This is a genomic window from Plantactinospora alkalitolerans, assembly GCF_015690345.1.
Classification (GTDB): Bacteria; Actinomycetota; Actinomycetes; order Mycobacteriales; family Micromonosporaceae; genus Plantactinospora; species Plantactinospora alkalitolerans.
Genome location: NZ_JADPUN010000213.1, coordinates 57153 through 99799, shown reverse-complemented (window position 1 = coordinate 99799; position 42647 = coordinate 57153). Strand labels below are relative to the sequence as shown.

The 42647-nt window shown below is 70.0% G+C and carries 39 protein-coding genes and 1 pseudogene (1 of these 40 only partly in view); 21 read left to right on the top strand and 19 right to left on the bottom strand.

The features are described 5' to 3' along the window. Window positions 1-144: 144 nt before the first annotated feature. Entirely contained in the window at window positions 145-1161 is a 1017-nt protein-coding gene (locus I0C86_RS23990) for a DUF2267 domain-containing protein (protein ID WP_196203532.1), read from the top strand. A 109-nt stretch (window positions 1162-1270) separates the two neighbouring features. Here I0C86_RS23990 and I0C86_RS23985 read toward each other — a convergent pair whose 3' ends face one another. Then, a complete protein-coding gene (locus tag I0C86_RS23985) occupies window positions 1271-2569 on the bottom strand; it encodes an NAD(P)/FAD-dependent oxidoreductase (protein ID WP_196203531.1) in 1299 nt (432 codons plus the stop codon). A 162-nt stretch (window positions 2570-2731) separates the two neighbouring features. Between I0C86_RS23985 and I0C86_RS23980 the strand changes: the two genes are divergently transcribed. Further along, window positions 2732-4186 carry a M20/M25/M40 family metallo-hydrolase gene (locus I0C86_RS23980; protein ID WP_196203530.1) on the top strand — a complete coding sequence of 485 codons (1455 nt, stop codon included), beginning with the start codon at window positions 2732-2734 and terminating at the stop codon, window positions 4184-4186. Window positions 4187-4262: 76 nt separating this feature from the next. On the opposite strand, the gene I0C86_RS23975 is transcribed toward I0C86_RS23980, so the two are convergent. Continuing rightward, complete coding sequence (locus tag I0C86_RS23975; protein ID WP_323373814.1) at window positions 4263-6386, bottom strand: MMPL family transporter; 2124 nt, start codon at window positions 6384-6386, stop codon at window positions 4263-4265. 185 nt (window positions 6387-6571) lie between these two features. Between I0C86_RS23975 and I0C86_RS23970 the strand changes: the two genes are divergently transcribed. The 3 genes from I0C86_RS23970 (at window position 6572) to I0C86_RS23960 (ending at window position 10281) form a co-directional block, all read left to right on the top strand. Beyond that, the gene (locus tag I0C86_RS23970) at window positions 6572-7723 is read left to right on the top strand and encodes a sensor histidine kinase (RefSeq protein ID WP_196203528.1); all 1152 of its coding nucleotides are present in this window, start codon (window positions 6572-6574) and stop codon (window positions 7721-7723) included. Next, window positions 7723-8388, top strand: coding sequence for a response regulator transcription factor (locus I0C86_RS23965; protein ID WP_196203527.1), 666 nt, complete (start codon window positions 7723-7725; stop codon window positions 8386-8388). Before I0C86_RS23970 ends, I0C86_RS23965 begins: the two co-directional genes overlap by 1 nt. Window positions 8389-8478: 90 nt before the next feature. Then, entirely contained in the window at window positions 8479-10281 is a 1803-nt protein-coding gene (locus tag I0C86_RS23960; protein ID WP_196203526.1) for a glycoside hydrolase family 15 protein, read from the top strand. Window positions 10282-10308: 27 nt separating this feature from the next. Here the strand turns inward: I0C86_RS23960 and I0C86_RS23955 are convergent, their stop codons facing one another. Together I0C86_RS23955 and I0C86_RS23950 are read right to left on the bottom strand one after the other, a co-directional pair. Beyond that, entirely contained in the window at window positions 10309-10893 is a 585-nt protein-coding gene (locus I0C86_RS23955; protein WP_196203525.1) for a hypothetical protein, read from the bottom strand. 91 nt (window positions 10894-10984) lie between these two features. Next, complete coding sequence (locus tag I0C86_RS23950; protein ID WP_196203524.1) at window positions 10985-11956, bottom strand: GlxA family transcriptional regulator; 972 nt, start codon at window positions 11954-11956, stop codon at window positions 10985-10987. Window positions 11957-12166: 210 nt separating this feature from the next. On the opposite strand from I0C86_RS23950, the gene I0C86_RS23945 reads away from it, so the two are divergent. After that, on the top strand, window positions 12167-12859 hold the full coding sequence (locus tag I0C86_RS23945) for a type 1 glutamine amidotransferase domain-containing protein (protein ID WP_196203523.1): 693 nt from the start codon (window positions 12167-12169) through the stop codon (window positions 12857-12859). Between the two features lie 220 nt (window positions 12860-13079). After that, a complete protein-coding gene (locus I0C86_RS23940; RefSeq protein WP_196203522.1) occupies window positions 13080-13514 on the top strand; it encodes a hypothetical protein in 435 nt (144 codons plus the stop codon). Between the two features lie 101 nt (window positions 13515-13615). Here the strand turns inward: I0C86_RS23940 and I0C86_RS23935 are convergent, their stop codons facing one another. The 3 genes from I0C86_RS23935 to I0C86_RS23925 all read right to left on the bottom strand — a co-directional run bounded on the left by I0C86_RS23935 (window position 13616) and on the right by I0C86_RS23925 (window position 16271). Further along, on the bottom strand, window positions 13616-14173 hold the full coding sequence (locus tag I0C86_RS23935) for a hypothetical protein (RefSeq protein ID WP_196203521.1): 558 nt from the start codon (window positions 14171-14173) through the stop codon (window positions 13616-13618). Between the two features lie 10 nt (window positions 14174-14183). Next, window positions 14184-15437 carry an FAD-dependent oxidoreductase gene (locus I0C86_RS23930; RefSeq protein ID WP_196203520.1) on the bottom strand — a complete coding sequence of 418 codons (1254 nt, stop codon included), beginning with the start codon at window positions 15435-15437 and terminating at the stop codon, window positions 14184-14186. Window positions 15438-15644: 207 nt separating this feature from the next. Further along, window positions 15645-16271, bottom strand: a complete 627-nt coding sequence (locus tag I0C86_RS23925) for a helix-turn-helix transcriptional regulator (RefSeq protein WP_196203519.1) — start codon at window positions 16269-16271, stop codon at window positions 15645-15647. 274 nt (window positions 16272-16545) lie between these two features. Here I0C86_RS23925 and I0C86_RS23920 point away from each other — a divergent pair, with 274 nt between their 5' ends. Next, on the top strand, window positions 16546-16683 hold the full coding sequence (locus I0C86_RS23920) for a hypothetical protein (RefSeq protein ID WP_196203518.1): 138 nt from the start codon (window positions 16546-16548) through the stop codon (window positions 16681-16683). Between the two features lie 209 nt (window positions 16684-16892). Beyond that, window positions 16893-17312, top strand: coding sequence for a hypothetical protein (locus tag I0C86_RS23915; protein WP_196203517.1), 420 nt, complete (start codon window positions 16893-16895; stop codon window positions 17310-17312). Window positions 17313-17382: 70 nt separating this feature from the next. Here I0C86_RS23915 and I0C86_RS23910 read toward each other — a convergent pair whose 3' ends face one another. Then, window positions 17383-18483 (bottom strand): hypothetical protein, encoded by a 1101-nt coding sequence (locus I0C86_RS23910; protein WP_196203516.1) that lies wholly within the window; start codon window positions 18481-18483, stop codon window positions 17383-17385. Window positions 18484-18830: 347 nt separating this feature from the next. On the opposite strand from I0C86_RS23910, the pseudogene I0C86_RS23905 reads away from it, so the two are divergent. Beyond that, window positions 18831-20237 (top strand): annotated as a pseudogene (locus I0C86_RS23905) (RICIN domain-containing protein); the annotation flags it as partial. 258 nt (window positions 20238-20495) lie between these two features. Here the strand turns inward: I0C86_RS23905 and I0C86_RS23900 are convergent. Both I0C86_RS23900 and I0C86_RS23895 read right to left on the bottom strand, forming a co-directional pair. Continuing rightward, on the bottom strand, window positions 20496-20936 hold the full coding sequence (locus tag I0C86_RS23900) for an Rv0361 family membrane protein (RefSeq protein WP_196203514.1): 441 nt from the start codon (window positions 20934-20936) through the stop codon (window positions 20496-20498). A gap of 226 nt (window positions 20937-21162) precedes the next feature. Next, a complete protein-coding gene (locus I0C86_RS23895) occupies window positions 21163-22137 on the bottom strand; it encodes a glycoside hydrolase family 6 protein (protein ID WP_196203513.1) in 975 nt (324 codons plus the stop codon). A 662-nt stretch (window positions 22138-22799) separates the two neighbouring features. Here I0C86_RS23895 and I0C86_RS23890 point away from each other — a divergent pair. Further along, on the top strand, window positions 22800-23813 hold the full coding sequence (locus I0C86_RS23890; RefSeq protein WP_196203512.1) for a LacI family DNA-binding transcriptional regulator: 1014 nt from the start codon (window positions 22800-22802) through the stop codon (window positions 23811-23813). A gap of 95 nt (window positions 23814-23908) precedes the next feature. On the opposite strand, the gene I0C86_RS23885 is transcribed toward I0C86_RS23890, so the two are convergent. Both I0C86_RS23885 and I0C86_RS23880 read right to left on the bottom strand, forming a co-directional pair. Further along, window positions 23909-24406, bottom strand: a complete 498-nt coding sequence (locus I0C86_RS23885; RefSeq protein WP_196203511.1) for a YcxB family protein — start codon at window positions 24404-24406, stop codon at window positions 23909-23911. A 144-nt stretch (window positions 24407-24550) separates the two neighbouring features. Next, window positions 24551-24976, bottom strand: coding sequence for a nuclear transport factor 2 family protein (locus tag I0C86_RS23880; RefSeq protein WP_196203510.1), 426 nt, complete (start codon window positions 24974-24976; stop codon window positions 24551-24553). A gap of 78 nt (window positions 24977-25054) precedes the next feature. Between I0C86_RS23880 and I0C86_RS23875 the strand changes: the two genes are divergently transcribed. After that, the gene (locus tag I0C86_RS23875) at window positions 25055-25645 is read left to right on the top strand and encodes a TetR/AcrR family transcriptional regulator (protein ID WP_323373813.1); all 591 of its coding nucleotides are present in this window, start codon (window positions 25055-25057) and stop codon (window positions 25643-25645) included. A gap of 35 nt (window positions 25646-25680) precedes the next feature. Here the strand turns inward: I0C86_RS23875 and I0C86_RS23870 are convergent, their stop codons facing one another. The 3 genes from I0C86_RS23870 to I0C86_RS23860 form a co-directional block, all read right to left on the bottom strand. Further along, window positions 25681-26082 (bottom strand): DUF805 domain-containing protein, encoded by a 402-nt coding sequence (locus tag I0C86_RS23870; RefSeq protein ID WP_196203509.1) that lies wholly within the window; start codon window positions 26080-26082, stop codon window positions 25681-25683. Window positions 26083-26351: 269 nt separating this feature from the next. Then, window positions 26352-26753 (bottom strand): hypothetical protein, encoded by a 402-nt coding sequence (locus I0C86_RS23865; RefSeq protein WP_230394656.1) that lies wholly within the window; start codon window positions 26751-26753, stop codon window positions 26352-26354. 478 nt (window positions 26754-27231) lie between these two features. Further along, complete coding sequence (locus tag I0C86_RS23860) at window positions 27232-28023, bottom strand: NAD-dependent protein deacylase (protein ID WP_196203507.1); 792 nt, start codon at window positions 28021-28023, stop codon at window positions 27232-27234. Between the two features lie 263 nt (window positions 28024-28286). Between I0C86_RS23860 and I0C86_RS23855 the strand changes: the two genes are divergently transcribed. The 5 genes from I0C86_RS23855 to I0C86_RS23835 all read left to right on the top strand — a co-directional run bounded on the left by I0C86_RS23855 (window position 28287) and on the right by I0C86_RS23835 (window position 31538). Continuing rightward, entirely contained in the window at window positions 28287-28628 is a 342-nt protein-coding gene (locus tag I0C86_RS23855; RefSeq protein WP_323373812.1) for an ArsR/SmtB family transcription factor, read from the top strand. Further along, window positions 28625-29104: an SRPBCC family protein gene (locus tag I0C86_RS23850; RefSeq protein ID WP_196203506.1), complete on the top strand. Its 480-nt coding sequence runs from the start codon at window positions 28625-28627 to the stop codon at window positions 29102-29104. The genes I0C86_RS23855 and I0C86_RS23850 overlap by 4 nt, the downstream gene beginning before the upstream one ends. Continuing rightward, the gene (locus tag I0C86_RS23845; RefSeq protein ID WP_196203505.1) at window positions 29101-29577 is read left to right on the top strand and encodes a DUF6069 family protein; all 477 of its coding nucleotides are present in this window, start codon (window positions 29101-29103) and stop codon (window positions 29575-29577) included. Before I0C86_RS23850 ends, I0C86_RS23845 begins: the two co-directional genes overlap by 4 nt. Before the next feature lie 234 nt (window positions 29578-29811). Further along, window positions 29812-30555, top strand: coding sequence for an MBL fold metallo-hydrolase (locus I0C86_RS23840; RefSeq protein WP_196203504.1), 744 nt, complete (start codon window positions 29812-29814; stop codon window positions 30553-30555). A gap of 101 nt (window positions 30556-30656) precedes the next feature. Beyond that, on the top strand, window positions 30657-31538 hold the full coding sequence (locus tag I0C86_RS23835) for a fructosamine kinase family protein (protein WP_196203544.1): 882 nt from the start codon (window positions 30657-30659) through the stop codon (window positions 31536-31538). A gap of 72 nt (window positions 31539-31610) precedes the next feature. Here the strand turns inward: I0C86_RS23835 and aroA are convergent, their stop codons facing one another. Then, the gene (gene aroA / locus I0C86_RS23830) at window positions 31611-32867 is read right to left on the bottom strand and encodes a 3-phosphoshikimate 1-carboxyvinyltransferase (RefSeq protein ID WP_196203503.1); all 1257 of its coding nucleotides are present in this window, start codon (window positions 32865-32867) and stop codon (window positions 31611-31613) included. Between the two features lie 270 nt (window positions 32868-33137). On the opposite strand from aroA, the gene I0C86_RS45515 reads away from it, so the two are divergent. From I0C86_RS45515 to I0C86_RS23810, 4 genes are all read left to right on the top strand, one after another. Then, window positions 33138-33413 carry a hypothetical protein gene (locus I0C86_RS45515; RefSeq protein WP_196203543.1) on the top strand — a complete coding sequence of 92 codons (276 nt, stop codon included), beginning with the start codon at window positions 33138-33140 and terminating at the stop codon, window positions 33411-33413. After that, on the top strand, window positions 33413-33742 hold the full coding sequence (locus I0C86_RS23820; RefSeq protein ID WP_196203502.1) for a DMT family transporter: 330 nt from the start codon (window positions 33413-33415) through the stop codon (window positions 33740-33742). Before I0C86_RS45515 ends, I0C86_RS23820 begins: the two co-directional genes overlap by 1 nt. Window positions 33743-33818: 76 nt before the next feature. Next, window positions 33819-37730 carry an nSTAND1 domain-containing NTPase gene (locus tag I0C86_RS23815; RefSeq protein WP_196203501.1) on the top strand — a complete coding sequence of 1304 codons (3912 nt, stop codon included), beginning with the start codon at window positions 33819-33821 and terminating at the stop codon, window positions 37728-37730. Between the two features lie 87 nt (window positions 37731-37817). After that, window positions 37818-38762, top strand: a complete 945-nt coding sequence (locus I0C86_RS23810) for a phosphoribosyltransferase (protein ID WP_196203500.1) — start codon at window positions 37818-37820, stop codon at window positions 38760-38762. On the opposite strand, the gene I0C86_RS23805 is transcribed toward I0C86_RS23810, so the two are convergent. The 3 genes from I0C86_RS23805 to I0C86_RS23795 form a co-directional block, all read right to left on the bottom strand. Continuing rightward, complete coding sequence (locus I0C86_RS23805) at window positions 38725-41736, bottom strand: tetratricopeptide repeat protein (protein WP_196203499.1); 3012 nt, start codon at window positions 41734-41736, stop codon at window positions 38725-38727. The two genes, I0C86_RS23810 and I0C86_RS23805, sit on opposite strands and share 38 nt — an antisense overlap. Before the next feature lie 7 nt (window positions 41737-41743). Continuing rightward, on the bottom strand, window positions 41744-42058 hold the full coding sequence (locus I0C86_RS23800) for a CU044_2847 family protein (RefSeq protein WP_196203498.1): 315 nt from the start codon (window positions 42056-42058) through the stop codon (window positions 41744-41746). A 125-nt stretch (window positions 42059-42183) separates the two neighbouring features. Beyond that, window positions 42184-42647, bottom strand: partial view of a hypothetical protein gene (locus I0C86_RS23795; RefSeq protein ID WP_196203497.1) — the 3' portion only. The gene runs 400 nt beyond the window's last position; only the last 464 of its 864 coding nucleotides appear in the window; its start codon lies off the right edge, out of view — the gene reads right to left on this strand; it ends in the stop codon at window positions 42184-42186.

Below are 42647 nucleotides of genomic sequence, written 5' to 3'. Positions count from 1 at the left end.
GCCCCGAGGCGATCCCGGCCCCCGCCCGGACGGCGATCGGGTCGACCCGGGCCGGCACGCCCCCGAGTTTCGGCGATCACGGCGCGGGAAGGCGGTTGATCTGGCTCCCACTTCTGACGATGACGAGCGCAGCGAGGAGGCGGCATGGGGAAGCAGATGGAGGGTGACAACCAGCGACGTCGCGCGTTGGCCCGGCAGGCCCGCGAGCAGGGCCGGCGGCCGAGCGAGGTCGGGGTCACCCTCGGGGCCGACAAGCAACTCGAGAGCCTGGACCGGGGCCGCCGGGACGGGCCGCCACCGGCCGGCAGCCGCAAACCGAACGCCGAGCGGGGCGGCCGGATCATCCCGCCACCCACACCGACCGAGCGTCCTGCACCGCTGCCCGACGATTCCGGCAGCGCCGTCGGCACGGACGTCGCCGTCATCGCCTACCGGGATCTCGTCTCCGACGTCGGACGGCGGGCCGGCGTGGACTTCGAACAGGCCCGTGCCGCAGCCGGGGCCACGGTGACCGCGCTGGCCGGAGCACTGGACGAGGCCGACCGGCAGCGTCTGCTCGACGCCGTACCCGGTCAGCTCTGCGATGAACGATCGATGGCGTCCGGCGACCGGCGCCCCGACCTGGCGGGTTTCCTCGACGAGGTCGCCCGGCTCAGCCACCGCAGCCCGGAACAGGCCCGCTACCAGGCCCAGGCGACCCTGAGCGCGCTCGCCGAGCAGGATCATCGGCTGGTGGAGTCGCTCGACCTGCCGGAGTACCTGCGTGACCTGCTCGGACCGCCACCGACCGGCGGAGGTCTCGTCGATCCGGCCGGTGCCGTCGCCGCCCTGACCGACGAGGAACTGCGCGACGCGCTGTCCACGCTGCCGTACTGGTCCGGTGACCGACGCCGGCTGACCCGCACCATCGAGCTGCCGGCGGAGAACCTGGACCGGGTGCTGGGCCGGCTGGCCCGGCTGCGTCCGGACACCGGTCGGGGCCCGATGGTGGGCCGGGAGACGCCGGAGACGGCGGTACTGACCGTCCGGACCCGGTCGCTGGACGCGGTCACCGCGCTCGACGTGGCACTCGCCCACCAGATCGACGACGCGATCGACGAGGTCGGTGGCGGCATGGCCGCCGGACCGGGACAGCCCCGTCCGCCGCGCCCGGGCCCCTGAGAGGAACGCGGCGCGGGCCCCTGAGAGGAACGCGCCCGGGCCCCTGAGATAAACGCGGCGGGGGCCCCTGTGCGAGCGGGCCCGAGCCACCGAAAAAGAGGTGAGCCGCCTATCTCCGGGCCGGCAGCTCCGGCGACGCGCTCTCCAACGGTACGGCGTTCGCCGGCACCAGACCGAGCTGTACGGACTGCCGGGTCAGCGCCGCGTCGAGCAACCAGTCGGCGCTGACCCGGGCCCGGTTCGCCGGCAACGCCAACAGGTGGTAGCCCCGGGTCACCGCCTTTGCCGGCAGCCCCGCCAACGGCACGTGCAGCGGGTTCGCGGCCGCGTCGGTGCCGCCGAGATCCACCACGAACCCGAGGTCGTGATGCCGGTACGGTCGGCGCTTGCCCTGCCCGTACGACGCGGCGACGTTGTGCGCGGCCAGCTTCCCCTGCCGCTGGGCGTGCTGCGCCGTCATCGCGGTCGACTGTCCCGGTCGGGTCAGGTCGGGTACGGCAGCGGCGTCCCCGCAGGCGAAGACATCCGGGAACCCGGGTACCCCGAGGAACTCGTCGACCACGAGCCGCCCCCGCTCGGTGGGCAGGCCGAGATCGGCCACCAGCGGATCGGGGCGCACCCCGACGCACCAGATCAGCGACCGGGTCGGGACGTACTCGCCGTCGCTGAGCCGTACGCCGTCGGCCATCGCCTCCTTGACCGTGGTACCCATCCGGACGTCGACGCCCCGGCCGTCGAGGACCCGTCTGGCCGTCTCCGACATCCGCTGGTCCAGCTCGGGCAGTACCCGTTCGGCGAGATCGAGCAGCAGCCACCTCGGCCGTACGCCCAGCCGGGGATGCTGGGCCGCCAGCGCGTCGGTGAACAACTGGCCGTGCGCCGCCACCTCCGTACCGGTGTAGCCGGCGCCGACCACGACGAACGTCGTACGCGCGTCCCGCTCGGCCGGGTCGTCGGTCGCCTCGGCCAACTCGATCTGGCAGACCACGTGGTCGTGCAGGTACAGCGCCTCCGGAAGGCCCCGGAACCCGTGCGCGTGCTCGGTGACCCCCGGGATCGGCAACAGCTTGTTGACGCTGCCGACAGCGATGATCAACCGGTCGTAGCCGATCTCGGCGGGCTCGCCCTCTGCCCCGATGTAGTCGACCCGCCTGGCGTTCAGGTCGATGTGGCTCGCCTCGCCGATGACGATCCGTACCCCGTCCAGGGTTCCGGCGAGGGAGACCGAGACCCGGCTCGGTTCCAGGATCCCGGCGGCCACCTCGGGCAGGAGCGGAAGGTAGAGGAAGAAGTCGGTGGGGTTCAGTAGCACGATCTCGGCCTCACCACGGGCGATCCGGGACAGGCTCTTCGCCGCGTGGTAGCCGGCGAACCCGGCCCCGACGATCACAACGCGCGGTTTCGTCATGGCCCCGCCGTTCCCGGACATCGGCCCGGCAAACCCCGGTCCGTCCGTTGTCCGGCCGACGGACGCGAACCGGTGCGGACGGGCGTGCAGCGCCGCGAACCGGGCCGTGGTGATGATCCCGTCCGTTGACATCCAGAACACGCATTGATGACGATGCCTGGCATGACAGCCGATGAGCTCCGAGGCAACGGGCCCACGAAGTCCAGCCGCCGCACGTTCCTGTCCGCCGCCACCGTCACCGCGGCCGCCACCGTCGCCGTACCGGTGGCCGCCGCCGGCTCCCCCGCCACGGCCACCGTCCGGACCGGTGACGCGGGTCCGGGCCGACCGGTCCGGCCGCAATCCCCCGATCGCGAACTGCGGGAACTGCTGGGTGAGATCGACCAGCGCCGGATCGAGGCGATCGTGCGGCGGCTCGCCGCGTTCGGCACCCGGCACACCCTCTCCAGCCAGGACGACCCGGCGCGCGGGATCGGCGCCGCCCGGGACTGGATCCACCAGCAGATGCAGGGCTACGCCGCGCGGTCCGGCGGGCGGATGACGGTGGAACTCCAGTCGTACGTCCAGGGGCCGGCGTCCCGGATCCCGGTGCCGACCCGGATCACGAACGTGGTGGCCACGTTGCGCGGCGAATCGTCGCCGGACCGGATCTACGTGGTGACCGGACACTACGACTCGCGGTGCACCGACGTGATGGACGCGACCAGCGACGCGCCCGGTGCCGACGACGACGCGTCCGGGGTGGCGGTGCTGATGGAGCTGGCCCGGGTGGTGGCGACCCGGCGCAGCGAGGCGACCATCGTCTTCGCCGCCGTGGCCGGCGAGGAACAGGGCCTGTACGGATCGGGGTACCTGGCCCGGCAGTACAGGGCCGCCGGGGCGGACGTGCAGGGGATGTTCAGCGACGACATCGTCGGCAGCAGTACGGCGGACGACGGCACCCGGGACCGGCGGACCGTCCGGCTCTTCGCCGAGGGGGTGCCGACGGCCGAGACACCGGCGGAGGGGAACACCCGGCGGTCCGTCGGCGGGGAGAACGACTCGCCGAGCCGCCAGTTGGCCCGCTTCGTCAGCGACGTCGCGGACAACGACAGCACCGGAATGAGGATCCGGGTGATCTACCGCCGGGACCGCTACCTGCGCGGCAGCGACCACATCTCGTTCCTGGAGCAGGGCTATCCGGCGGGCCGGTTCACCGAGCCGAACGAGGACTTCGCGCACCAGCACCAGGACGTCCGGGTGGTCGACGGCAAGCAGTACGGCGACCTGCCGGAATTCTGCGACTTCGGGTACATCACCCGGGTGGCCAGGGTGAACGCGGCGACGTTGTGGTCCCTCGCCCAGGCTCCGGGTACGCCGAAGAATGCCATCGTCGTCACGACCAACCTGACCAACGACACCGAGCTGCGGTGGTCCCGGGGCACCGAACCCGACCTGGCCGGCTACGAGATCGTCTGGCGGGAGACGACCGCGCCCGAGTGGACCCACGTGATCGGGGTCGGTGACGTCACCACGGCCACCGTCGACCTGTCCAAGGACAACGTCTTCTTCGGGGTACGGGCCGTCGACACGGCCGGGCACCGCAGCCCGGTGGCGTTCCCCCGCCCCGGTAGCTGAGCATCGCCGACCGACCGCCACCGCCGGTCCCGCCCGGGAAGGAGACCTCCAGGGCGGGACCGGCGGTTGGTGCGCGTCAGCGCTCCTGGAGATTCCAGCGCTGGTGGAGCCGCCGGAGCGGGCCGGGTGCCCACCAGTTGGCGTTCCCGGCGAGGCGCATGACGGCCGGGACCAGCAGTCCGCGGATGATGGTGGCGTCCATGATGATCGCCAACGCCAGGCCGATCCCCATCAGTTTCAGGAAGCTCATGCCGCTCGTGCCGAAGGCGACGAACGAGATCGCCAACACCAGGGCCGCCGCGGTGATGAGGCCACCGGTCTTCTCGAGCCCGGCGGCGATCGACCGGGTGTTGTCACCGGTGAGGTCGTACTCCTCCTTGATCCGGGACAGCAGGAACACCTCGTAGTCCATCGACAGGCCGAAGGCGACGCAGAACATCAGAATGGGCATCGACACGTCGAGTTGGCCCGTGGCCGTGAAGCCGAGGAGCCCCGACAGGTGACCGTCCTGGAAGATCCAGACCATCGCCCCGAACGTGGCCGTGAGCGACAGCAGGTTCAGCACGATCGCCTTGACGGGTACGAGAATGCTGCCGAACACCAGGAACAGCAGTACCGAGGTGGCCACCGCGATGATGGCCAAGGCCAGCGGCAGTCGGCTGTGGATGGCGGCCTTGGCGTCGACGAGTTCCGCCGCGGCACCCTCGACGCCGAACTCGAACGGCGGATCCAGCGCACGAATGTCCTTGACGAGCTTCTCGCCCTCGGCCGACCGCAGCACCACTGAGGGCACGACGGTCAGCCACGAGCCTGCGTCCGCCGAGTGCACCGCCACGTCGGTGACGCCGTCGACCGCGCCGACCTGGCCGGCGAAGGCCGCCACCGCGTCGGCGTCCGTACCCCGGGCGTCGACACCGGGCAGGACGACGCCGAACTGCGCCGTCCGGTTCCCGGCGAACCCGGCGCTGATCGACTCGGCGACCTGCCGGGCCTCGTTGCCCGGCGGCAGCGCCTGGTACGACGGCAGTCCCGGGTTGACGCCGAGGAACGGGCTACCCAACGCCAGGAGGAAGACGATGACACCGGTCGCGACCAGGGCCGGCCGGCGCATGACCGCGTTGGCGAGCCGGTGCCAGAAACCGGTTCCGGCCGGACGGGAGCTACGCCGGCCGAGCCGGATCGACCAGGTGTTCACCCGGGGCCCGAGGGTCGCCAGCAGAGCCGGCAGGGTCAGCAGCGAGGCTGCCGCGGCGCAGATGACCACCGCGACGCCCGCGTAGGCGAAGGACCGGAGGAAGGACAGCGGGAAGACCAGGAGCGCCGACAGGGAGATCGCGACGGTGAGAGCCGAGAACGCGACGGTACGTCCGGCGGTCTCGACGGTGCGCACCACCGCCGCCTCCGTCGTACGGCCGGCGGCCAGCTCCTCCCGGAACCGGCTGAGGATGAAGAGTGAGTAGTCGATCGCCAACCCGAACCCGAGACCGGTCATGAGGTTGATCGAGTAGACCGAGACGTCGGCGACCTGTGCGATACCGAGCAGGGCCAGGAGCGCGCCGACGACCGCGACCAGCGCGATGACCAGTGGCAGTCCGGCCGCGACTATTCCGCCGAACACGAGGAGCAGCAGCGCCAGCGTGGCGGGGATCGCCAGCAGTTCGGCGTTGACCAGGTCGGTGCTGAGCTGTTCGCCGATGGCGTTGTCGATCGGGTACCCGCCGCCCGCCCGGACGGTGATGGGCCCCCGGGTGCCGACGTAGGTGTCCTCGATCGAGGCGGCCGCCTCGTCGACCTGCTCCTCGGTGCCGGCGAGGTCGATCACCACCAGCGCCGAACGTCCGTCGGTCGACCGCAGTGACCGCTCCCCGCCCGTCGACCAGTAGGACGTCACCGTGTCCACCGCGGGCACACCCGAGACGGCTCTGGTCAGCTCGTCGCCGGCGGCGCGTACGGCCGGGTCGTCGACGCCGTCGCCCTCGATCGCCTTGACCAGCAGGACCAGCTCGGGGTCGGGAGCGCCGATCTCGGTCATGAAGGCACTGGCCCGGGTCGACTCGGCGTCCGGATCCTCGAAACCACCGCCACCGAGATCGCTGAAGACGCCGGTTCCGGCCGCGCCTGCCGCGACGACGAAGAGAACGGTCAGGGCCAGCACCAGGCGGCGCCACCGGACGGTGAAACAGCCGATTTTGTTGAACACGAGAGGCTCCGATGTCCGCGAGAAAGTGATGACTGCATCGTCTGCTCCGGGACCCACCGTGCACATCGGACCGCCGACCGCAAAAGATCAGGTCCAGGGCCGGGCCCGGGGCCGTACCGGAGGCCGGGGTCGACAGGTACCCGGGGACGGGTCCCCCCGGTTGCGAACGGCGGTACTCTCCGATCATGGAAGCGACCGGGCTACGTGCATGGGGCGGTTCGTTGACCACCGGCCTGGCCTTCCCGATCGCGGCCCTGGCGGCGGCCCTGCTCGTGTTCGTGACGACCGACATCACCATCGGTCTGGTCGCGACGCTGGCACTCGCGCTCGTCCCCTGGGCGCTGCTGGCGGGCCAGGTCCGGGTCGGGCCGTGGACCATGGCCGTCGCGGGCGTCGGTATCCCGGCGGTCGTCAGCTTCTTCTACGAGGCGTTGGGCGCCACCTTCCTGGCACTGCTCGCGGTGGCGTGGCTGGCGGCCATGGGAAACTCGTGGCTGGCGGAGACGGCGGCGGTGGTCGGTGCGATGGTCGGCCCGGCGGTGGCCATCCTCCACTTCGGGCAGTGGCGCGAGGACTACCCCGCCGCGGTCTTCTTCGCGACCGGCGCCCTGTTCAACTGGCTGATCGGTCGCATCCTCCGTCGGGAGCGCCAACTTATCGCCGCACTGACCGAGGCACAGGACCGGCTCGACGTCGCCGCTGCCGCTGCCGAGCGCCGACGGATCGCCCACGACGTCCACGACGCGGTCGGGCACGGCCTCACCGTCGTCCTGCTCAACCTGGTCGGTGCCCGACAGGTCCTCGACCGCGATCCGGCGGCGGCGGCCGAGGCGCTCGACCGTGCCGAGCAGGTGGGACGGGACAGTCTGCAATCCGTACGGACGATCGTCGGCCTGTTGAGGGATCCGGACGAGACCGGGGCCCAACCGCCGGTACCCGGCGCCCCGGACATCGTCGCCCTGCTGGAGTCCGTGGCCTCGGCGGGTCTTCCGGTACGCAGCGAGGTGACCGGCGACCTCGATGCCGTCGACACGTACACCGGGCTCGCCGCCTTCCGGGTCGTGCAGGAGTCCCTCAGCAACGTGCAGCACCATGCCCCCGGAGCCGAGATCGTCGTTCGCGTCGTTCAGGACCCCGAACACCTCGTCGTCTCGGTACGCAACGGCGCCGCACGTCGGACACCCTCGGCGCAACGCGGTCGGGGTGGCACCGGCCTCGACGGCATGCGGCAGCGGGTCACCGCCCTCGGCGGGACGATGTCGGCCGGTCCCGACGGTGACGGCTGGCTGATCGAGGCGTCGCTCCCCCTGCGGCGGGCCGGCGCGGCGGTCGGCTGATGATCCGCATCGTGCTGGTCGACGACCAGGAACTCGTCCGCGCGGGACTGCGACTGATCCTGTCCGCCCATGACGACCTCGACATCGTCGGCGAGGCCGCCAACGGGCAGGCCGGGATCGACGCCGCGCGGTTGCTGAGCCCGGATGTCGTCCTCATGGACATCCGGATGCCGGTCCTCGACGGAATCGAGGCGACGCGCCGGCTGCTCCAGACCACCGCCGACGGCGGCGCGCCGCAGCGCGTACTGGCCCTCACCACGTTCGAGGACGACGAGGTGCTGTGGGGAGTCATCGAGGCGGGCGCGGCCGGCTTCGTACTGAAGGACGCGCCCGCGGTCGACCTCGTCGGCGCCATCCGGGTCACCGCACGCGGTGGCTCCTGGCTCGATCCTCAGGTTGCGCAACGGGTCCTCGGGCGGGTTCGTCAGCGGCGCGCGACCGCCCCTGCGCCGTCCGTCGACGGGCTGACCGGCCGTGAGCTGGACGTGCTCCGCCTCGTCGCCTCGGGAGCGAACAACACCGAGATCGCCCAGTCACTCCACCTCAGCGAGCGGACCGTCAAGGGGCACATTTCGGCGATCTTCCTCAAACTCGGCGTCCGCGACCGGGCCGGCGCCATCATCCACGCCTACGACGCCGGCATCGTTCCGGGCCGACACGGCTGACGTCATCCCATATCGCCCGGTTAGGTCACCCTGGCAGGGGTAAGCGAGCGCCCATGCTGCGCAGACGCGATCAATCCGGGGTGGCGTGCCGTGAGCGCCGGTCGGGTTGACGACTACGGCTATCTCGCCGACGGCCGGACCGGGGCCCTGGTCAGCCGCGACGGTTCCGTGGACTGGTGGTGCCCGGCCCGGTTCGACGCGCCGTCGGTGTTCGCCCGCCTGCTCGGCGACGACGGCGGGCACTGGTGGATCCGGCCCGCCGGTGAGTTCCAGGTCGAACGGAGCTACCTCGACGACACGCTCGTGCTGCGGACGGTCTTCCGCACCGAGCAAGGGTCGGTGGCGGTCACCGACGCGCTGGCCCTGGATCCCGAGGCCCGTGGACACGACATCGGCCGGAATCCGCCCGGCCTCCTCCTCCGGCTCGTGGAAGGACTCTCGGGGCACGTCCCGATGCTGATGTCCTACGCGCCCCGATTCGAGTACGGCCGGGTACGGGCCTACCTCCAGCCGCACGGCGAGACCTCCATCTCCAGAGCCACCGGCAGCACGCTCGGGATGACCGCGAGCGTTCCGGTGCGCCACGAGGGGATCGACGCATCGGCGTCGTTCACTGTCGATCCGGGCCGGCGGGAAGCGTTCTCGCTGTCGCACTCGTCGACCTATCACCAACGCGAGCCGATGGCGGTCGACGTGCCAGCGGCACTTGCGGACACCGTTGCGGGATGGCGCTCCTGGACGGCGGAGCACAGCTACACCGGGCTCTATCCGCAGCTGGTGCGCCGGAGTGCGCTGGTCCTGCAGGGGTTGACGTATCAGCGCAGCGGGGCGGTGGTCGCCGCCGCGACCACCTCGCTGCCGGTGCGGCCGGAGGGTCATGACAACTACGACTATCGCTACGTGTGGCTGCGCGACTTCAGCCTGACCCTGCGGGTCCTGTCGATCGCGGCCTGCCCGAAGGAGTCGGAGCGGCTCTTCCGGTGGATCGCCGAGGCGATCGGCGAGGTGGGTATGGACCCGATACCGATCGTGCTCGGCGTCGAGGGCGAGCGCGACCTGTCCGAACGGGAACTCGACGAGCTGACCGGGCACGTCGCCGTCGGTCCCGTACTGCTCGGCAACGACGCCTGGCGCCAGCGCCAACAGGACGCTCTCGGTCAGGTTCTCGACGCCGCGTGGCTACTGCGTGAGCGCCTCGAACCCATGCCCGACGACATCCGACGGCTGCTACGGTCCCTCGCCGAGCAGGCGGCCGGAACCTGGCGGATGCCGGATTCGGGGATGTGGGAGCTGCGGGGCGAGGAGCGGCACTACGTCTCGTCGAAGGTGGGGTGCTGGATGGCGTTGGACCGGGCCGTACGGTTCGGCCGCGTCCTCGCCGACGCGGCGGAGTTGGCGCGCTGGGCGGCGGTGCGCGACGAGATCCACGCCTCGGTCCTGGAGAACGGCTGGAATCCCCGGGTTGGTGCCATCACCGGCGCCTTCGGGTCCGACCGGCTCGACGCGTCGGTACTCGTCATGCCCCTCATCGGGTTCCTTTCCGCGGCCGACCCCCGGATGCGGGCGACGATCGACCGGATCGACCGGGAGTTGACCACCGACGGGTTGGTCCGGCGCTGGCCCGACGACTCGGCCGGCTTCGTCATCTGCTCGTTCTGGCTTGTGGGTTGTCTGGCGTTGGCCGGCGAGCGGGACCGGGCGACCGCGCTCTTCGAGCGCCTCACGGAACGCTCCAACGACCTGGGCCTGTTCGCCGAGCAGATCGATCCGGACACGGGTGACCAGTTGGGGAACCTGCCACAGGCGTTCTCGCACATCGGGTTGATCTCGGCCGCCTGGCGCCTGACCGCGGCGGCCACGGGCCGGCCGACACCTGTCACCGCGGTCATCTAGTCGCACTGACCCTCGGAGGACCGCCGGCTACGTCGCCACCACGATGATCAGGGCCACGCCGACACCGAGGTCGACGACCGCACAGAACTCCGACCACGGCCGGTTCACCACCTGGTTCACCCTGAAGTGGTACGCGTCCCAGAGACCGTGCGCGAGAAAACCGACACCGGCCAACGTGACGCCCAGCCGGGGCGCAACCGTCGCGCACAGCAGCGTGAGCGCGCCGAAGCCCACCATGCCGGCGGTCTGGATCGAGAAGATCCGGCCCTCGGTGAAGCGATGCCGCGCCACCGTCCACAGCCACAACAGGACCAGCACGATCGTCATGCCGACCCCCGGGTCGACCCCCAGCACCTGCCGGTCGTTCAGGACGTGTAACACCGACATCACGACGCTCAGCACGCCAAAGGCCAGCCAGGCTGTCGATGGGCGGCCGATGGCATATGCCATCAGGTAGATGCCGGCCATCACGGCGATGCTCGGACCGAAGAGCTCCACCTCACGATCGAGCAGAACCATGACCGCGACCGCACCGGCGATGGCCACCATCGCCAGGGCCGTCGGCCAACGATCGGCCAGCTTCGTCCGCCGTGGCAACGCCGCATTCGTCATGGCACCGATCGTGCCCGGTACCCCGCGACCCGACGTCGAGCCGTGATCGTTCACGTCCGGATTCCTGCGCAGCGGCGCCGGATTTTTGGGGTCAGCCGGTCTCGGACGGTTGACGCTCGAGCCGATAACGCGACGGCGGAACCGAATAGTGGGCGAGAAACGCCTGCCGCAGCGACTCGGTCGTGCCGAATCCGGACCGTCGTGCGATCGCGGCCACGGGCAGCGCGGTCGAGGTCAACAGGTACGCCGCCGCCTCGGTCCGGGCCCGCCGAACATACTGCGCGGGCGTCTCGTGGACGTACGTCAGGAACAGCCGGGACAGGTGCCGCTCGCTGACCCCGGCCAGCCGGGCCAGAGTGGCGGTGCTCAGGTCGTCGCCGAGATGGCTCACGATGTGGTTGCTGGTCCGGCGGACCACGAGATCGTCGGTGGAGCAGCGGGTCAGGAACATGCTCTGCTGCGCCTGCGCGCCCGGCCGTTGCAGATACGCCACCGTGCCCAGCGCGACACCACGGGCCAGGGCCATTCCGTGATCCTCCTCGATGAACGAGAGGGTCAGATCCAGTGCACTGGTGACACCGCCGGACGTCGCGAGGCCACCGTCACGGATGTAGATCGGGTCCGGGTCGACCTGCACGGCGGGATAGCTGGCGGCGAGCTGCTCGGCGTACATCCAGTGGGTGGTGGCGCGGCGGTTCTTGAGCAGGCCCGCCTCGGCCAGCACGGTCGCCCCGGTACAGACCGACGCGACCCGGCGAGCCAGCGCGGCCAGCCGCCGGACGTGCGCGATCAGCAGCGGGCCCGCCGCGGCCCGGGCGTGCCCCAGACCGCCGGAGACCAGCAGGGTGTCTAGGGGTGCGGTGAATCGCTCCAGGGCCGCCTGGGCGTGCAACCGCAGCCCCGAGTCGCACGTGATGGTGTGCCCACCGGGCGTGGCCAGCACGCTCCGGTACGGCGGGTTGGCGCCGATCCGGTTGGCAATGTCCAGACTGGAGGTGACGCAGGCGATGTCCAGCAGTTCCGCTCCGTCGTAACCCACGACCAGGATCACCTTCTCCGGCATGACCCCACGCTAGTGCCGAGAGGCACAAGGTCGACATGGTGGCCGGGCCGGAAACGGCTCATCCAATCCTGGGGTCCGTTGGTTCGCCCTCTCTCGGCGCGAGTTGGTTGGTAACGTCGGCCTCGACAAGGCGGCGCACAGCAGAGTCTTCGAATCGTTCCGCCTGGTTGTCTGCCCGCTCCCGCCGCGCGGCTCAAGGAGGCGAAACCAGTGGCAAAAGTCTTGTTCGTGGTGTCCGGAGCACAGTATTGGACACTGAAGGACGGTCGCCGTCATCCGACAGGTTATTGGGCTGAAGAATTCGTGGCGCCCTACAGCGTCTTCACCGAGGCGGGCCATCAGGTCACCGTCGCGACCCCCGGCGGCGTGATTCCCACCGTCGACACCATGAGCCTGCGACCCAGCATGACGGGCAGCGAAGACATTTCGCTCAAACAGGAGGCCGTTATCGAAAAGGCCGAAGAACTTCGCCATCCCCTCGTCCTGCGGGACGTCAGTGTCGACGACTATGACGTCGTCTACTACCCCGGCGGGCACGGCCCGATGGAGGACCTGGCATATGACCGCCACTCGGGGAAGCTCCTCAATGACGCACTCGCATCCGGTAAACCCCTCGCCGTCGTATGTCACGCACCCGCCGCTCTTCTCGCCACCCGTGATGTCAACGGAAACTCCCCGTTCGTCGGATACCGAACCACCGGGTTCACGAACGACGAGGAAGAGGGTGTGCACCTGCGGGACAAGGCGAGGTGGCTCATGGAAGACGAAGTGCGCAACCTTCCTACCGACTACTCCCGTGGCCCTGCTTTCGAGCCGTACCTCGTCAGCGATCGAAACCTCTACACGGGTCAGAACCCTGCCTCGTCCGGCCCTCTCGCGAAGGAAATCCTCAAGGTGCTGTAGCGGCGTGGGGCGGCGACGGTGGCCTCGGGTGCACACATCCGGCGGGTCAACTCGAGACCGTCCTGGCGCATCCCCGGTACCTACCGGTCGGCAGATACCGGGATGCGGCCGGACCCGCGAGGCAGACTGCCGCAGACGCCGCCGTCAGTGGGTACACGTGGGTCCTCGGTGAGCTTGCCGGGGGAGGCGGCCGGCGTGCGGTGCACATATCTTGATAAGCATGACTGCTCAATGGACCCTGTCGGATGCCTGGGTCTTTTCGTCTATCGAGGGAACCGGCCCTGACGATGGTTACACTCTCGCCCAGGTCATCGCGAAGGGTGACGGCATCAATCACGCCATCATGGCCGAGACCGAGTTCACCCAGGCCGTACCCCGCCTTGTCGCTGCTGGTCTCATCGGCGCGGATGCCGACACCAACCGCTACTGGCACACCGTGGCCGGGCGGGCGCTCTATCAACACCGGATGAAGCGGCGCGGTTCGTTCGGCTGGATCAAAGCGATACCACCGGCGTTGACCCGGCTTGGCGAGCCCCAGGACGGCCCTTGGCATCTGCCCCCTGGTGCGTTCGACCGTGCCGTGCAGGAGTGGCACGAGCAGGCCGCTGCGATTCTCACCAGGCCCAGCCCTCGATCCCGAGACGCCAAATCCTGACTTGTCCCTTGACCTCGGCGGCCGTTCTGGCTGTAGAGCGGCTCGTTGGCCGCCGCACTCGCCCGCAATGTCGGCGCGTACGGCGACCAACGGCTCTGCGGTCAGGGGGTCGGGTTGATCCGGCCCGGGTCGGTGATCACGGCGGCGGTGCCAGTGATGCCGGTGGTGGCGATGCCGGACCAGACGCCGCGATCAACCACCGCCACGACGGCCAACGCTTCGGCGAGGGCGGCGACGGCCCAGAAGGCGAGCGCGATCGCGGTCGGCCGGATCGGCTGGTGGGCCAGGTTGACCGGGCCCTGGACCTCGAAGAAGGCGCCGGTCAACCAGATCATCGACCCGAGTCGGGCCACCCGGTTCACGATGCCGACTGGCCAGGCGGCCGCCACCGACCGGTACACCAGCGCATAGCCGATCGCGAAGCCGAAGTAGCTGCCGATGATCAGCCCCGGGCTGCTGGTCAGCAGGGGTAGTGGTTCGATCTCCTTCCAGATCGCGATCAGCTTGGCGCTCTGGGTCGACGGGTCGAAGAGCATTCCGACCTCGCCGCGTTTCGAGCCGCCCCAGGTAGCGAAGGTGGCGTAGAGGGCGGCACAAACGGCCGCGCCACCGGCCAGGCCGCCGGCCAGGGTCCGGAGCAGGGTCGGTCTGGTGTTCATCGCGCGACTCCTATCCGCCCAGGTCGGCGAACGCCCGCCGCTTCAGTGGTGGCACCGCATCCAGGACCCGCAACCCGGCTCTGGCCATGGCCAGTGCCACCCGCCCCTCGATCGAGGTCTGCTGTCGGAGGTCGCGTAAGGATGCCCGGACCGCGTCGAAGCCGTACCGGATCATCTCGGCCTCGTAGCGGCCGATCGCCTCGGTCGGCGACAGCTCGCCGCGTCGGGCCGCGCCCAGGGTGCGGGTGAGCAGCGCCGCGTCCCGAAGGGCGGTGTTGGCGCCGACGCCCCGAGCCGGCGTCATGCTGTGGATCGCGTCGCCGAGCAGCGTGATCGGGCTCGCCGGCCACGGCGGTACCGGCTCGGCGCTCCGGATCGTGGTCGCGGTGATGGCGTCAGGGTCGGTCGAGGCGACCAGCTCCCGCAGGTGCGGATGCCAACTCCGGATCACCTCGAGTACGAGCGTCCGCAGCGCCGGGCCGTCCAGTCCGGACAGCTCCGCGCCGGTGGGCAGCTTCGCCCGCTTGGCACCGAGCCCCCAGGAGATGAAGTCCTCGACCGGATCCAACTCGAGCCCTTCGGGTGGGCGCTGGAACTGTTGCGCGGCCACGAAGACGCCCAGCCCACCGGGGGCGTTGACCACGGCGGGACCGTCGAAGACCCGGGCCGGCACGAGCGCGCGGGTGGCCGCCGTGATGGGCACCCTGCCGGCGATTCCACGTACGCCGGTGTCGACCCGCCGCGCGTGCGGGAGGTACTGCCGACGCACCGGAGAGCCGCCACCGTCGGCACCGATCAGGAGATCGCCCTCGACGCTGGTGCCGTCGACGAAGCAGGCGGTCAGGGTGCCGTCGGGCGCCTGCCGGTAATGGTGGTAGGTCTTGCCGAACTGCACAACGCCGGCGAGGCCGGTCAACAGGACCTGGCGCAGGATGTGCCGGCTGACCGACCGATGCCCCTTCCCCGGTTCGACGTCGACCGTCAGGAGTCGGTCGAGCTGCTCGGTGTAGAAGGTCATCGTGCTCGGGTTGGCGCCACAGGTCGAGACGAACGTCTCGAACAGGTCCGGTGCCAGGCACTCGCGCAGGGCCTGGCTACCGGCGGGGTTGATGTGCAGTCGGTATCCCTGGGGTCGGTCGGTGCGGCTGCGATCGCGTTCGTAGACCGCCACCGGCACGCCGGCCCGGCGCAGGCCGTGGGCCAGGGCCAGTCCGCCGATGCCGGCGCCGATGATCAGCACCCGGAAGGGAGGTGTTTCGGGCATGCGAGAACTCCGAATCTGTCGGGAACAGATCGCAATCTGGACCGTCGTTGGACGGCCGATCCCGGCGGAGGTTCGGTCTGGCTACCCTGGAACGCGCGCAACTGAGTCAAAAGACGCGCACCTGGGTGCCGCACCGCTCCGCGGGGCGACTCGGGTCGAGACCCCGGGGTCGCGTGCGCCAACATGCTTTCCCGGGGTCTCGGTCAATTACGTCATCGGACCCCCCGACTCCGCGTCCGGGCCGGGTGCCGGCACCGGCGCCGATCGGATCGCCACCGGGTCCCAGCCGAGCGCACCGTCGGTGAGATCGGCCAGCAGCGCGCGTACCCAGTGCAACTCGGCCCGACGCAGCGTGAGCGTGTACTCCAACTCGACCAGCAGGACGCGGTGAAGTTGGCGGCCCAACCCGACGAGTTGCGCCGCCATCTCGGCGATCTGGCCCTCCAGCAGCACCGCCCGGGTTTCCAGGTTCCGGGCGGCCGACTCCGGCGACAGGTGTGCCAGCAGTGCCACCGCGGTCGCGAACGTCGGCTGATCCGTGTCGGGCACGGACAACAGATCGTCGAGCTGGTCCTGGAACCGCTCCAGGCCCTCGGCGGTGATCCGGTAGACCGTGCGCTCCGGCCGGTTCCCGGCTCGGCTGGTCTCGGCGGGCTCGATCAATCCATCGCGTTCGAGTCGCTCCACCGCCCGGTACAGACCACGCGGCGAACCGGCCGCGTGCTCCTTGCGGCGCTGTCGGATCAACCGCTGCATCTCGTACGGGTGACAGGGACGCTCAGCGAGCAGGGCGAGCACGGTCAGGTCGACCAGATCCGCAACAGACTTCGCCACGGCAGTTCACCGCCATCCGCATTAGTGTCATCCGCACTATATCCCGACCCCGTCCCGCCGTGGGGTCGGGCCGCGAGCCGCCCCCGGATCCGGACCGTTCGCGACGGCCGACTCCCCGGTGCTCCTTGATGACGACACGTGGTGTCGACGATCGCGTGGATCATTCATACCGGCTGGTACGGGCCGGCTACGCCGAACGGGTTCGAGACCCGGCCGACCGCAGGCGGGTGCTGGTCGAGGCCGCCGAGCCCGCCCAGCGGTTCGCAGACGACGTGTGGGGGAGACAGTCGCGGAGACCGAGGAGCAGTTGAAGAAGTACGCCACCCTAGACCTTCGGTTGATCCTCGGCTTCCTCCGCGACCAGGTGGAGTTGCAGCGGCGGCACGCGGACCGCATCCGCGAGCGCCCCTGAGCGAGGCATCCTTCGAAACGGTGCGAGGTCGGTACGGCGCACGGACGGACCGGTGTCTGGCAGCGGTCCAGCGTTGGGACGTCATCCCGCTGCCATGTCAATTGTACCGGTGAACCGGCCCGGCCGAATCGACCCGAATGCTGATCTCTCTCCCCTGACCTGCACATATCCTCGTCGGGACCTCAGCTCGCACTTCCCTGGAGAGCACTGTGTCCGACGTCAGAACTCAGGAGATCGCCGCCGAGCAGCAGGTCGTCGACCGGGTGTACGAGCAGCTCGACGGGATGCGAGCGCAGGCGAACGCACTCGCCGGCGAGGGACACCGGAGGGCGGCGGCAAACTCGATCGCCGGACTGGTGGAGCGCGACGCGTTGGTCCACCGGGCGGCCGCGCAGTTGCGGGCGCTCGACGCCGAAGCGGAAGGCCTCGTGTTCGGCCGGCTCGACTTCGACGACGCGGCGATCGAGCGGGTGGGAGCACAGTTCGAGGGCGTACTGCGCTCGTGGTCACGGTCGTGGGCACCGAACGAGGACGGGTTGCTCAGGGACTCCGCGATGTACTCCATCCTCGCCGAGGAGTGGCCGGCCTGCCGGACGACATTGGAGATGCGGGTCAGGAAGGACCGTTGAGGCGCATCCTCAGCCGAGGCACCGAGGCACCGAGGACACGGCCACGTGACGAATTCCGGGTTCAGTCCCTTCACAGCAGGCCGCGCTCGCGTAGCCGGGCGAGCCGGTCTGGCGGCAGGCAATCGGCCAGGTTCCGTTCCAGGTCGACCAGCTCAAGGTCCACCGCGTACACCACGAAGTCGCCGGTGACCGGCAGGGTGTCCGACCAGTCGCGGAGGTTGAGCCGACCCGCCACCGCGCACGACAGTCGCCGGCAGACCTCGGATCCGGCGGCGGTGTCCGGGTCGTCGGCGTCGAGTAGGGCGATCTCCTGTCCTACCAGCCGCGCCAATGCCGCGTCCTCGAAGTCGACGTGGGCGCTGGCAGCGAAGTCCTCCGGCGACCATCCGGCCTGGGTGTCGATCGCCGCCAGGACGGCGCGCTCGTCCTCCGTGGCCGCGTGGACATCGAAGGACAGTGCGTCCTTCGATCGGTGATAGCTCAGCGCGACACAGGCGGCGGGGCCGTCTACCACCAGGCGCGCCACGGCGTCCGGGATCAGTGCGAGTAGTGTCTCCTCGATGGTGCGGCACGCCGCGTCGAGGTCGAATCCGGCTGGCGGCCGCTCGTAGCGCACCTCGGACCGACCGCCGATGGCCTCGACGACACGGACCAGGCCGCGGTCGTCGTGTTCGGCCGTCAGCACCGAAGTCGCCCGGCCGTCGTGCTCGATCTCGATGCGACTGATCCTCCCATCGGCATATCCGTACGCCTCCCGCCCCGAACCGCGCCGCGCGACCATGTCGGCGGAGCGCATCAACCCGTCCGCGAAGCGGTACTCGTGCAGGTATATGGGCCCGTCCGTATCGAAGTGCGCCGTCTCGACGACGTCGCCGTCGTGGCGGACGAACGTCTCGTAGTACAGGCGGCCGTGCAGAAAGCCGCTGTACTCCTCGGTCACCGCCGCGCGACCCTCGGCGTCGAACCCGATGCGCAGCACATCCCGATCGACCGGCGGTCGGGCGTCCAGCCGGCGGCCAGCTCTGAGCAGGTCCCGTTCGAAGCGCAATGGACGAAGATCAAGGCCCGGCCAGGTGTACCACTCCCAGCGCCTGACGAGCGCGGTCGCCGTTCTCCTTCGGAGGTCGTGCTCGGAAGCGAGCTGGGCGAACCGCGCTGCAAGATCGGACACGTCCGGGATCCTACGGGTCGCCCTACCGGACCGGCCGCCACGGACATCCGGACCTGGCGCAGACGGCGCGTGGAATCCCGGGCCGGTCCGGCCTCACCGGCCCGGTCGGGATCGCCGCCACAACTCGACTCCGCTCAACGTCGAAGAGCCGACAGGATCCCTGTCATCTGCGACTTCACCCGAAGCGATATCGATACAGATCATTGACGTATGACGTATGACGACGTTACGTTGAGGCCCTGCCGCAGGCACCACGATGTGCTGACGTCACCGCCCGAAACGCCCGGCGCCGGCGGCAACGCGCGTCCGTCCTGATCGCGCACGGTCTCGGTCGAAGGAGCGAATCAATGAACGGTGAGGCTCGTCCAGACTCTCCCCCCAGACGGCGCTGGTGGTCGGCATTGGCTGCGGTGGGCGCGGCGCTACTGACGGCCGGTACGCTCACCGCGGTGGACAACGCGCCGGCGGCCGCGGCGACGGTGGATACGAACGCCTGGTATGTGCTGGTCAACCGCAACAGCGGCAAGGCCTTGGACGTGTACAACCTGGCCACCAACGACGGTGCGCGGATCAGTCAGTGGACCCGCAACGACGGGGCCAACCAGCAGTGGCAGTTCGTGGACTCCGGCGGCGGCTACTACCGGGTCAAGTCGCGGCATTCCGGCAAGGTCCTGGACGTGTCGAACGCGTCGACCGCCGACGGTGGGGCGATCGTCCAGTGGTCCGACCACAATGGCACCAATCAGCAGTTCCGGCTGGCCGACTCCGACGGGGGTCGGGTACGGCTGATCAACCGGAACAGCAGCAGGGTGGTGGAGGTGCAGGGCGCCTCGACTGCGGACGGGGCGAACATCGTTCAGTACGCCGACCTGAACGGCACCAACCAGCAGTGGCAGTTGATCCCCGTCGGCGGGGGCGGCCCCACGACGCCGCCGCCGACGGGCGGCCCCACGACGCCGCCGCCGAGTGGCAGTTCGAGCGCGGGGTGCGGCAAGGCCCCGACGCTGGGCAGCGGTTCGCACACGATCCAGAGCAACGGCAAGAACCGTAGCTTCATCCTGCGGATCCCCGCCAACTACAACAACAGCAATCCGTACCGGTTGATGTTCGCCTTCCACTGGTGGGGCGGCACCGCCAACGATATCTCCTCGGGCGGAACCGACGGGGCGGCCTGGTCCTACTACGGACAGCAGGAGCAGTCGAACAACAGCGCCATCCTGGTCGCGCCCCAGGGCATCGACAACGGCTGGGCCAACTCCGGCGGCGAGGACATCACCTTCGTCGACGACATGATCCGCCGAATCGAGAACGACCTCTGCGTCAACACGACGCAACGCTTCGCCCTCGGCTTCAGCTACGGCGGCTCCATGAGCTACGCACTGGCCTGCGCCCGGGCGACCGTCTTCCGGGCCGTCACGGTTTTTGGTGCCCCCGGACTGCTCAGCGGATGCAGTGGCGGTACCCAGCCAATCGCGTACTTCGGAATCCATGGGATTTCGGACAGTATCGCGAACGGGCGGTCGCTGCGGGACAGGTTCGTCAGCAACAACGGCTGCACCCCACAGAGTCCGCGCGAGCCGGCCGCGGGTAGCCGTACCCACGTCACCACCGTCTACTCGGGGTGCCGGGCCGGGTATCCGGTGCAGTGGGGCGCCTTCGACGGAGGTCACACCCCCGGCCCGGTGGACGGGGGCGGTGACAGCGGCGCCAGGACCTGGACCAAGGGAGAGGTGTGGCGGTTCTTCGCGCAGTTCTAGTCACACCGAGCGGAGCCGGTGGCCCGCGGTCGGGTGACGTCGCCGGTCTCCGAACCGGGTAGACGATGTCGCATTGAGCCGTCAGAACGGCAGATGCGGATCCGCAGGGCGGACTCTTGGCGGCGGGCGTTCCGATGTCCTCCGCAGACCAGGGAGTCCGCCCTGCGCATATCAACCCTGTTCCAGGCGACGCCATCGGCGAAGGGCCAGGGGGAACGACTGCCACTGCCGGCAGGAACTTCGAAACTTGCCGCCCTACAGCAACGGCGGACCACATATCTTCCATGCGCCGTCCTGCTTCTTGACGTAGAGATTCACCTCGGTGTCCGGCTGACCCGAATAGCTGATCTGAGCGGTGACTACCCGTTGGGTGGGAGTCTCGCTCGGCCGGGTGATGGTGACGTCGGTGATTCGGAAGCCGGTCGGGGCGGCGCGGCGCTCGACGACGGGCTTCCAGGTTGCCCGCGAGAGCTTGCGGCGGTCGGATTCGCAGAGGAGGTCGTAGGCGGCAGTGTTCTCGCCTTCGACCGCGGCGGTGAGATACGCCTCGCCGGCGGCGCGGATGCCGGGCTCGTCCCGTGAGTCTTTGAGGTACAGGTAGCCACCGCCGATCGGAACGCCACAACAGAGCAGCGCGGCGATGACGAAGATCGAGATCACGAAGCCACGGGTGGAGACGTTTCTCTCGTCGGCCATGACAGCGAGGGTAGAGATCGCTGGCAACGGAGGCGGAGTTCCGCATGGTGGGCGGAAGGCACAACGCCTCGTGCGTCGCCGTACCGGCTCGGTTTCCGGCTACGTCAAGTGCCCCTCCCGCAAGAGTTCCGGTGAGTCGACGCCGTTCCTCTTGCGGGAGGGGCACTTTCGCTCGTCCGCACGCCGGCGAACCGGCTCACTTGGTGAGCGTCGCGCGTCGCCCAGCTCAATACCCAAAGATCATCTTGTAGGCGACCTCGGGTAGGAATTGCCCGGCGCTGGATCCGGCTCCGACCCCGCAGTTGCCGTCGGACTCCCCCGGCGTCTTGAGCCACAGCAGCATCTCGGCACCGCCGCCGGTCTGGGTCGGTGTGCCGATCCTGCGGCCGCCCGGGTTGCACCACTGACCATTGGAGCCGTTACGGTTCCGGCTGGTGTCGATCACGTAGGGCTTGGTGTACCCGAAGTTGCTACGCAGCGCGGACGCGACCGCGTTGCCGTAGTTGGTGTTCTCACCGGTGGTGAAGTAGTTGGAGACGTTGAGCGCGAAGCCGTGCGCGTTGGCGACCCCGGCCATGTTGAGCCGTTGCGCCATAGTCCGAGCGTCGACCCAGCCGGGATTGCCGGCGTCGAGGTAGGCCCAGGTGTTGGGCGCTTTGGAACGGAACTGGTTGGCGGCGCGGGCGAGCATGCCGACGCGGTCGTTGATCTGCGCCTGGGACATACAGTTGAAGTCGCCCAGTGAGTCTGGTTCGAGGGCCACCACCGCGGGCCGGTTACCGATGGCGCCGGCGAAGGCTGCGATCCACGCGTCGTAGGCAGCGACGCTTCCGGCACCACCACCGGAGTGTCCGCCGCAGGCGTCTCTGCCGGGGAGGTTGTAGGCCACCAGCAGGGGGAGCTTGTCGACGGCGTCCGCGGCCGCGACGTAGTTGCCGACCGCAGCGGTGATGTCGCCACTCCAGTTGCCGAACCAGGAGGCCATCGGTCTTTGGGCGATCTCGGTTCTGATCGCGTTGGCGCGTCCGTCGCCAGGGTTGGCTGCGACCCAGGACGCGGGACTGGAGCGCGGGTTGACGTAGAAGCCGCTGGTCTGGCTGATCGGATCGGCGTGGGCGGCCGACGAGCCAAACAGGGTCGTCGGGATCGCCACCGCCAGCGCGACACCAAGCGCGAGCAGCGGACGGGCGGGTCGTTTCATCGCGAGTCTCCCAGAGGGTTGAGAAGTGCATCGGCATGAACTGGTGCCGAGTGCCTGGATGTGCGGTTCCTCCAATCTCGAACGCGCCATCGTGACGTGGTCAGAACACGTTCGCCTCATCCACTCCCTACCGGAGCGCGATCAGGTGACCGGCAGGGGGACGTGCTCTGAGCGGGCGTCCGGATCCCGGAGTGGACGGACCGATCTCCACTGTCCGAGCGCCGCGTTGCGGTCGGTGCTCTGCGACGTCGCGGGGTGCGGCGCTCGGAAACTCCTACGGGCCTGAGGTCGGGCTTACTGGAAGCGCTTCCAGTAGCGGCCATCTATCTACATCGATTTAATGTTGAGCATGTGACAAGCAAAAGTCAAGGTTGTCCATGAGTTCCTGGACCTGTCGCATCGTCCTCTCGTGGACGATGCTGGAACCGCTTCCAGGCTGTGGCACCGGTTGGGGCAGCAGTGTCGGACTCGGGCGGTGCGACGCGCGAGCGCGAACCAACGTCCGCGCCTGGCGTGACCGTGTCGACCTTGGTCTTCGGAGGCCGATACCATCTGTCGGAGTCGTCAGCACGGCCGGTCGCCGGGTTGGCGCCGACGGAGCCACGCCGGGTGCCCCGTCGCCGGCCTGTCTCCCACGGCAGGCAGGAAGGACGCGGCATCAGATGGCAACAGACACGACTCGGCGCCAGCCCACGCTCGATGAGGTGGCCGCACGCGCCGGTGTGTCACGCTCTGCCGCGTCGCGGGTCCTCAACAAGGCACCGCACGTCAGTCGCGCCACCCGCGACGCCGTCGAGAGGGCCATCAAGGAACTGGGGTACCTGCCCAACCGCACCGCTCGGGCGCTGGCCACCCGGCAGACCGGAATCGTCGCCCTCGCCATCTCCCACGACGATCCTGAGTTGTTCGCCGACCCGTTCTTCGGCCAGGTCATCGTCGGTGTCTCCTCGGCGCTCGAGGAGACCGACCTACACCTGTTGCTGTGTCTGGCCAGCTCCGGTCGGGGCCGCTCCCGGCTCACGAACCTACTGAACACGCGGGGCGTCGACGGCATCATGCTGATGGCGCTACGCGGGGACGACCCGCTGGCCCACATTGTGCGCCGGGCCGGACTGCCGGCCGTGTACGGCGGTCGGCCGTTGCATTTCACGCCGCAGTGGTACGTCGACTCCGACAACCTGGGCGGGGCCCGGCTCGCCACCGAGCATCTCCTCGGCCTCGGTCGAACCCGTATCGTCACGATCACTGGCGAGCTGGGCACCGAGGCCGGCACCGCCCGCTACCGCGGTTACCGTGAGGCGATGGTCATGGCGGGCCTGACTCCGTACGGTATGGCCGAAGGCGACTTCACCGAGGCCAGCGGCGCCGCGGCGATGAAAACGCTGCTCGACAACCACCCTGATCTTGATGCCGTGTTCGCTGCCAGCGACAACATGGCCGCCGGGGCCCTGCGCGCGCTGAGCGAGGCCGGCCGGTCCGTGCCGGCGGACGTGGCGGTCGTGGGCTTCGACGATCTAGGAATAGCCGAACGTACCGATCCGCCATTGACCACGGTTCATCAATCGATCCAGTCCCTGGGCAAGGAGATGACCCGAGTGCTCACGGAATTGATCGCGGGGCGGGAAACCGCGTCCCTTATCCTTCCTACGAGACTGGTGCTGCGCGACTCCGCATGATCGGGTTATCGACCCATCATCGGGCCGAAGCCGGTGCGGCCAGCAACCCCGTCACGTTCATAACGCTGTACAGGGCTCGGATTGCGGCAATGGGCTCACCGTGACTGGAGCAGCCCACGTTCGGCCATATAGGCTCGCAGGGTCTCGGCGTCCTCGGCGGACATCAAGCGGCGTGGGATGACGGTCGCCGGCATCCGGCCGACATACACGATCCAGAACTCAGGGGTGTCCCTTACCTCGGCGACCCCGTCCCAGGCGATGCCGCCGGACTCCGAGCCACTGCGCATCATGATGTTGTCGTCGGTGATGTCGTAGGCGCCCTCGACAGCGTAGCGACCGGAGCGGCGTCGGGCACGCAATCTCACCCATGGCGAGTACAGCATCGACAGCAGGCCAGCCACGACCATCGCCATGCATAGTGGCGAGACCCGGTCGCCCCACGCGAACCCCCGCGAGACCGCGAACCCGATCGCCCCGACGGCCGCCAGCACCGCGCCGATGTAACCGTACTTGCGCAGCCGAACGCCGCTGAGCACAGCGGCCACCCTGCCCGGGTAGGCGGGATCGGCTGGGACGTCGAAACGGATGTGCACGCGAGAACGATAGTGCCCAACACCCGCCGGGGCAGCCTGACCCGCGCCCCGCTGCCGGATCGTCGGGATCGCGCGCACGGTCGGCGGCAGATCAACGCGTGTGGCGTAGAGCCGCCTGACGATGTCACCGGGGGCCGTACGCGGTCATCGTGGTGGTAGCACGGCCGGGCCTGTCGCCACCGCGGGCGCCGGAACCAGGCGAGTCAGCTGGTCGATCCGTCGCAGTCGCCCATCTTCGGCCAGCTGGCCGAACATGTAGATCTCGGTGGCGATGACAGTTCCCTTGACCATCACCGCGGTCAGGATGTAGCGGGCCGCCACGCGGTCACCAGACACCAAGGTCTCGTGCAGTTCGATATGCACGCTGGTGGCCCTTCGGCGGGCGGGCCGCACATGCGCAAGGAGCTTCTCGCGGTCGAGTGGCGTCCCGTCGTTGTAGAGCACGAAGTCGGGCGTGTGGTAGCGGTCGAAGACCTCGGCAGCGTCGTCCGCACCGAAGGCGACCTCGACCGGATAACCAGTGAGGTACGCGCCGAGATTGCGGCCGGGCAGACCTTCTTCAGTGGACATGCCGCGTCGCTCCCATCGCAGAACAGTTAACTCTGACACTGCTGTCCAATGTAAGCCAGGCAGGTAGCCTTGACAACCGTGTCCGAGTTGCCCAAGCCGCGAGCACGACGACGGCGTGCCGACGCCGAACGAAGCATCGTCGTGACCCTCGACGCCGCCATCAACCTGTTGGGCAGGCGACCCGAGGCGAGCATGGAGGAGATCGCAGCCGAGGCAGGCGTCGCCCGTCAGACCGTCTACGCCCACTTCGCGTCGCGCGACGCCCTGCTCCAAGCCATCGTCGATCGAATCACCACCGAGGTGGTGGCAATCTTCGACGCGGTGGATCTCGAAAGCGGTACCGCCGCTGACGCCCTGGACCGGTGGACGGATGCCAGTTGGACGCTTCTCCACCGGTACCCGATCCTGCTCAGCCCCGCCGTGGCCAGCGCGAACCCGCAGGAAGATCACGAACGGCATCTGCCGATCACCGAGCGACTCGACTCGCTCATCCGTCGGGGGCAACGATCAGGCGAGTTCCACCGCGACACGCCCCCGACCTGGCTGGTGGCGGCCATCATCAGCCTCGGTCACACCGCCGGACAGCAGGTACAGGCAGGCTTGATGAGCATCCGCGATGCCGGTACGGCCTTCCGCGAGAGCGCGCGACGTGTCTGCACCAGATGCTGACGCCAGCAGCTACCCCTGACACCGGGGCATCAGCGTCAGGTCGCCTGGCCGGGCGCGACGTCGTACTTCGGGCTGGGACCAAAACGGTTCGGACCGGGCGTGCCGTCCTGCACGAAGAACACCAGCAGGACAATCGCACCGACAAGCGGGATCAGCCCGATCAGAACCCACCAGCCGGAACGGTCGGTGTCGTGCAAGCGACGCACGGCGAGCGCCAGCGCCGGCAGGAAGAGCGCCAGGTTGGCGATCAGGCTCAGGAGGCCGTCAGACACACCTGATCCTTTGAAGTCGGTGCCCAGCGCGGCATCGAGGATCGAGGTCACGATGCCGACGAGGATCAGGAAGAGGAAGAACCACCAGTATTCGGCACGGCGAGCCCGTCCTCCGAACCCGACATACTGGGAGAGCGCCGAACGAACAGCAGCGGTGAACGACATGGCAACTCCAGCGTCTGAACGTGAAGCGATGCGTGACGTCAGGGTACGCGGCGCCAGCAACCCTCCACTCCGACGCGAACTCGACGGGACTGCGAGCCCCAGCGCGCAGCCGCTCATCGGTCGGTCTCAGATGCGGTGTTGTCGCCTCGACCAGGCATGGGCGTGGGTGAATGAGACAACTACTCGGGCGGATCGTCGCCGCTGGCGCGCCCGGCGTCATCGCTGCTGCTGCGCTCCCAGAAGTGCCGCGGTCGCCGCGGTCGACCGGCTCAGTCCGGCGGCCAACCTTCGACGAAGGCGGTGTACCGGCCCGGCGCCAGCTGATGCGCCGTGAAACTGGCCATCGGCGCCTGGTCGCGGGCGAGACCGGCCAGCACGGCCGCGTACGCGGGAACGGCGGGACCGGTCAGGCGGCCGACGAGAGTTCCGCGGATCCGCTCGGACGGCGGCGTCCAGGCGGTCACCGCTTCCGGACCCGCGGGCCGGAGCAGCACGTCGATGTAGATGGGGCAGACGTGACCGGGAGCCCGTTCCTGCACCATGGCGATGAACCGGCCGAACCGATCGACGGCCAGCGGATCCAGCTCGACGTCGGCGCGCGGCACCTGGTCGATTGGCAACCGGTACCGCTGTTGCCTGCTCAGCTTCCGCCAACTCGGCCGGCGGTTCAAAAGCCCATCCCTCCATCGTGGCACATCCGGCGCCCTCAGGTGATCCCGCACAGGGCCGGCACGGTTCGCCGACTCTCGTCGTTGCCATACCGGGGCACGCGGATCGCATCATCGGGCGCCGCCCCAGCCGTACGCTCGACGCTCTGTGAGCCGTGCGGAGCCCGCCGCCGCGCGTACTCTGCGGCAGGTCCGGACATCGGTCGCCAGGAGCTGGCTACGCGGGCCTACCTGGCGGTGCACTCGGTGGCCTGCTCGGCGCGTCCACCCTGTTGTGGATCGGCGCGGCAGGAATGACCGCCGCGTTCCTGCCCGCGCTGTTCTCCCCGCTGCGGAGCACGCGCGAACTGCCGGCCACGGCGACGGAGGCGCCTGTTGCGGTCAGCACGTGACCGGTTGCCGGGCAAGAGGCGGGAATGATTCGATCCCCCCGCCCGCCATCGAGGGCATTGCCCTGGCAAGTGACGTCGTACAGTCGCGATCATTTCTTCTCGGGGACATCCCACGCGGCCGCGACCAGGGCTGGGAGGATCTGGGCCGCGGGTCCACGCAGGTTGGTGGCGCAGATCATGTCGAGTGGTGTCGGCTCCGGGTTGACCTGGATCACGGTGGCGCCGGAGTCTGCCGCGATCCGAGGTATCTCGGCTGCCGGGTACACAACGCCGGCGGTGCCGACTGTCAGCAGCACGTCGCAGGCGGCGGCGGCTTTGACGGCCGAGGCCAACGCCGCCTCGGGCAGTGCCTCACCGAACCACACCACGCCCGGACGGACGAGTGCTCCGCAGCGCGTACAACGGGGCGGTGGCAACCGACGACCTTCTCCCGGATCGGCGGCCTCGTCGTCCGCTGTGCCCGGAAAGGGCGCCGGGTGGGCGGCTTCCGCTATGCAGCGGGGTGCGAAGAGGCTGCCGTGCAAATGGACCGGAGCCCGAGAACCGGCCCGCTCGTGCAGGTCATCGACGTTCTGGGTGATGACCATGCTGTCCGGGACCAGGGACTCGATGGCAGCCGTGGCCACGTGCCCGGGATTGGGACGAGCCCGGCGCACCCGGGCGCGCCGCCACTCGTACCAGCCCCAGACCAGGTCCGGATCGGAGTGAAACGCCTCCAGGGTGGCGAGCCGCTGCGCGTCGAAGCGAGCCCACAGTCCAGTGAGATCGTCCCGGAAGGTCGGCACCCCGCTCTCGGCCGAGATCCCGGCGCCTGTGAAGACGACGACCCGACGAGCCTCGCCGAGGAGCGTGGCGGCACCCGACAGCAGAACGCTCTCCATCCGGAAGATCCTGCCATCACACCGGGGCATCGCTGCACACGCACTCTGCGGCAGTTGAGGATGCTGGGTCCGCTAGGTGTCCGAATGTGGTCGCCGGCGGGCGGATTCGTGTGAGGTGCGGCTCGTCCGGACGAAGGCCTGCCAGTGGCCGGGGCGGCGCTGGTTGTCGCGTACCCGCCGCTGGTGCTCCTCGTACCCCCTCGGGCGTGAGCTTCACGCGGACCGGTTTGACAGGCTCGGAGCCCATCCTGATACTTAGCCATGTGCCTAAGTATCAGGATGGGCTCGACCGGATGTTCCACGCCCTCGGCGACGCCAGTCGCCGCGCGATGGTGGAGCGGCTGACGCGCGGCCCGGCGTCGGTGAGCGAACTCGCCCGCCCGTTCGACATGGCCCTGCCCACCGTGGTCCAGCACCTCGGCGTGCTCGAAGCCGCCGGGATCGTGTCATCCAGCAAAGTCGGCCGGGTCCGGACGTACCAGCTCAACGCCGACGCGCTCAGCCCGGCCGCCGAATGGATCAGCAGGCAGCGTCTGCCCGCCGAGCGTCGCCTCGACCGGCTCGCCGCCTTCCTCGATCCACCCACGAACAAGGAGACGACATGAACGACACAATCGAACGCAGCCAGACGCACGCCACCTTCGTCATCGAGCGCAGCTATCCGGTGCCCCTGGCCGAACTCTGGCACGCCCTGTCCGACAACGCCGCACGAGACCAGTGGTTCGGCGGTGGGCCGACGTTCGAGGTCGAGCACAAGACACACGACTTCCGCGTCGGCGGCCGAGGCATCGAGGAGGGTCGGTGGCACGGCGGGCCACGGTCGCGCTTCGAGTCCGTCTACACCGACATCGTCGACCAGCGCCGCATCGTCTTCACCTATGACATGTGGGTCGACGACCAGCACCTGTCCACATCCCTCACCACCATCGCCCTCGAGCCCGGCGGCGACGCCACCCTCATGACGTACACCGAACAGGGCGTCCACTTCGACGGCCTGGACTCGGTAGAAGGCCGCGAGGAGGGCACCCGGGGCATCCTCGACGGCCTCGCCTCCTTCCTGGCGCGGGACCGTCGATCGTGACCGATGTCGGAACCGCTCAGGCCACGGCACGACCGCCCGCCCGCGCCAGGACGAACGCCGGCCGACCGGCGTTGGTCGCCGCCGCGCTCGCCGGCCTGCTCATCATCAACCTGGCCATCTACGCCGTCGGCCGCGCTCTCGGCGGGGCCTTCACCTATCCGCAGAATGGCACAACCACACAGGTCGACTGGGTCTCGATCACGTTCATGTCGCTCGTACCGTTGGGCTTCGGCCTGACGCTGGTCGCGGTGCTTTCCCGCAAGTGGCCGAAGGTCATCCCCATCGCACGGGTCGTCGCCCCCGTGCTCGCCGTGGCCACCATCGCCGTGATGACGATCCCCGCCGGATTCGACACCACCAGCACCGTGGCCCTCTCGGCGATGCACCTGACCATCATCCCGGCGGCCCTTCTCGCACTCAGGGGTCTTCCGCACCGTCGTCGCGGGAGCACCCGGCACACCCCACCCAATTAGTCGCCACGAGGAAGCGACGCCGAGACCGTCAGCAACGAGATACTCGATCGTCGCGCCGAACCGGGCGCGACGATCGAGCCAAGGTACTCGACCGGCGCACTGTTTTGGCATGACAAGGCGGGGTTCGCCGCGTTGCCCGGACTACCTCAGCGACCGTCGCGCGAGGCAGGAAACGGTCCGGCAATACGCTGCGGTTTGGTGGAACTTGACGGCCCCGGCCGATACGGTCTTCGAATGCGGCTCACGGTTCTTGGCGGGTGCGGCGCTTGGCCGGAGGCGGGCCAGGCATGCAGCGGCTACCTTCTGGAGTACGACGGGTTCCGACTCCTCGTCGACCTCGGCTACGCGACCATGCCGCGGCTGCTGGAACGGGTCGCCGCGGACCAGGTCGACGCGGTCTTCATCAGCCATGGACATCCCGATCATTGTGCCGACCTGAACCCGCTGCTCCGGGCCCGAGCGATGCGCGATGATCCGCCGACGCCACTACCGGTGTACGCGCTGCCTGGCGCCCTGGACGCGGTGCTGGCGTTGGACCGCCCCGAGACGCTGGCCGGCGCCTACGCCATACGCGAGATCAACGTCGGTGACGGCCTCGACATCGGTCCGTTCCGCGCCCAGACCCGCCTGCTGCCGCACTGGGTGCCCAATGCCGGCGTACGACTGGCCGCGGGCGACCGGGTACTCGCGTACACCGGTGACAGCGGCCCAAGCCCGGACGTGGTGGAACTGGCACGCGACGCTGACCTGCTGCTCGCCGAGGCTACCCACGTGGATCAGGTACCGGAGGACTCGCGGCGCTACCTGTCGAGCGCCCGGCAGGTGGGTCGGCAGGCCGCGGAGGCCGGCGTCAGACACCTACTACTGACCCACCTCTGGCCCGGCACGGATCCGGCGGCTGCCAGGGCCGCGGCCGGCGACGGGTACGACGGCGAGATCGGCGTCGCAACCGCCGACCTGGTCATCGACCTTTCCTAGATCGGCGCCATCGCCTCGGCGTCGAACGTACGGCGGGTAGCCCCCTCTCGGGCACCTAGGATCTTGCGAACATGCACCCGGACGAGGAGGAGCCTGTCGTGATGCGCTCGGCAACGTTCCTGTTGGAGTGCCTGCTTCGGGCCGGAATGCGCGACGTCGTCGCGGTGGAGCCGGCGACGGGTGGGGTCGCGGCGCTCGCGGGCATAGCCACCCGCCATGACTCGCCGTCGGTGTTCGTCAAGGCCTTCGCGGACGCGCCGGCCGACGACGTCTTCGTCGCGGAGGCCGAAGGGCTGGCCGCCCTGCGGGAGATCGGCGGCGTGGCGACCCCCGAGGTGATTCTGGCGGACCGGGAACTGCTCGTGTTGTCGGTGCTGAGGCCGAGGCCGCGCAGCGAAACCTTCTGGGAGCAGTTCGCGCACGCACTCGCCCACCTGCACCTGAGCACGACCCATCCGCGCTTCGGATGGCACCGCGACAACTGGCTGGGCCGCCGCCGGCAGAGCAATACCTGGGATGACGACGGCTTTGCGTTCTTCGCACAGCATCGACTGCTTCGTTGGCTGGGGCAGCCCCGCGTGGAGGCGGCACTCGACCGCAGCGACCGGGCGGCGCTGGAGCGGCTGTGTCACCGGCTGCCCGACCTGCTGCCGGACCGGCCGGCATGCCTGACGCACGGCGACCTGTGGGCACAGAACGTCCTGGCCACCCCGGACGGGCAGCCCGCGGTGATCGACCCGGCGGTCTCCTACATGTGGGCCGAGGTCGACCTCGCGCACGTGTGGTCCACCTCGCCCCCGCCCGAGGCGCAACGGTTCTTCGAGGTGTACGCGGAGCTGACCTCCCTCGACAGCGACTGGCGCACCCGCATGCCGATTGTCCAGCTGCGCCAGCACCTCGCCGTCCTGGCGCAGTTCGACGACGACTGGGGCGCGGCCGACCAGATCCGGACCACCCTTGCCCCGTTCCGGACACGAACCTGACGAGGGTCCGACGGTCGACCGCAACTGCCGCGCGAGTGCCGGGGGCTCCGGACGGACACGGCGCTGCTCCGATCAGCCCCGCCGCCAGGTCGCCTGCAGGTGGCCGAACTCCTGGTGGAAGTCGGGGAAGGTCTTGCGTACGCAGTCGGGATCGTCGAAGCGGACGCCCGGCGTACGCAGACCAAGAACGCTCATGCTCATCGCGATGCGATGGTCCGCCCGGGTCTGTATCAGTGCTGGGTGCGGCCGACCGGGGTTGATCTCCAACCAGTCGGGCCCGGTGTCGGTGCTGATGCCGCACGCGCCCAGCGCCGTGGCCATCGCCTCGATGCGATCTGACTCCTTGACGCGGCAGTTTCCGATGTCGGTGATCCTGACCGGGTCGTCGGCGAACGGGGCGATCGCGGCCAGGGTCATCATCGTGTCGCTGATGTCGCGCATGACCACCTCACCGGGGCTGCGTAGGCGTGCCGGGCCCGTCACGGTGGTCCGGTCGTCCTCCACCCTCACCTCGCAACCCATCGCGGGGAGCACTTCGGTGGCAAAGCGCAGGTCACCCTGCCTCGTGCCGCGCCCGAGACCGAGCGCGGTCACGGTATTGCCGGTCACCGCGGCCGCAGCGAAGAAGTACGAGGCGGTGGAGGCGTCCGGCTCGACGACGTACTCCCGTGCCTCATATCCACCCGGGGCGATGGTGATCCGCGATCCTTCACGCGTGGCGTGCGCACCGAACTCGCGCATCATCGCGAGGGTCAGTTCCACGTACGGCACCGACACCTCGTCCAGGACCTCGATAGTCAGACCGTTCCGGGTGCCCGGGCCCATCAGGCACAGTGCGCTCAGGAACTGGCTGGAGGTGCCGGCGTCCACCTGCACGGCGCCGCCGGCCACGCGGTCGGCGTCGATGCGCAACGGCAGCCGGTCCCCCGCCGCGGCGTGCACCTGCACGTCCAGTGCGCGTAGCGCCCGCAGTAGTGGCCCCATCGGCCGGGCGCGCATCTGCGCACTGGCATCGACGACGAACCGGCCGGTTCCGAGCGATGCCAGCGCTGGCAGGAACCGCGCCGCGGTACCGGCGTCGTGACACCACACCGTCGCCGCCTCGGTGGACGGCCCGGCCGGATCGCCGGTGACGTCCCACCCCTCAGGCGTCCGTTCGAATCCGAAGCCCAACGCGGCGAGTCCGTTGGCGAACGCCACCGTATCGGCCGACTCCAGCGGTGCGATCAGGCGGCTCGTGCCGTTCGCCAACGCCGCCACGAACAGCGCCCGAGCCGTCACCGACTTCGACCCCGGCACCCGAACCGTCACCGCGCGGGATGACTCCATCGCCAGTCCTCCACATCAAACCGCCCTTCCGGACCAGCCGCATGGCACAGTGCCGCTCCACGTCGATCCGGCAAACTCACGACATCCGATTGATCTACACAATATTCGGGGTGGGTGCCGGCGGTCCATCGACCAGCGGAGTCCCGCCGTCGGAACTCCCGGCACGCGCCAGAGGAGCGACTGCCGGCCGCCCGGGTGAAACACGTCGGGCTGTACCGGCTGGCCGGTACAGTGATCGGGTGACGGACACCCGGAACAAGCTGCTGGACGCTGCGGGCCGCCGACACCGCCACCGGCCGGACCACGGTCGCGCTGTTCGCCGCCGCCCTCGTCGATCCCGCCGCCCTCGTCCCACTCCGTAGGGCCCACCAGGCCTGGCAGCGACGGCTGGAGAACGACGGCATCGATCCCGCCGTCGCCACCACAGTCCGGCTGGCGGTCGACGGCTGGTGGCTCGCCCAACTGGTCGACCTGGCGCCACCACCACCCGGCCTCCACGAACGGGTGTACGCGACGCTGAGCGCGCTGATCGAGGAGGCTCCTTGATGGCCTGGTTCCTGGTCGCGGTGGCGATCGTCTCGGAGGTCGCCGCGACCCTCGCACTGCGGGGCACCGCCGGTGCCATCCGCCCCCTGAACATCACGGCGGTCGTCATCGGCTACGTCGCCTCGTTCACGCTGATGGCGTACGCGCTGCGCACCCTCAATGTCGGCGTCGTGTACGCGGTCTGGTCCGGCGTCGGCACCGCCGGGGTGGCCGTCATCGCCGCCCTCGTCTACGGCGAGCACCTCAACCTCACCGCGATCGGCGGGATCGTGCTGATCGTCGTCGGTGTCGTCGTGCTCACCACCTCCGGGGCCACCACCCACGGCTGACCGACAAGCCACTCGTGGCATGCGTTGGGTAACCTCACGGCTACTGTCGCGTACCGCCGGCCGACGGAGAAGCCCGATGACCGATTTCCGCCCGGATCCGGATCAGCCGAACCCCGCCGAGATCCGGACCCGGGCCCAGTTCGCGGAAGGGCTGGCCACCCTGCGGGAACAGGCGGGCCTCACGGTACGTACCGTCGCCAGCCGGGTCGGGGTCGGTAGCGCCACTGTCGGCGACTGGTTCGCCGGTCGCGGCCTGCCGTCGCTCTCCTCCCGGGACGCACTGGTCCGGGTCCTGCGCACCTGCAAGGTCGCCGACGACGCGCTCGTCGGCGAGTGGCTGCGGGCGTGGCGCCGGGTGCGGCAGGCTCCCGGACCCCGGCCGGCAGGCCCCGAGCCGTACCGAGGGCTGGCGTCCTTCCAACCCGAGGACGCCGAATGGTTCTTCGGCCGGGACGCCCTCACCACGCGGCTGCTGGACCGGCTGGCCGCGCTGGACGCGACCGGCGGCGCCGTACAGGTGATCGTGGGTGCCTCCGGCTCGGGGAAGTCCTCGTTGTTGCGCGCCGGCCTCATCCCCCGACTGCGCTCGGACGCCCTGCCCGGCTCGTCCCGATGGCCGCTGATCCTCTGCACACCCGGCTCCGCGCCGGTCGAGGTCCTGGCCGAGCGGCTGGCCGAGCTGCTCGTCCTGCCCCCGACCGAGGTCGCTGCGGCGATCCGGGCCGACCCGGCCCGGTGCACGGAGTACGCCGCCCGGGTGGCCGACGGCGCCGGGCACCGCCGCCTGCTGGTCGTGGTCGACCAGTTCGAGGAGGTGTTCGCTCCGGAGGTCGCCGACGAGCGTGACCTCTTCGTCGACGCCCTCTGCGCGCTCGGCAGCGGCGCGGCCGGAGCGCTGGTCGCGGTCGGGTTGCGCGCGGACTTCTACGCCCACGCGCTGCGTGTCCCGAAGCTGCTGGCCGCCCTGCAGGACGGTCAGCTCACGGTGGGGCCGATGGGCAGCGACGAACTGCGGGCCGCGATCATCGAACCGGCCCGCAAGGCACGGCTCGAGATCGAGGACGGCCTGGTCGAACTGCTCCTGCACGACGTGGGATCCGGCGGCACGCGCGGCGCGGCGACGTCCGGGGCCGGCGTACTGCCCCTGCTGTCACACGCGCTCTACGCCACCTGGAGCAACGCCCACGGCAACCGGATGACCATCGCCAGCTACCACGAGGTGGGTGGACTGGACGGTGCGATCGCGGCCAGTGCGGACGCGGTGTACGAGGAACTCGTACCGACGCAGCGCGAGTTGGCGCGCCGGCTGTTCCTCCGGCTGGTGCACGTCACCACCGACACCGCCGACACCCGATGCCGGGTGGACACCGGCGAACTGCTGGCCGAGTACGGACAGCGGGCCGCCGAGTTGGAGGACGTGCTCGACCGGTACATCTCGCGGCGGTTGATCACCGCCGACACCGACACGGTCGAGATCAGCCACGAGGCACTGCTGACCGCCTGGCCAACGCTGCGGGCCTGGTTGGACACCGACCGGGCCGGCCGGGTGGTCGGCCAGCGGCTCAGCACCTCGGCACTGAACTGGCGCCGGGAGGGCGACGACCCGGCAGCCCTCTACCGAGGTGCCCGGCTGGCCGCCGCCCAGGAATGGGCAGCCGACCACCGCCACGAACTTTCCGTGACGACCGCCTCCTTCCTGGCGGCCAGCGCCCGGCACGCCCGGCGTCGGGGGCGCCGGCTGCGTCTACTGGTCGGCTCGCTGACCGCGCTCGCCGTGACCACCTGTGTGCTCACCGGTTACGCCTTTCAGCAGCGGGCGGTCGCCAGCGAGCAGCGGCGGGACGCGGTCGACCAACGCAACCAGGCGATCTCCCGACTGGTCGCCGGCCGGGCCGACACGCTACGCGACTCCGATCCCGCCCTGGCCACGCAGCTCAGTTTGGTCGCGTACCGGATCGCGCCGACCGTGGAGGCCCGGTCCAGTCTGCTCGACGCGGCCGTGACCCCCGCGCCGACCCGGCTGGCCGGATTCGCCGGCGCGGTGCAGGCGGTGGCGTACGACCGTCGCACCGGCCTGCTCGCCGCAGGCGGCCTGGACCGCACCGTACGGCTCTGGTCCGCGCCCGAGCCGGCCCTGGTGCCGGTATCCACCGGACCGGCGCTGACCGGTCCCACCGGCGCGGTCTTCACCGTGGCACTCAGCCCCGACGGGCGCACGTTGGCGGCGGCCGGGGAGGACGCCTCGATCCACCGCTGGGATGTCACCAACCCGGCGCGGCCAGTACCCCAGGGAAAGCCGATCACCGGCCCGGAGTCCACCGTGTACTCGGTGGCGTTCAGTCCGGACGGGCGCATCCTGGCCGCCGGCAGCGCCGACCGGACGGTCCGGCTCTGGGACATCAGCGACCCGGCCCGGAGCCGCCCGCTGACCCGGCTGACCGGCCCCGGCGCGGCCGTGCACAGCGTGACGTTCAGCCCGGACGGCCGCACCCTCGCCGCCGGCAGCGCCGACGGCACCGTACGGCTGTGGGACGTCACCAGTCCCCACCGGCCCGTACCGGCCGCCCCCACGCGCGGCCACTCGCTCAAGGTCTACGCGGTGGCATTCAGCCCGGACGGCCGTACGCTCGCCAGCGGTGGCGAGGACCGCACGGTACGGCTGTGGGACGTCACCGACCCCCGCCGGCCCGTACCGCGCCGGGCGCCACTCGTCGGGCCGTCGAGCTGGGTGAACGCCGTGGCGTTCAGCCCCGACGGCGGCACCCTGGTTGCTGGCGCGTCGGACAACTCTCTGCACACCTGGGACGTCGGCAGCGGCATCCCAGGTCCCGCCGTGCCACACCCGACCCCGGTCACCACCGTCGCCTTCGGGTCCGACCCGGAGACGATCCTGACCGGCAGCACCGATGCGATGGTCCGGCGATGGCGGCTGCCCGGCCCGACGCTGCACGGTGCCACCGATGCGATCTTCAACATAGCGCTCGACCCGCACCGGTCGATCCTGGCCACGGCCAGCCGGGACCAGACGGTACGGCTGTGGCGGGTCACCGACCCGCGCCGGCCCGTTCCACTCGGAACCGCGCTGCGCAGCCCGTCCGCCCGCGACCCGTTCGCCGGGACCGTGGCGATCAGCCCGGACGGGCGGCTTCTCGCCGTGGGTACCCGTACCGGCCCGGTCCACCTGTGGGACCTCACCGATCCAGGACGGCCGGCGGCGCTCGGGCCGTCGCTGACCGGCCCGACCGCCCTGGTGCAGACACTTGCGTTCAGCCCGGACGGCGCGACGCTCGCCGCCGGCGGGGACGACACCCGGGTGCACCTCTGGTCGGTCGCCGACCCGCGCCGACCCCGCCGGCTGGCAACCATCGACGGCAACAGCCCCGCTCTGGTGCTGTCGGTTGCCTTCAGCCCCGACCGCCGCACCCTCGCGATCGCCGGCACCGACGCCACCGTCACGCTCTGGGACGTCACCGATCCGGCCCGGCCGAGCCCCCTCGGGCCGCCGCTGACCGGCTTCGCCGGATACGTCTACGGGATCGGCTTCAGCCCGGACGGGCGCACCCTGGCCGCCGGCAGCGCCGACCGGACGGTACGGCTCTGGGACCTGGCCGACCCGAGGCGACCGGTCCCGCTGGGGTCGCCGATCGGCGGCCCGACAAGCCATGTCTACTCTGTCGCGTTCAGCCCCGACGGGCGGCTGCTCGCCGTGGCGGCCACCGATGCCACCGCTCGGCTCTGGGATGTGTCCGAGCGAACGCGACCGGTCGCACTCGCCACCCTGACCCGACTGGCCGCGCCGGTGTACGCGGTCATGTTCGGCCCCGACGGTCGCACCCTGATCGGCGCGGGCGCGGACAGCACCGTCCGGCTGTGGGAGACGGAGCCGGAAACGGTCAGCGGGTGGGTCTGCGGCACGGCGGGCGCGCCCATCACCCGTGCGGAGTGGACACTGCACGTTCCCGGCGTCCCGTTCGCGCCATCCTGCTGAGCGGGCACCCGGCGCACGGTGTACGGCCTTGTCCGGACATCTCTGTGGCCCTTCTTCGAACGGTGTTCCCACCGTTTCCTGGTATACGTGACCGACGAGAGTGCACTGGAGAACGCGACCCCCGAGAACCCGAAGCGTCTCGTCCTGCTCCAGGACTTCCCGCACTGGATCGAATCCATGGAGATCCCGCTCCCCCGGGTCACGGCGCACGTGTTTGACGCCGTCCGGGCTGCCGCCGTCGACTGCTACGCGTCGGTGGTCTCGACCCAGGCGCTCGACCTGCCGCTGTTGCGGGACCTCACCGGCAGCCGACGCCGCCAGGACGAATACCTGGTGACCCTCGACAACGGCAGCTATTTTCCGCACGCCGACTTCGCCTTCTCGGTCACCCGGTGCGCCGCGGGGCTGCGAGACGTCTTCACCGGAAACCTGTCCAGTCAGCCCCGCGATCACGCCCTGCCATTGCACCGTCAACTGGAGTCGCTCCGGCTGGACTATCTCGCCAGCCGGAAGCCGCGGCTGGTGCTCTGTGACGACGGCATCAGTACCGGGGCTTCGCTGGCGGGGTTCGTCCGCCGGCTACGTCAGGCGGATCTCGCCGTGTCCGAGATCCGGGTTCTGCTGAATCCCACACCGGTGTTCGAGATCGAGGGGATCCCCGTCGACACCATGGTCGAGGTGCACGACGCGCTCTGGACACACGAACGCGACTTTTTCTGGGGTTCGCCCGGTGGCGGGGTTCCGCTCGTCGTGGCCGCCGGGTCGCGGCAGTACGGAGTGCCGTACTCGATCTCCAGTGGACTGTTGCACCAGCGGCTCGGGCTGCCCCTCGATGTCGTGGCTCCGCTGAGGGCACGGATGGCCGCCGTCAACATCGCCTTCTGGAACCTGCTGTCGCGGCTGGTCGGACGGGCTCTGTTGATCCGCGACTGCTACCGCCTGCACTGGACCGCCCGATTCTTCGGCGTCCCGTACGACACCAGGATCGTGGACGTCATCGCCCGGTCGGTCGATCGCGATCGAAGTTCCTGATCGCGGGCAGGCGCCGCAACCAGGGCGGGAGCCGGACCGCCAGTCGCCGGCCGGCACCGGCCCGACCGGCGGCCAGGTCGGCTTCGGCGAGCCGGTCCGCGGAGGCGATCGTGTCCGGATGTGTCTCCCCGAGGGTGTCGCGGCGCCTGGCGAACGCCTCGCGGTAGGTCTGCTGCGCCTCGCGCCAACGGCCCTGCGCCAGCAACACGTCGCCGAGGGCGTGCAGGGTGGTCAGCGTGTTCCGGTGGCCGTCGCCCAGCACCCGGCGGCGGGACGTCAACACCTCACGGTAGATCCGCTCGGCCTCTGACCACCGGCCCTGCTCCGCCGCGACGTCGCCGTACCGGTGCCGGGTCGCCATCGTGTTCGGGTGCAGGTCGCCGAGGGTCGCCCTGCGCGCGGCCCAGGTCCGGTCGAGGATCTCGCCGGCCTCTCCCGACCGGCCGAGTTTCGTCAGCACCCAGGCCTGTTCGTGGCTGGTCACCAGCGTGGCGGCGTGCTCGGGTCCCAGGACCCGGGTCCGGGCCTCGAGTACACGGCGATAGATCTCCGCTGCGGCCTCCCACCGTTGCTGGGCCCCGGCCGCCTCGCCGAGTCGGTGCAGGGTGGCCAGGGTCAGGGGATCCTCCGGCCCCAAGATCCGATCGCGCAACCGGTGGACCTCCTGGTAGATCGCCTCCGCCTCGGCCCACCGTCCCTGGTACGACATGCACCAGGCCAGGTTCTGGCGTACGGCAGCGGTCTCCAGGGAGTCGGTGCCGGTCCGGGCCTCCCGGACGTCGAGCACTTCGTGGTAGATGCCCGCGGCTTCGCGCCAGCCGCCTCGGATCGCGATCGCCCAGGCCAGGTGGTACCGCAGGGTCAGGACGGCGGCGGTATCCCGGTGGATCTCCGGGAACTGCCCCGTCATCGCGCGGGCGAGGGTCTCCGCGAGATGTGTCCGTCCACCCCAGTTCATGGCGTTGACCACCTGACCTGCGGCGGTGGCCAGGGATTCCACCTGGGCGGCGCCGAGTACGACCGGCACCTGCAACGGGCCCCGCAGGTGCGGCACGACAGCCTCGAAGAGGGGCCAGTGCCCGTTGTCCTCGGGGTCGAGGCGGGCGCAGTAGGACGCGAGCAGTTCGACCGCCACGCCGACGGCCTGCACCACCGCCGCGTCCGCGTCGACACCGGGCCGCGTCGTCAGCGCGGCCCGTACGCCGTCCGAGACGACCGGATGGACGGTCAGGCCCCGTCCCGGGCGCCGATCGTCCTCGTGGCTCGGTGCCACGTCGAGCAGTCCCAGCCGGGTCAACCCGTGCAGCGTCAACTCGACGGTGGCGGCCAGGTCGTCGCCCGAGCCGGTGTCCTCGTCGGGCTGGCCGAGCACCGGCCGCAGCCCTTCGGCCGACAGAAGTTCGAGCGGGATCGGAGTGGCCGGCGCGAAGACGGCTAGCACCGCGAGCAGGCCCCGGGCACCGGTAACCCCGCGTCGGTGCAGTGAGTCGAGGCTGATGTCCCAGGTGTGTACCGGAGAGGTGGTCCGGTCGGCACCGGTGCTCGCCGCCAGGGTGGCCGGTACTCGCGAGGTGGCGTCCGCCAGCGCCACCTGGTACGCCTCGAAGGTCGGCCAGCGGGCGAGTCCCGAGCCCAGGTAGGTCCCGGCGACCCGCAGCGCCAGCGGAAGGCAGCCGAGCCGGCGGGCCAGCTCGCCGGCTTCGGTCTCCCCTCCCCCACCTGGGGCCAGGTCCAACAACGCCCGCGCGGCGTCGTCCTCGTCCAGCGGCCCGACCCGCACCAACTGGCCGGAACCTCCCCACGCCCGCGCGCTGGCGTCCCGGGACGTGACGAGCACCAGCCCGCGCCGGCTGCCCCGCAACCAGCCACGACCGTCGACCGTGTGGTCGAGGCCGGCGGATCCGCCCCGGCGGCCGTGTTCGACCTCCTGCTGCTCGACGTCGTCGAGGTTGTCCAGGATGAGAAGCCAACCCTGGGCCGCCTTGTCGAGGAGACTCCAGAACCGGTCCGCCGCTGCGCCGTCACCCCGGCCGATCAGCGCGATGTCATGCTGGTCGGCACCCAGCTCCCGGGCGATCCGGACCGCACCCGCCACGAGAAGGGACCGGTCGGTGGCGGGAATCCACCAGACCGGGCGCCCGGGGCGCCGCGTCCGCCCGCCGTACTCCGCCGCGACGGTGGACTTTCCGACTCCGCCCATTCCGGCCAGCACCACGAATCTCCCGCCTGGCTGACGGCCCGCCGCACGTAACCGGCGCAGCAGGGTCGAGCGCCCGTGCACGACGCGCGGCAGCAGCCCGACCGGCACGGCCAGCGAGCCCGTCGCGGACGCGTCCCCGGTCTGCGCCGCCGCCGGGGCGGTCGGGGACGGCACCGGTACGGTTGTCACCTCGGCGGCGAGATCAAGATGCCGGAGCACGGCAACGATCGGGATGGCGTAGAGCACGTTGCTGGCCGGACGACGCGACCCGGTGTCCAACCCCGGGCTCATCCGGAGGGGCAGTTGCTCGACCAGGACGCCGATCACGACGTCGGGGGCGGCGGCCAACGTCACGGCGCTGCCGGAATATCCCTGGTAGCCGCCGAGGAACTGGTCGACCGCGAGCTGGAGGACCGGCGTCTCGACTCCGCCGGGCGCCCGGATCAGCCGATTCGCGGACGTGACGCTGCCGGTCAGCTCCGGGTCGTTGTCCTTCGGTCGCGCCGAGACGAGCCAGCGGTGCCCGTCGTCCGCCTCGGCCGACCGGTAGCAGGAGGCCAGTTCCCCCGCCAGTTCGAGTCCCACCACGTCGACCTCGCGGTCCGGCCGCAGAAGTCCGGCGATCCGCGTCGTCGACCCGTCCTCGGCGACGTACGTCAGCTCGGCGGGTTCTCGGTCGGCCACGACGTGCCGGGCCGTGACGACGATCCGGGGTGCGATGGCGAATCCGGAGCCGAGATCGCGGCCCGATGCCAGGATCCGCCCACCGCCCATCGGATTGCTAGGAGTCCCGTCTGGTGAAGGTCACCGACACCTCGAGGGACGCCGAAGCCGAGGCCTTGCTGACGATCACGCCGGACTCGGCGACCAGGGAGACGCCGAAGGTGGCGGTCACCTCGTTCATCTCCCAACCGGGGGCGGACGGCGCGGCACTCAGGCTCTCCGCCACCCCGTTGGCGGCCGACACGATGGCCGCCCGGACATCGTCGATCCGCTCACGCAACCGTTCGAGACCGACGTCGCCCCAGCCGATCTGGCGCTGGTCATCCACCCTGACGGTCGGTATGTAGACCGGTGTCGACCCCGACTCCACCATCGGCACACACTACCGCGACGGTTTCAGGCGCTACAACGGAATCTGACGGGCACGGACGTGGATCCGCGTTCCGCGAGATCGACGAAGTCGCGTTCGCGCCGCCTTCGCAGCAGTACGTCACCACGTCAGTTGCTGCCACCGCGCGCCGCGTGACCGCCCGTGCCCGGTTCACGCTCGCGGGCACTTTCCCACATCGTCTCGAACTGCCCCTTGAACAGGCCATACCACCAGGCGTCCCGGTCGGCACGAAGGCCGAACGTCGGATTGGGTTCAAGGGTCCGATGCTGGTACATCGCTACGCGGATGCGACCATGGACATCATCGGCGTCCACCAGGAGCAACCCGAAGGTCGGTACGAACGGCAAAAGGCGGATCTGTAGGGCCGATTCGCTTGACCCAGAGGATGCGAGGACGCGCAGGAGGTCGAGAGTGGCCGACACCCGGTTCCGGTAGAACTCGGGCGTGTCAGCCTTCTTACTACGGGCCACTGCCTCTGCGTTGGCCCCGCTGTCGGTGTCGATCAGCACGACTCGGACTCGCGCACCGGCCCGCAGCCGGCGGTCCAACACCGGCAACATGTCCCGGACGG

Coding starts and splice junctions, on each gene's coding strand:
- I0C86_RS23990 (WP_196203532.1), top strand. CDS start 145: ATGGGGAAGCAGATGGAGGGTGACAACCAGCGACGTCGCGCGTTGGCC.
- I0C86_RS23985 (WP_196203531.1), bottom strand. CDS start 2,569: ATGACGAAACCGCGCGTTGTGATCGTCGGGGCCGGGTTCGCCGGCTAC.
- I0C86_RS23980 (WP_196203530.1), top strand. CDS start 2,732: ATGACAGCCGATGAGCTCCGAGGCAACGGGCCCACGAAGTCCAGCCGC.
- I0C86_RS23970 (WP_196203528.1), top strand. CDS start 6,572: ATGGAAGCGACCGGGCTACGTGCATGGGGCGGTTCGTTGACCACCGGC.
- I0C86_RS23965 (WP_196203527.1), top strand. CDS start 7,723: ATGATCCGCATCGTGCTGGTCGACGACCAGGAACTCGTCCGCGCGGGA.
- I0C86_RS23955 (WP_196203525.1), bottom strand. CDS start 10,893: ATGACGAATGCGGCGTTGCCACGGCGGACGAAGCTGGCCGATCGTTGG.
- I0C86_RS23950 (WP_196203524.1), bottom strand. CDS start 11,956: ATGCCGGAGAAGGTGATCCTGGTCGTGGGTTACGACGGAGCGGAACTG.
- I0C86_RS23940 (WP_196203522.1), top strand. CDS start 13,080: ATGACTGCTCAATGGACCCTGTCGGATGCCTGGGTCTTTTCGTCTATC.
- I0C86_RS23935 (WP_196203521.1), bottom strand. CDS start 14,173: ATGAACACCAGACCGACCCTGCTCCGGACCCTGGCCGGCGGCCTGGCC.
- I0C86_RS23930 (WP_196203520.1), bottom strand. CDS start 15,437: ATGCCCGAAACACCTCCCTTCCGGGTGCTGATCATCGGCGCCGGCATC.
- I0C86_RS23900 (WP_196203514.1), bottom strand. CDS start 20,936: ATGGCCGACGAGAGAAACGTCTCCACCCGTGGCTTCGTGATCTCGATC.
- I0C86_RS23895 (WP_196203513.1), bottom strand. CDS start 22,137: ATGAAACGACCCGCCCGTCCGCTGCTCGCGCTTGGTGTCGCGCTGGCG.
- I0C86_RS23890 (WP_196203512.1), top strand. CDS start 22,800: ATGGCAACAGACACGACTCGGCGCCAGCCCACGCTCGATGAGGTGGCC.
- I0C86_RS23880 (WP_196203510.1), bottom strand. CDS start 24,976: ATGTCCACTGAAGAAGGTCTGCCCGGCCGCAATCTCGGCGCGTACCTC.
- I0C86_RS23870 (WP_196203509.1), bottom strand. CDS start 26,082: ATGTCGTTCACCGCTGCTGTTCGTTCGGCGCTCTCCCAGTATGTCGGG.
- I0C86_RS23860 (WP_196203507.1), bottom strand. CDS start 28,023: ATGGAGAGCGTTCTGCTGTCGGGTGCCGCCACGCTCCTCGGCGAGGCT.
- I0C86_RS23850 (WP_196203506.1), top strand. CDS start 28,625: ATGAACGACACAATCGAACGCAGCCAGACGCACGCCACCTTCGTCATC.
- I0C86_RS23840 (WP_196203504.1), top strand. CDS start 29,812: ATGCGGCTCACGGTTCTTGGCGGGTGCGGCGCTTGGCCGGAGGCGGGC.
- I0C86_RS23835 (WP_196203544.1), top strand. CDS start 30,657: ATGCGCTCGGCAACGTTCCTGTTGGAGTGCCTGCTTCGGGCCGGAATG.
- aroA (WP_196203503.1), bottom strand. CDS start 32,867: ATGGAGTCATCCCGCGCGGTGACGGTTCGGGTGCCGGGGTCGAAGTCG.
- I0C86_RS23820 (WP_196203502.1), top strand. CDS start 33,413: ATGGCCTGGTTCCTGGTCGCGGTGGCGATCGTCTCGGAGGTCGCCGCG.
- I0C86_RS23815 (WP_196203501.1), top strand. CDS start 33,819: ATGACCGATTTCCGCCCGGATCCGGATCAGCCGAACCCCGCCGAGATC.
- I0C86_RS23805 (WP_196203499.1), bottom strand. CDS start 41,736: ATGGGCGGTGGGCGGATCCTGGCATCGGGCCGCGATCTCGGCTCCGGA.
- I0C86_RS23800 (WP_196203498.1), bottom strand. CDS start 42,058: ATGGTGGAGTCGGGGTCGACACCGGTCTACATACCGACCGTCAGGGTG.